This window comes from Kribbella yunnanensis, assembly GCF_039529655.1.
Classification (GTDB): domain Bacteria; phylum Actinomycetota; class Actinomycetes; order Propionibacteriales; family Kribbellaceae; genus Kribbella; species Kribbella yunnanensis.
Window position 1 is genome coordinate 422,155 of sequence record NZ_BAAANF010000002.1, and the last position, 55,344, is coordinate 477,498.

The following is a 55,344-nucleotide window of genomic DNA, read 5'->3' on the forward strand; positions in this document are numbered from 1 at the left end:
GGGTCGCCGGGGGTTGATGAGTGGGGGCGGTCCGGCCTGCCTGCGGAACGTTGGTGAGTGGGGCGGTCCGACCTGCGTCGCGGACGGTTGGTGAGTGGGGGCGGTCCGCCCCGCGCCGTGAACGGTTGGTGAGTGCGGGCGGTGCGATCTGGGTCACGTGGATCGAGGAGTGCGGGCGGCGACCTGCACCGCGTGGGGTGGTGAGTGGGGGCTGGCGCGTGGGTGGGGGCGGTCAGGGGGTGGGGGTTAGGTAGCGGCCGGTGAGGCTTTGGGGGTGGGTGGGGAGGTTGGTGGGGGTGGTGGCGGCGACTATGCGGCCGCCGGCGGTGCCGCCTTGGGGGCCTAGGTCGATGATGTGGTCGGCGTTGGCGATGAGGTCGAGGTCGTGTTCTATGACGATGACTGTGGCGCCGGCGGTGATGAGGCGGTCGAGGACGGCCAGGAGGACGCGGATGTCGGCGGGGTGTAGGCCGACGCTGGGTTCGTCGAAGATGAAGAGGGTGTTGGACTGGGGCTTCTCGAGGTCGGCTACGAGTTTGAGGCGTTGGGCTTCGCCGCCGGAGAGGGCTGGGGTGGCTTCGCCGAGGATCAGGTAGCCGAGGCCGATCTCGTCGAGGGTGCGGAGGCGGGACTGGACTTTGCGTAGGTGGGGGAAGGCGGTGCGGGCTTGTTCGATGGTGAGTGCGAGGGCCTGGGGGATGGTGAGGCCGTCGAGGGTGATGGCGTCGGCGGCGGGGCTGTAGCGGGTACCTGCGCAGAGGGGGCAGGGGATGTCGACGTCGGGGAGGAACTGGACGTCGAGTGAGATCTGGCCGGTGCCTTCGCATTGTGGGCAACGGAGACTGCCGGTGTTGTAGGAGAAGTCGGCCGCGGTCAGGCCGAGAGCCCCGGCCTCGGGAGTCGCCGCGTAGGCGCGGCGGAGGTCGTCGAGGATGTTGCTGTACGTCGCCACTGTCGAGCGAACGTTGCGTCCGATCGGGGCCGCGTCGACGACGACGGTTCGTTCGATACCGCCCGCATCGAGTCCTCGAACATGTGCGGGGGCGTGACCGAGGAGTGCCGACGCGAGGCTGTCGAGGACGAGTGTGGTCTTGCCGGACCCGGAGACACCGGTCACTGCGGTGAGCCGCCGCAGGGGAAACGACGCTTCGAGGGCGTGCAGCGTGAAGTGCGGTGACGTCGAGAGCCGGATCCGCCCGTGCGCGAAGGTCTCCTCCGCAGGCACCTGCGGCCGAACCACCACCGGCTCCGCCCCGCTCAGGAACCCGCCGATCAACGAAGAATCAGCAGCCTCCACCGAAGAAACGGTGCCAGTGGCAACGATCTCGCCGCCGTGCGAACCAGCGCCCGGCCCGATCTCAACCAGCCAGTCCGCATGCCGCAGTACGCGGACGTCGTCGTCCACGAGCACCACGGAGTTGCCAGTCGCGACCAGTCGCCGTACGACGTCGATCAGGGCGTCGATGTTGCTCGAGTGCAGACCGACCGACGGCTCGTCCAGGACGTATAGCAAGCCGGTCGCGCTGCTCCGCAAAGTCCGGGCAAGCTGCACCCGCTGCAGTTCGCCCGTCGAGAGCGTGCGGGAGGCGCGGTCGAGCGACAGGTACCCAAGACCGAGTCCCAGCAGGTGTTCTGCGGTCGTGGTGAACGCCGCAGCGATCTGCTGAGCCATCCGCGAGAGCTCAACTGGCACAGGGAGCTTACGAATGAAGTCAGTCACAGACGTAAGACTCCACGACGACAAGACATCGAGCGGTACGTCGTTCAGCAGCACCGACCGCGCACGCGCGTTCAGCCGCGAACCACCGCACGTCGGACACGCGCCCACCCGGACGAACCGGTCCAGCCGCGCCACCGTCTTCTCGCTCTGCGCGTTGTCCAACGCGTCCTGGACGACCCGGTTGGCGTTCCGGTACGTCGCGTTGAGCTCGAAGGCGTTACCTTTCTTGCTCGTGACAACCACCAGGCGCTTGGTCTCGGCGCCCCGAAAGATCGTCTCCCGCTCAGCATCAGTCAGCTGCGAGAACGGTACGTCGGTCCGCACGCCGAGCTGAGCAACCACCTGCGGCAACAGACTCGCCCCGAACGATCCCCAAGCCACGACCGCACCATCGTCGATCGTCAGCGACTCGTCCGGCACCAGCGTGCCCTGATCGATCTGCCGAACCTCACCAGTCCCACCGCACGTCTCGCAAGCCCCGTCGCCATTGAAGGCAAAATCCTCAGCCCCCGGTACGGCGAACCGTTCGCCATCCACCGGACATGTCAGCAGCCCGGTCGACGCGATCTCGATCGTTGCCGCGACGCGGTGTCCGCGGGGACACAGGTGCGCGCCCAACCGCGAGTACATCAACCGAAGTGCATTCAGCAGCTCAGTCGCCGTACCGAATGTGCTGCGCACTCCCGGCACCGCAGGGCGCTGGTGCAGCGCGATCGCCGCTGGCACACCGTCCACCGCATCGACATCCGCACGAGCGGCCTGGGACAACCGCCGCCGCGTGTACGTCGACAACGCTTCCAGATAACGACGCGAGCCCTCGGCGTACAGGACACCGAGGGCCAGCGAGGACTTCCCCGACCCCGACACACCGGTCAGCGCCACCAGCTGGCGCAGCGGTATGTCGACGTCGACGTTCTTCAGATTGTGGACCCGTGCTCCCCGTACTGCGACTTCTTCGCCCCAGTGCATGGGCCCATCGTAGGGACTTACTTGAGCTTGTCGACGATGTAGTCGATCGACTGGGTGAGCTTCTCGACGTCGTCCGGGTCGACCGCCGGGAACATGGCGACGCGGAGCTGGTTGCGGCCGAGCTTGCGGTAGGGCTCGGTGTCGACGACGCCGTTGGCGCGCAGGGTCTTGGCGACGGCTGCCGCGTCGATCGAGTCGTCCAGGTCGATGGTGCCGATGACCAGCGAGCGGGCGTCGGGGTCGACGACGTACGGCGTGGCGTAGTCGGACTTCTCGGCCCAGTTGTAGAGCCGGTTGCTCGAGTCGGTGGTGCGCGCGACGCTCCACTCCAGGCCGCCCTGGTTGTTGATCCAGTCGGTCTGCTCGGCCATCAGGAACAGCGTGGCCAGCGACGGCGTGTTGTACGTCTGGTGCTTGCTCGAGTTGTCGACCGCGGTGGCCAGGTCCAGGAACGCCGGGATCCAGCGGCCGGAGGCGGTGATCTCCTCGACCCGGGCGAGCGCGGCCGGCGACATGACGGCGATCCACAGGCCACCGTCGGCGGCGAAGCACTTCTGCGGGGCGAAGTAGTAGACGTCGGCCTCGGTGATGTCGACCGGCAGGCCGCCGGCGCCCGAGGTGGCGTCGATCGCGACCAGCGCGTCGGCGTCGGCGCCCGCGACCCGCTTGATCGGGGCCATCACTCCGGTGGAGGTCTCGTTGTGCGGCCACGCGTACAGGTCGATGCCGGCCTCGGCCACAGCGACCGGACGGGTACCCGGGTCGGACTTCACGACGGTCGGGTCGCCGAGGTGCGGGGCCAGCTGCGCGGCCTTGGCGAACTTCGAGGAGAACTCACCGAAGCTCAGGTGCTGGCTGCGCTCGCGGATCAGCCCGAACGTCGCGATGTCCCAGAAGGCGGTCGAGCCACCGTTGCCGAGCACCACCTGGTAGCCCTCGGGCAGCTGGAAGAGGTCGGAGACACCCTGCTGTACGCGGGCCACCAGGTTCTTCACCGGGGCCTGGCGGTGCGAGGTGCCGAGCAGCTTGGCGCCCTCGGTCGCGAGGGCGGCGACGGCCTCCGGGCGGACCTTGGACGGTCCGGCGCCGAAGCGGCCGTCAACGGGCTTGAGCTCAGCAGGAAGAACGATGTCGCTGGTCACCAGCGGTTCCCTTCGTCGTCTGGCAAGTTCTGCGCCGACGACGCTGTCAGCATCCACATCATCCCACAGTGCCATGCCGGGCCCGCTCCCGGTCTCAACCTCACTCGTGTTTGCGCTCGATCACCTGGGTCCCGGTCAGTACGGCGACCGGCCCGTCCGGACCGTCGGTCCACTCACCGCACGCCCCGCCGCCCTCGGCGACGTCCAGCGTGAGCGGAGAGCCGTCCATCCGCAGCGCCGGGTGATAGTACGACGCGACCTTCGACGCCTCGCCCTGGATGTAATGACCGATCAGAGCACGCCGGAAGCGGTCCTCGGTCACGTTCGGTGCACTCCCGTGTACCAGCGCGCCATGGAAGAACAGCACGTCACCAGGCTCCATAACGACCGGTACGGCGGCATCCGGCGCCGGCAGCGGCACTGTCACATCGGTGAAGCTCACCGTGGTGTCCGCCTTCTCGGTGCACAGGATCGGCCACCGGTGACTACCCGGCACGACCTGGAGACACCCGTTCGCCTCGTCGACCCGGTCGAGCGCCATCCAGGCCGCTACACAGGTCCCCGGCTCCGCCTTCAGGTAGAAGTTGTCCTGGTGCAGCGCCTGCCCGCGCGAGCCCGGCGGCTTGAAGTAGAGCATCGTCTGCACCGCGTACGGCGACATGTCCAGCAGCGCGGTCATCACCTCGTCGATGCGCGAGTCGATGAGCCACTGCAGCGACACGTCGTCCCAGCGGTGCATCTGCGCCATCCGGGGGTACCGCCGCAGCGGATCGCGACTGTTGGCCGCCCCTAAATCAACTGGTACGCCGGACTCGTCGCCGGAGTACGACCCGCGCTTCCGAAGCACCATGTAGTGCTCCCGCAACTGCGAGGCCTCATCGGCTCCGAACAGCCCGCGCACCAGTGTGTAACCGTCCCGCTCGAAATCCTGCTTGTACGAATCACTCACCATGATTCAATTCTCCGGTCCACACTGGAGCTGAGCCACGGAAGATCCATGCAAGGAGTTGGACTTTTGTTGCATCCGCTGCCGCTGACCCGGCTGTCCCCACCGACCTTCTGGCGCTGCGAACCCAACTGGTCCTGGGTATCGCCGAAACTGGCAGACCACCTGCTGTGGTGTGTCCTGGACGGCCGCGGCCACATGGAGCTCGACGGCGCCCACCAAGACCTGAGCCCCGGCGCCTGTGCGGTCTTCCAGCCAGGAGACGCGCCCCGGGCGACTCACGACCCACGGAGACGGTTGCTGGTGTTCGGCATGCACTTCGAGACCAGCCAGTACGGCGTGGTCCCGGAACCGCGCTGGGGCGAAGTCATGGACCGCGAGCTGCTGAATGTGCTCGCGCGGACGAGCGATTCGGCGTACCGGCGTGGTGACGCGCTCGGGCGGCGACAGGCCGAACTCTGTCTCGAGCAGCTGATCGGACTGATCTGGGACGCGGTCCACAACCTCACCCGCCCAAATACCGATGCACAGGTTGACGAGGTGGCTCGCCAGCTCCGCCAGGACCCGGGCCGGGACTGGACAGTCGGGGAGATGGCCCACAAGGCCGCACTGTCTCGGGCACAGTTCACGAGACGGTTCACAAAACAGTTCGGGATGTCACCGGCGCAGTACCTGATCCAGGCCCGCATCGACCGTGCACACCAGTTGCTGACCGAGAGCGGGATGACGGTCACGCAGACCGCCACCGCTCTCGGCTACACAGACGTTCCGTACTTCAGCCGCCAGTACAAGCAACGCACCGGCCGCAGCCCCAGCCAAGAACACTAGGGCCAGGGAGCACTAGGCCCAGGCCGGGTCCCAGCCCTCGATGGAGTCGGCCGGACGCGTGCCCGGGCCGGAGTAGATCGCCGACGGGCGGATCAGCCGCCCGGTGCGCTTCTGCTCCAGCACGTGCGCACTCCAGCCGGCCGTCCGCGCGCAGGTGAACATCGACGTGAACATGGGCGGCGGGACCTCGGCGAAGTCCAGCACGATGGCTGCCCAGAACTCGACGTTGGTCTCCAGCACCCGGTCCGGCCGCCGCTCGCGCAGCTCGGCCAGCGCGGCCTGCTCCAACGCCTCGGCCACCTGGTACCGCGGTGCGTCCAGCTCACGCGCCGTACGGCGGAGCACGCGGGCGCGCGGGTCCTCGGCCCGGTACACGCGGTGTCCGAAGCCCATCAGCCGCTCGCCGGCGTCCAGCAGACCCTTCACGTACGAACGGGCGTCACCGCTGCGCTCGACACCCTCGATCATCGTCAGTACCCGGGCCGGTGCGCCACCATGGAGTGGGCCGGACATGGCACCCACAGCACCGGACAGGGCGGCCGCGACATCGGCGCCGGTCGAAGCGATCACCCGGGCGGTGAACGTGGAGGCGTTCATGCCGTGCTCGGCCGCGGACGTCCAGTACGCGTCGACCGCCTTCACATGCTTGGGATCCGGTTCACCACGCCACCGGATCATGAACCGCTCGGTGATGGTCTTCGCCTTGTCCACCTCACGCTGCGGCACCATCGGCTGCCCGATACCCCGCGCGGCCTGGGCCACGTAGGACAGTGCCATCACCGCGGCGCGAGACAGGTCCTCACGAGCCTGTACGTCGTCGATGTCGTACAGCGGGCGCAGTCCCCAGGCGGGGGAGAGCATGGCGAGCGCCGACTGGACATCGACCCGCACGTCACCGGTGTGCACCGGCAGCGGGAACGGTTCCGCGGGCGGCAGGCCCGGGGTGAACGCTCCGTCGACCAGCAGGCCCCAGACGTTCTCGAACGGCACCCGGCCGACCAGGTCCTCGATGTCCACGCCGCGATAGCGCAGCGCCGACCCTTCCTTGTCCGGCTCGGCGATCTGCGTGTCGAACGCGATCACACCCTCCAGCCCGTGCTGCACCTCGGTCTTCGGATCTGACATACCACTCCCTCGTCCTCATATTGGCGCCCAGGCAGCATAGTTCTCCGAAGTCACCCACGGATAACTTTCGTGGCCCTAATCGCATCGAGTAGAGCGTGGAAACCCTGGTCGCCTACGCCTTTCACCGGCCCGACTCCGCGGCTCGCGCAGCCGAGGGAGCGGCCCGGGTGGAGGCCTATTACGCAGACAGCGCAGCGCATTGGGGCCACGACGGCAGCACCCACGGCCTGCACCTGTGGGGCAGCAGCGACCGCAACACGCTGTGGCCGTCGTGGCACGAGACGGGGAACGTGCGGGTCGCCAGCCTGCACACTCCGGTCGGCTACGAGCGCGTGGTCGGTGACATCGCGCCGGCTGACGCGCCTGGTCCGCTGGCCGAGGCAGTACGTCGTTCGCCGGAGGCTTTCATTGAGCTGGCCCCACCGTTCACCATGGCAGTGCTGGACGACGACCGTCTGGAGCTGTTCACCGACTCTGCCGGTCTGGGCCAGCTCTACCAGGTCCGGCTGCCGGACGGCTGGGTGTGGAGCAACCGCCCGGTCGCTGCCCTGCTGTTCGCTGGTGTAGCCGCCGCAGCCTCACCGCGGGGCTGGGCGTTCGCTGCGGCTTGCGGCTGGTTCATGGGCGACAGTACGCCGTACGAAGGGGTGCTGGCCGTCCCCGGCGCGACGCACATCGTGGCCGACGGCAAGCTCCATCGCCAGACCACCAGCCGCATCGAACCGAGCTCCTTGTGGCTGACCGACACAGTCGACGAGCCGGCGGACGACCTGACCGACTCCATCAACCGCCTCTGGCCGCTCGGCCCGCAGGCCCCGGAGACGCCCGCACCGCCGCTACCGAACCTCATCGACCACGCACTCACCTGGCACCGGCACTCAGAAGGCCAGGCTCACGATCTGTACGCCCCTGTTCCCACCGAGGGCGCGGAAGTCACCGTTGCCTATGGCCACTACTACCCGGCCGACCTGCCGACAGTGAACGCCCTGCCCCTGCCCGCAAAACTGCAGGTCTTCGGCCGGCACCTGGAGACGACCCTGGTCCCGGCGACCGGCCCGTCCGAGGCGGCGCGGGCGGCCGTCGGCGTTCAGATCGAGCAAGTACTGCGCGACGCGGTCCGCGGGGGGATCGAAGACGCGAAGATGCTCGACTACTTCTACCTGGTGGAACAAATCCGCCGGGGTCGTACGGCGGGTGCCGTGTCGCCACAACTGCTTCCGCAGTCCATCCGTGCAGCGTTCGCGAACGCCGTACCGGTTGAACAACAGACCCGTCCGCTCAAACGACTGCCACGGCCGCGCCGGGTGGCCGATGCGCCCGACCGGGATCGGATCGAATCGATGCTGCTCGCAGTCGAGGGCTTCGACGAGCGAGCCCTCAGCACGCTGTGGGCCGCCTCGGTCGCCGGCGCGAGCTCATCCGCCGCCGAGATGATCCTCCGCCGCGCCCTCTGGCGCGCCACCTTCGGCCTCCACCTCACCGAGGTCAACAACCACCTCCCCGAACTCATCCGCCCCATGACCGCACCGCCCCGCACCCTCCCACCCCAGCAACCCACCCCAAAACCCCGCCGAGCCCGCCTCATCCCCACCTTCACCCGCAAACACCCCCACTAACACCCCACCCACCTCCGCCCTCACCCACCCACCCCCACCTACCTCCGCCGAGCGCCCCCAAAGAGCAGCCCCCCACTCCCCAACCACCCGGCTGCTCTTTGTGCACCTCGCTCATCTTTGTGTACCCACCAACCACGCGGAGCCTTCGAAAATGACTGGTGGGTACACAAAGTTGGATCTCGTGCACAAAGAGAAGGCGACCCACCTTTGGGCATGGGGGTCGGTCAGGGGTCGGCCGGACCGTTGACCGGGCGGGGTCACCGGGCGGGGTCACCGGGCGGGATCACCCGGGCGCAGTAATGTCGGGTGCGTGGATCTGGGTGAGATGCGGAAGACGTACGGGCTGGGCGAGTTGCTCGAGGAGCAGCTGGATGCGGACCCGATCGCGCAGTTCGGGCTTTGGCTTGCCCAGGCGACCGAGGCTGGGATCACCGAACCGAATGCGATGGTGCTGGCGACCGCCGATGCCGACGGCCGGCCCTCAGCGCGGACTGTCCTGCTGAAGGGCCTCGACGAGCGCGGGTTCGTCTTCTACACGAACCAGCAGTCCCGGAAGGCAGACGACCTAGCGGCCAATCCGTACTGCGCCCTCGTCTTCCCGTGGCACGCGATGGAGCGCCAGGTTCGGATCGAGGGCACAGTCAGCAAGCTGCCCAGCGAGGAGGTCGACGCCTACTTCGCCGCCCGCCCCCGCGAGTCCCAGCTCGGTGCCTGGGCCTCGCAGCAGAGCCAGCCGGTGGAATCCCGGGCCGAGCTGGATCTGCAGTACGCGTCGTACGAGCGGCAATGGCCCGAGGGCACCGAGATTGCGACGCCGTACTTCTGGGGTGGGTATCGGGTCGACCCGCAGGCGTTCGAGTTCTGGCAAGGCCGGGTCGGTCGCCTGCACGACCGCCTGGCCTATCGGCGTACCAGCTCTTCGTGGGAGTTGGTGCGGCTCCAGCCCTGAGGAGGTTCGGACGACTCGCGGATGCCGTACTTGTCCCACCAACGGACCAGCGGCGCCGGAGCCCACCAGTTCACCCGGCCGAGCAACCGCATGGTCGCCGGCACCAGCAGTGCCCGGACCACCGTTGCATCGAGGGCGATCGCGATCACCAGCCCGACCCCGATCATCTTCACGAACACGATCCCCGAGGTCGAGAACGCCCCGACCACGATCACCAGCAGCAGTGCTGCGCTGGTGATGATCCCGCCGGTGCGCTGCAGCCCGAGCGCAACCGCCTGGGTGTTGTCGCCGGTCCGGTCGTACTCCTCGCGAATCCGGCTGAGCAGGAACACCTCGTAGTCCATCGACAACCCGAACAGAATCGCGAACAACAGCACCGGGTTGGTCGCGTCGAGGAACCCGGCCGGCGTGAAGTCGAGCAGCCCGGACAGATGACCGTCCTGGAAGATCCACACCATCGCCCCGAACGCCGCCGATAGCGACAGCACGTTCATCAGCAGCGCCTTCAGCGGAAGCACAAAGGAGCCGAAGGCAAGGAACAGCAGCAGGAACGTGGCCAGGATGACGAAACCACCCATGTACGGCGCTCGCTCCGCCAGCACGTCCAGTAGGTCGATCAGCGCGGCTGTCTCACCACCGGCCTGGGCGGTCGTCCCGGAAGGTGGTTCGACGGCGCGCACCGCGTGGACAACATCACGGGCAGGCAGCTCCTGCGCGGTGTAATGCGTGTGCACGACCACCTCGGCGACGCCGTTCTTGAAGCCGCCGATCCGAACATCTTCAACATCGGCGATCTGCTTGAGCGAAGCCAGATAGGGCTGCAGTGCCACCGCCGGGTCGGTCGGCGCCTGGTCGAAGCGAACCGCGACGAACACATCCGATCCACCGGCCCCGGCGAAGTCGCGCTGCAGGGTCTCGGTCACCGTCCGCGAGGTGGCGCCCGACGGCAAGGCGCGGTGGTCGACCCCGCCCAATTGTGCTTGCAGGAAAGGGATTCCGAGCACGAGCAATAGCGGAACGAGGACCAGCACGTAGCGCACCGGCCGCCGCATCACGCTTTGCGCGAGTCGGTACCACGCTCCGTGGTGATCCGCCGCGGTCGACCGCCGCCGCAGGAAAGGTACCTGCAGGTTGTTCACGCGGTGGCCCAGGACAGCCAGCAGGGCGGGCAATGCGGTGAGCGCGGCGATCATCGCGACCGCGACCGCCGCGACCCCGCCGTACGCCATCGAACGCAGGAACATCACCGGGAACAACGCCAGGCTGGCGATCGCCACCCCGACCGTGACGCCGGAGAACGCGACCGTCCGGCCGGCCGTGGCCATCGTCGTGGTCAGTGCCGTCTCGACATCATTGCCCTTGGCAAGCTCTTCACGGAACCGGGTGACGATGAACAGCGCATAGTCGATCGCGAGCCCGAGCCCGATCATCGTGACGATGTTGATCGAGAAGATCGAGACGTCGGTGACCGCGGACAACCCGCGCAGCAGCACGAACGCACCGAGGATCGCTAGCGCGCCGACGAACAACGGCAGTGAGGCGGCGACCAGGCCGCCGAACACGACGACCAGCAGTACCAGCACGATCGGCATCGAGATCGTCTCGGCCCGAACGATGTCTTCCTCGGTCTGCGTGTTCACCTCGTCGAAGACCGCGACCTCACCGCCCACCTTGGTGTCCAGCCCGGCCGGTCCGCTCCGAACCTGATCGGCGATCCGGTGGAACGTCTCCAGCCGCTCCTCCGGAGTCGCGCCGGCCAGCGTCAGTACGGCGTACGTGCTGTGCTGGTCCTTCGACACGAACACAGGCGACTTCGTGCTCCAGTACGTCGTCGCTCGCAGTACGTCGTTCGTCGGAAGCTCGGCCAGGTCCCGCTCGACCGCGGACCGGAATCCGGGGTCGGCGACGGTCTGGTCCGGGCTGCGGTAGAGCACGACCACGTCGGTGCCGGTGCGGCCGACGTTCTGCTCGATGGATGCGACGGCGTTGGCGGCCTCGGTGTCGGGGGCGTCGAAGCCGCCGTTCGCGAGCGAGCCGAAGACGCCGGTGCCCCAGATCACCCCGAGGGCGATGAAGGCGGCGGTCAGGGCGAGCACCAGACGGCGCCGCCGGTAGCTGAAGTGGCCGAGCGTCTCGAACACGAAACTCTCCCGAAGGGCGTAAAGTTCAGGCGGAAAGATTGAGTGAACAGCGTTAACTGTTAACAGTGTTCACTCAAGGTTCGACGGTGTCAAGGAGTGTGTGGATGAATCGGCGTGACGAGGCGCGAGCGGCGACGCTGGCCGAGATCAAGCGGGCCGCGCGCCGGCTGCTGGTCAGTGGCGGCGTCGCGGCGATCGGCCTGCGCGCCGTCGCCCGCGAGGTGAACCTCACCGCGCCCGCGCTGTACCGCTACTTCCCGAGCCACGAAGCCCTGCTCACCGAGCTGGTCGCCGACCTGTACGACGAACTCACGACCGCGCTGATGGAGCTCAGCTGCGACGGGGAGGGTGATCTCGGCGCACAGCTCTATCTGCTCGCCAACGGTCTGCGGGACTGGGCGCTGGCACATCCGGCCGAGTTCGCCCTGCTGTTCGGGACGACGGTCCCGAATCCGGAGGCCGACGATCACGACGACACTCCTGGTCACCAGGCCGCGATGCGGTTCGGGGCGCTGTTCAAGGAGTTGGTGGCGCAGATCTGGCACGCGCAGCCGTTCCCGTATCCGCCGGACGAGGTCCTCGGCACCAAGCTCGTCGCCCAGCTCAGCGACGAGGCCACGGCCTTCCACGGCATGCCGCCGGGTGCGATCTACCTGGGCCTGACCTACTGGACGCGGCTCTACGGCCTGATCTGCATGGAGGTCTTCGGCCAGCTGCACTGGGTCCTGCCGGACGCGGCGGCGTACTTCGAGGCTCAGCTCTACGAGATCGGCCTGGCCATGGGCCTCGACTGTCCCGTACCTGAATAGCTGTGCTGGTTCAAAAAAAGAAACCCGCGGGCGCTTCCAGGCCACTACCGGATGGCAGTGGTCCAGGGTCAGGCGGACTACCTGACTACCCGCGGGTCCGGTGGCGGCGTTGGATTGGCCGACCACTTGCCCAAAAGCTAGTGGTTGGCGGTCAGCCCGCCGCCACCTCACGAGTCCGGTAAGAATTCATTCTTAGGACCACCTCCCTTCGCGTGTACCGAAAATCTACGTCGCCCGGCGAGGCCGTTCAACTGTTTTTCGCCCTGGGATGAACGACAATCTCGGGCATGGTCTTCAGACTCGGTCTGCCCGTCATCCTGTTGCTGGTCGGAACCGGCTGGTTCGCGTGGGCGTCGTACCGCCGGGCCGCCCAGGCAGAGCGTGCCCTGGCCGAGATGAACGTCGAGCATCGGGCGTTACTGCGCGAGGTCAGGTCACTCGAGCGGGCGGTTTCGGCTGCGGAGCAGGGTTTGCGTACGCTCAGCTCCCATCCGTCGGTACCGCGCGATGTCGCGGTCACCGCCGATCTGACCCTCGCCGATGTCCGGCGACTGGTGGAACGCAAGGAGCTAGAGGACTGATGGCAAAGCTGGGGACCACCGCGGTCAAGTCGGGTGGCGGGGTCAAGGGGAAGCTGATCGGCGGCGGGATCGTCACGGTCATCGTGATCATCGCGCTGTTCAACATCTTCAACTTCGCCGACACCGACGCGAACAAGATCGGCCTGCACTACGGCGGTGGCGTGGTCGAGGACAAGAAGTTCAAGTCGATCATCCCGCCGGGTTCGACCAACAGCCTGATCGGACCGGGTGACACGGTCTACGCCTACCCGATCGACCAGCGCTCGTACATCATCGGCGGTGCCGGTGCGGACACCGACGCCGGCGACGAGGTGACGGTCGTCAGCAAGGACAACGTGCGGCTCGGCGTCCGGGTCCAGGTCTACTTCACGCTGAACCGGACCGAGGACACCATCAAGTCCTTCCACGAGCGGATCGGCCTGAAGACCGACGCCTACACCGACCGCGGCTGGAACGACATGCTCCAGTCCTACTTCCGGCCGCAGATCGACCGGGCGCTGTCCGCGGTCGCGACCAACTACGTGTGGGCCGAGCTGTACAACAACGAGGCGAAGAAGTCGGAGTTCCAGACCGCCGCGTCGAAGGAGTTCACCCGGCTGCTGCCGGCTGCGGTCGGCGGTGACTACTTCTGTGGCCCGGCGTACAACGGCAACAACGCGTGTGGCGAGCTGTCCTTCACGGTGCAGAAGCCGACCCCGCTGGACAAGGGCATCATCGACGGCCTCGAGGCCAAGCAGCGCGCCGAGCTCGCCAAGGCCACCCAGGAGCAGACGAACCAGCGGGTCAACGTCGAGCTGGAGTCGGTGAAGAAGCAGGTCCAGATGCTGGGTGCCCAGGGCTACCTGCTGAAGACCGCGATCGAATCCGGCAAGATCCAGTTCATGGTCATCCCACAGGGCACCCCGGTCAGCGTCCCGACCGGTACGGCGACCGTCCCAGCGGACCGCTGATCCCATGAGCGCGCTGCCGTCGCATCTGGAGCTGGTGCAGGGTGTTGTCCTGCCCAAGCCGGTCGGCGCGCATCCGGTGCTCGACTTCGTCAACACCCGGTCCGACTGGATCACCCGTGGCCCGGCCCGGACCGAGTGGCTGACGTCGTACGAGGCGTTCCTGATCTGGAACTCCGCCGTCGGCCTGCTGTCGCCGGCGGCGGTCTTCCGGCTGATCGAACAGGCCGGCGGCCGCCCGACCGAGGCGGCCCGCCGGCTGACCGCGACACTCGACTTCCGGATCGACCTGTACGACGTACTGACCGGGCGCGCGGATGAGACCGACGGACCGTTCGAGGCAGTCGCCCGGGTGATCGAGCGGGCATCCGGCCGCCGCCAGTTCGTCCGCACTGAGGACGACGGGGCAACCTGGGAGCTGCCCGAGGATCTAGCGAGGCCGCTCGATCGGCTAGCTCTGTTGGCCGCCGAGCTGCTTACGAGCCCCGAGCGGTCGCACGTGCGGACGTGTCCTGGCTGCGGCTGGTTGTTCCTCGATTCGCGCGGTCGTCGCCGCTGGTGCTCGATGGCGACCTGCGGCAACCGCGCCAAGGTCCGGGCCCACGCGGCCCGCACGCGCTAGTTGAACAGAGCCGGATCGACCTGGATCCAGGTCGCCCGCGCACGCGCCAGAACCCGGCCGTCGGAGTCGTAGAGGGTGCTGGCGGTCAGCGTCTTGCGACCATTCAGCTCCCGCAGCTGTCCCATCACAACGCACTCCTCGCCGGGCTGCGGTTGTGCGTCCACGCAGGCTGTGAGCTGACCGAGAACCGACGGCCGGCCCTCCAGGTCGATCGCCCATCCGCTCGGGCAGTCCAGTGCCGCCCACAGGAACACCGGGTCCACCAGCCCGTCACTCGCCAGGTCGGTCGCAGGCGTCCACGTGCACGCCGTCCGGCCGTCGCCCACCGGACCCGGCTTCAGCTGCAGCCCACGCGGGTTCTCGAGTCCGCAGACGAAGCAACTCGGGAACGGATGCTTCGTCAACCCCCGGTACCCCGCCTCCGCCCTGCGCGCCTCCTCGAACGACACCGGGTCGATCGTCGCGTCGGCCAGGAAGTCCGCCGGGACCGGTACGGCGCCGGCCACCAACTGCTCGCCGTACCGCAACTGCGCGCCCGTGCTGCTCACCACGAGCTCGAGGTCGATCTCCATCGGCGGCGGAACCCGCAGCGTCACCTGCGGTACCAGGTCATCCGCGAGCACCCCGGCGAGCGCCGTACCGGCCAATCCCGCGACATACCCACCGTTCCCAGACCTAGCCGGCCCCTGAAACCGCCGCTCAATCCGCACCGAAGTCATGGCCACCGACCCTAGTCACGTGCGCCGGGCAAACTCCAGGCACCCCAACAGGTATTTCAAGCGGACTTCGGAGACTCCGTAGTCCGTTGGGTGTGGCAGGTGTGAGGCGGGGGAGTGGTGGGAAGGAAAAGGATTTCAGAGAGATCTGAGGATTTCTCGGAAAAGAATGCGCTGAGGCCTCTGATTCAAACGACCGTTTGAACTATGCTGACTGCAGGCTACGGCCCGTGAGCAGGTGGGGTGCCTGCGCGAGTGGTGGCTGGGGGGAAGGAGAACTCTGTGGAGACACCGGTCGAATCGACCAGGGAACGATTGCTCAACGTCGCCGAGCAGCGGTTCGGCGAAGGGGGATACGAAGGAACTTCGCTGCGCGCGATCACCGTCGCCGCGGCGGCGAACATCGCGGCCGTCAACTATCACTTCGGCTCGAAGGAAGCGTTGCTGCGGGCGGCGGTGGCGCGCGCGATGGCGCCGGTCAACACCGAGCGCAGACGCCGGCTGGACCAGCTGGAGGCCATCGGAACACCGTCGGCCGAGCAGCTGATCCGGGCGTTCGTCGAGCCCGGTCTGGACCTCGTCCTGCGCCGCGGTGAGCGCGGTGCGGTGGTGGCGCGGTTCATCGGACGGATCGCGTTCGATCCGAGCCAACGGATTCGCGAGCTGTACGTCGCCGAGTCCGATCCGATCGAGGCGCGGTACCTGGCGGCGTTGCGGACGGCCTTGCCGCACGCGGCGTCCGAGGCAGTCGCGTTCGGGTACGTGAACATGCTCGGCCTGCTGGCTCTCCATCAGTCGCAGGCGCTCACGCCGGCACCTGGTGGCGCCGAACTGGAGGACCCGGGGAAGCTCGCCGAAAACCTGATCGCGTTCCTGGTTGCGGCGTTCGATCGAGGGTTACGCGGCTGAAACCACGTGACCACAAGCAGTAGTGGTCTGTCCGAGGAATGCTCATGGATGTTCGGACTGCCGGGTAACGCTGCATAATGGCGCTCCGTGGACCCCAGTGAAGTCGTGGTTGCCGTCGATCTCGGTGGAACCCGGATGAAGTGCGGCCTGGTCGCCGCCGACGGTGCCGTTGTGCACCGGGAGACCAGGCCGACTCCCCGGGCCGCCGGGGGCCGCGCCGTGCTCGACGCACTGCTGGAGACCGTCGTCGAGCTCGGCCAGAAGGCCACGGCGGACGGTCACCGGGTGCGTGCGATCGGTGTGGTGGTGCCCGGCATCATCTCCGCGGCCGGAACCGTCGTCGCCGAGAACCTGGCCTGGGCCGGTACGCCGGTCCGCACGGAGCTGGTCGCCGCGGTCGGAGACGACGTACCGATCGTGCTTGCGCACGATGTCCGGGCCGGCGGGTACGCCGAGCTCCGCCAGGGCGCGCTGAAGGGGACCAGCAACTCACTCTTCCTGCCGCTCGGTACTGGCATCGCCGCCGCGATGGTGATCGATGGCCGCCTCGTCAGCGGTGACGGGTATGCCGGTGAACTCGGCCACACCCGATTCATCCACGGCGACGCGGCTGAGCTCTGCGCCTGCGGCCAGTGGGGTTGCCTCGAGACGGTCGCGTCCGCGGCCGCGCTGGCCCGCCGGTACGCCGCTCGTTCGGGCCGAGTCGTGGATGGCTCCCGCGAGGTGCTGGAGCTGCTCGCCGCCGGCGACGAGATCGCCGCGGAGGTCTGGCGCGACGCCCTGACCGTCCTGGTCGACGCACTCGTCCTCTACACCACCCTGGTCGCGCCGACCCGGATCGCGATCGGCGGCGGGCTGGTCGGCGCCGGCGAGACGCTGCTGCAGCCGCTGCGCGACGGGGTACACGCACGCCTGACGTTCCAGCGCGAGCCGGAGATCGTGGCCGCCGTGCTGGGGGAGGAAGCCGGCTGCCTCGGCGCCGCGCTCTACGCCTGGGACCGAGTGGAAGAGATCGAGGAGCAGTCATGACGACCTATCGGGTGGGACGCCTCGTCACCCCGGACGACGTGCTGGAGAGTGCCTGGATCCAGGTCGTCGACTCCGACATCCTGGCCTACGGCCGCCGGTCCGAGGGGATGCCGGCCGACGGCAAGCGGCCCGAGGACCTCGGCGACGTGACGGTGGTCCCGGGGTTCGTCGACATTCACACCCACGGCGGCGGCGGATCGTCGTACTCGACGACCGATCCCGAGGAGGCGCGCAAGGTCGCGGCCTTCCACGCCAAGCACGGTACGACGACCACGATGGCCAGCCTGGTCACCGGGCCTCTGGACCTGCTGGCCTCGCAGACCGCTTGTCTGGCTGACCTGGTCACCGACGGCATCATCAACGGCGTTCACCTCGAAGGACCGTTCCTGTCCGAGGCCCGGTGCGGTGCGCACGAGCCGACGCTGCTGCGGGACCCGGTCGCTGATGACGTGGCCAAGGTGCTGAGCGACGTCGTACGGATGGTGACGATCGCTCCGGAACTCGAACACGGGCTGGACGCGATCCGCCAGGTCGTCGACGCCGGTGCCGTGGCCGCGCTCGGGCACACCGATGCGACGTACGAGCAGATGATCGCCGGCGCCGATGCGGGTGCCACGGTCGCGACGCACTTGTTCAACGGGATGCGGCCGTTCCATCACCGCGATCCGGGTCCGGTGGGTGCCGCGATCAACGACGAGCGGTTGCTGCTCGAGGTGATCAACGACGGGATGCACCTGGATCCGCAGGTCGTGCGAGTCGCGCTGGCCGCGGCCGGCGTACACCGGATTGCGCTCATCACCGACGCGATGGAGGCGACCGGGATGGGCAACGGCCACTACAAGATCGGCAACCTCGAGGTTGACGTCAAGGACGGTCTGGCCACACTCTCCAAGCCCCCGCACTCGATTGCCGGCAGCACCTTGACCATGGACGTTGCCTTCCGCAACGCCGTCAAGGCCGGGACCTCGCTGGTCGACGCGTCCCGGATGGCCTCGACCACACCCGCCCAGGCCTTCGGCTGGTACGACGTCGGTTCGATCGAGACCGGGCGTCGTGCGGACCTGGTGCTGCTGGATGACGATTACGCCGTCCAGAAGGTGATGCGGGCCGGCGCATGGCTGGACTAGTCGGCACTGTCACTCTCAACTTGGCGCTCGACGTCACGTACGAGGTCTCCGAGCTGGTGGTTGGTGGCAGCCATCGAGTTGGCGCTGTGCGATCCCGTGCAGGCGGTAAGGGTGTGAACGTCGCCCGCGTCGCTTCCACTCTCGGGCATCCGGTGCTGGTGCTCGGTTTCGTCGGTGGGGTTACCGGTGAAGCGGTTGCTGCCGAGTTGTTCGATGCCGGGCTGACCGCGTTGCTGACGCCGATCAGGGGCGAGACCCGGCGGACTGTTGCCATCGTCAACGGTGTCGACGGTGACGCGACGATCTTCAATGAGGCCGGTCCGTCGATCTCCGCGGATGAGTGGCGCGCATTCGGCGAGCGGATGCCGTGGGGACGCCTTGGTGTGCTGGCGTGTTCGGGCAGTATCCCGCCCGGGCTGCCCGCCGACGCTTATGCCGAGATCGCGGTCCGCGCGCGGCATCACGACGTACTGACCGTGATTGATGCTGGTGGGGACGCGCTGATTGCGGCCGCGAAGGCGGGTGCCGTGGTTCGCGCGAACGCTGCCGAGTTGCGCGAAGCTGTTGGTGACGCTGGGGTTGAGGACGGTGCGCGGCAACTGGTGGAGCTCGGCGCGACCGCTGCGGTCATCACCGACGGTGCGCGCGGAATGGTTGCTGCCAGCAACAAGGGCGTCTGGCGTGCCCTCCCGGTCGAGCAGGTCAGCGGGAATCCGACCGGCGCCGGCGACGCCTGTACGGCGGTTGTCGCGGCCGCGATCGCTGAATCCGCCGAGCCCGACTGGTCCGTCGTCCTGAAGTCTGCCGTTGCCGCGTCGGCGGCGGCCGTGCTGACACCGGTTGCCGGGGACATCGACCTGGCCGCCTACCGCCGGTGGCAACCTCAAGTGTCTGTGGAGTAGGAGAACTCATGCCGTTGGTTTCCGGAGCCGAGGTCGTGCTGGCCGCCGCCAAGGCGGGTCGCGGGGTTGGCGCGTTCAACGTCATCCAGCTCGAGCACGCCACCGCGCTGATCGCCGGTGCCGAGCAGGCCGGTACGCCGGTCGTGCTGCAGATCAGCGAGAACGCGGTCAAGTACCACGGCGCGCTGAAGCCGATCGGCGTTGCCACCCTGGCGGCCGCGGCCGCAGCGACGGTCCCGGTGGTCGTCCACCTCGACCACGCGATGGACCGCGACCTCGTCACCGAGGCGGTTCAGCTCGGCTTCACCTCGGTCATGTACGACGCCTCGAAACTCGAGTACGCCGACAATGTCGCCGCGACCACCGAGGTGACCAAGTTCTGCCACGACCACGGTGTCTTCGTCGAGGCCGAGATCGGCGAGGTCGGCGGCAAGGACGGCGTCCACGCCCCCGGCGCCCGCACCCGCCCCGACGAAGCAGTCGCCTTCGCCGAAGCCACCGGCGTCGACGCCCTGGCCGTCGCCGTCGGCTCCTCGCACGCCATGACCGAGCGCACCGCCACCCTCGACTTCGCCCTGATCAGCGAGCTGCACGCAGCCGTCGCCGTACCCCTCGTCCTGCACGGCTCCTCCGGCGTCGCCGACCCCGACCTCACCCGCGCCGTCGAAGCCGGCATGACCAAGGTCAACATCGCCACCCACCTCAACAACGTCTTCACCGCCTCAGTCCGCCAAACCCTGACGGCCAACCCAACCCTCGTAGACACCCGAAAATACCTAGGCCCGGCGCGCGACGCGGTCGCCACCGAAGTAGCCCGCCTCCTCACAATCCTCAAAGCCTAACCACCCCAGCCGCCACAACCCCCCACCCCGACTGGCAACCCCCCACCTCGAGTGGCAACCCCCCACCTCGAGTGGCAACCCCCCACCTCGAGTGGCAACCCCCCACCTCGAGTGGCAACCCCCCACCTCGAGTGGCAACCCCCCACCTCGGGGGATGCCCACCTAGCCGAGGGGTTGCCCCTTGAGATTTCCGATGGGCAACCCCCCAACTCCGGGGATATCCACCGAGATGGGGGGTTGCCTGGCGGGAACGGGGGTTGCCCACCGAGATGGGGGGGTGCCCGCTCAGATTTTCGGGTTGGGGCGGTGGTTTCGGCCGGAGCCGGTTTGGGGGGGATGTGGGGGTGGTTGGGAGCGTGGGGTGGGTTAGAGGGTTGCGCTGCCGCGGATCCAGTGGGCTCGGAGGTTGTCTCGGGCGGACTGGACCTGTTGGCGGGCGGTCGGGTCGGGGACCTCGAAGTCTTCGATCAGGCGGGTGAGGGCCAGCTCGAGTGCGGCGACCATCGCGTCTTCTTCGGTGAGGTCGGACTCGGCGACGGCGCGGAGGCCGGCTGCTAGCGCGGTCAGGCCGGTTCGCTCCTGGTCGGTGAGCTGGAGCGTGAGGTCGGTTCTGGTGGTCACGGCGACTCCTCGTCGGCTTGGTACAGTCATGGTGCCGTGCAACGGTGGTGTTGCACAACAGTCGCAGTCGAGGAGCCGGCCGGGATGACCGTGATGGTGGACGAGACGCTGCGTACGGCGACCATCGACGTACTGGCCGAGCATGGCTGGTCCGGGGTCACGTTGGAGCGGGTCGCCGAGAAGGTGGGCCGGTCCCGCGTCACGCTCTGGCGCCAAGGGCTCACCGTCGAACTGTTGCTGAACTCGCTGCTGGACGCCTTGGCCGAGGACTACCGGGACACGATGTGGCCGGTGCTGGCCGGTTTCGGGAGCGGGCGCGAAGGGCTGATCCGGACGCTGGAAGCCTTGTTCGACGTGATCGACCGGCATCTGCCGTTGATGCTCTCGTCGGATCTGGTCTTCCACCAGGAGCAGGCGCGCAACGGCCCGGTGTCGTTCATCGCCCCCTTCGAGCGGTACCTCCGCGAAGGCGAGGCGGACGGGACACTGCACCCGCACGGCCGGATCAGTGACGTCGCCGAGGTGCTGATGGTCTCGGCGGCCTTCACCTACGTGCACATGCGCGGCCGCCATCACTGGTCCCGGACCCGAGTCCGTCGGCTGACCCTCGACCTGGTGCTGCGCGGTCTCATCCAGCTCTGATGCAACATGACCGTTGCATTTAATGCAACGATCATGTTTCACTGGTGGAAACCATCGTCTGGAGGCTCCGCCATGACTCTTCCGTACGCCGAACCGCTGATTCGCCGCGAACCGCAGTCCCGGGTGATCCCCGAACCACCGCGTGTCGGAGAACCCGGTGGCGATCCGTGCGGCCTGTGCGACTGGCTGGCGAACTACGAGCAGTCCGAGCACAGGCCGCCGCTATGGGTGAACGACGACTGGGCGCTGATCCGGTCCACTGACGTCACCATTCCCGGCATCGTCTGGCTGACAACGCGCGCTCACCACGACTCGTTCGCCGACCTGCCGGACCGGCTCGCCATGAGCTACGGGCCGGTGGTCGCGCGGGTCGAGCGCGCGATCCTCGCCCTCGGCGATATCGCCCGCGTGCACGTCTACCGCTGGGGCGATGGCTCCTCACACTTCCACGTGTGGTTCTACCCGAGGCCGCTGGGCATGCTGGAGGCGCGTCGCGAGATGCTTCCGTTGTGGGCCGACCTGATGCCCGCGGCTCCCGAGGAGGACGTGGTCGATGCCGAGCGGAAGATCGCCGCGGCGATGGCGGCGGGCGACTGACGTGCCCACAACCCAGCCTGGTCTCGCGCGCAGACTCGGCCTGACCGATGCGGTCGCGATCGGCGTCGGTTCGATGGTCGGCGCCGGGGTGTTCGCGGTCTGGCAGCCGGCTGCGCAAGCGGCTGGTACCGGCCTGCTGATCGGGCTGGTGCTCGCCGCTGTCGTTGCCTACTGCAACGCAGTCTCGTCGGCCCAGCTCGCCGCGGTCTATCCGGTTGCCGGAGGCACCTATGTCTACGGCCGCGAGCGGCTGGGTGAGTGGTGGGGATTCGCGGCCGGCTGGTGCTTCGTCATCGGCAAGACCGCGTCGTGTGCCGCAATGGCGCTCACCTTCGCCACGTACGCCGTACCTCTCGACGGCTGGGCTCGGAGACTCGTCGCGTTGCTGGCGGTGGCCGCGTTGGCGGCCGTCAACTATCGCGGCGTGACCAGGACGGCTCGACTGACCAAGATCCTCGTCACTTGCAGTCTCCTGGTGTTGGCGCTCGTCGTGGTGCTGCTCGGCACCGGCGGCGGATCCCGCGACCTGCCGGCGATCACGGACACCTCGGTGCACGGCGTCCTTCAAGCGGCCGGGTTGTTGTTCTTTGCCTTCGCCGGCTACGCGCGGATCGCGACGATGGGGGAGGAGGTGCGCGAGCCCGAGCGCACCATCCCGCGCGCGATCACCATCGCCTTGGCAATCGCCATCGTCATCTACCTGCTCGTCGGCCTGATGCTCTTACGGGTCGTCGACCCCGCGACCAGTGCCGCACCGCTGGCTGCCGGAGTCGACGCCGCCGGATCCGCCTGGGCGGTGCCCGTGGTCCGGATCGGTGCGGCGCTGGCCAGTCTGGGTGCGCTCCTCGCTCTCATCACGGGCATCGGCCGGACGACGTTGGCGATGGCCCGCAACCGCGATCTGCCGGGTTGGCTGGCCGCTGTCCATCCGCGATACCAGGTGCCGCATCGGGCGGAGGTCGTGCTCGCCGTGGTCGTCGGAGCCCTGGTGCTCACTACCGACCTTCGCGGCGTGATCGGCTTCTCGTCGTTCGGCGTTCTCCTGTACTACGCAATCGCCAACGCGTCCGCGTTCACCCAACCGGCCGACCAGCGTCGGTGGCCACGAGCCATCAACGTGATCGGCCTGCTGGGTTGCCTCGGACTCGCGGTCACCTTGCCCTGGCGCTCAGCCGCCGCGGCCGCCGTACTGCTGGGCTTGGCTCTGCTCGTCCGCAAGCTCAGGAAAGGTCGTGCCGGATCCGCCAGAAGCTGAAGCCTGTCAGGGCGAACGCCAGGAGCAGGAACAAACCGAACTCACGCCACTGCAGGGCCCAGAACTTGTCCGCGGTGAAGTAGCGGACGTGCTGACGATAGCCCTCGTCGGCCAGTCGCTGGAAGCACGCGGACCGCGCGGCGCCGGAGTTGGGCGTCGCGCCGCTCGTGGCGGAGCTCGGCGGAACCGGTGCGCAGTCCATCGTCCACGAGGGCAGCGTGCTCTGCGCCTTACCGGCCTTGTCGACCGTCTCGTCGGAGATCTTCCACGCCCCGACCGCGCCGGTCGCGACCTCCATCTGCTTGACCTGCGGGTCCGGTCCAGGGCCGGACAGCATGAAGCCCCGGACGTTGTCGCCGGTCGCGACGATCAGCTGGTCGGTCGGCGCCATCAGGTGCGGCCGGATCAGCGTCGGTGCGAGCACCTCGACCAGGATCACCACGGCGAGCGTGACGGCGAGAGCGACGAGAGTACGCCGGATGACCAGGCCGAGCGCGACCCCGAGCGCGAAGGCGAAAACGGCGTACCCGATCGGGACCAGGCCGCGACCGGAGAAGGTCACCGGGAACATCCGCGGCAGGTAGAGGTTCGACTCCTGGCCGGCGTTGATGGCCTTGTCGATCGGGTTCGACCACCACGTCACGGCCAGGCTGAGTGCGCCGGTGAGCGCGACCGTACCCAGGCCGCCGATGCCGACCTTGGTGGCCAGCCAGCGCGATCGCGAGATGCTCTGCCCCCACACCAGTCGATGCGTGCCGGTCTCCAGCTCCCTCGCGATCAGCGGTGCACCCCAGAACGCGCCGATGACTGGAGGTACGGCGTACAGCAGGACCAGCCCGACTTGGTAGAGCACCGGATTGAGGCGCGCGAACGCGAGGTTCTTGATGAAGCTGTCCGCGAATGTCCGGTAGTCGTCGGCCAGGCCAGGCCCGGTCGCCGTCAGTACGACGGCAGCCGCGAGCACGACCGCGGCGATCACGAGGAACTGGACGCGGAACTGCCGCCAGGTCAGCCAGATCATCGCTGCACCTCCAGAACGGGACGCTCCGAGTGAACCTCGGGGGCCATGTAGGCCAGCACGAGATCCTCGAGCGTGAGCTGAGTGACCGACCGCGACGGGTCGAGAATCGGCCGGTCGGTGCGAACCAGGAACGTCGACTGCCGATCCGTGTGGCTCTCGCTCACGACGGTCTGGTCGCTCGGCAGTTCCTTCGCCGTACGGCGGGGGCCGGTGAGCCGGTGGTGTGTCGCGAGCAAGGTGTCGATCTCGCCGCTGACCTGGACCCGCGAGTCGACCAGCACGACCAGGTAGTCGCAGGACCGCTCAACATCGGAGACGAGGTGCGAAGACAGCACGACACTGAGCTCTTGCTCGGCCACTGCCTCCATCAAGTCCTGCAGGAATTCCCTGCGTGCCAAGGGATCCAGCGGAGCGACGGGCTCGTCGAGGATCAGCAGCTCGGGCCGCTTGGCCAGACCGAGGGTCAACGCAAGCTGGGCGCGCTGACCACCGGAGAGCTTGCCGGCTCTCTGCTTCGGATCCAGCCTGAGCCGCTGGATCCGTTGCTGGGCTAGGGAATCGTCCCACGTCGGGTTGAGGTGCGCGCCGAGCCTCAGGTGGTCGGCGACACTCAACCGCGCGTACGTCGGGGTGTCCTGAGCGACGTATCCGACCTTCGCCTGCTGGGTTCCGGCCGGCTGCCCGAGCACCTCGACCGATCCGGTCGTCGGGGTGAGCATTCCGACCGACAGGTTGAGCAAGGTGGTCTTGCCGGCGCCGTTTGGTCCGACCAGTCCGACGACATGTCCGGACGGGACCTCGAGGTCGCAGTCAGTCAGTGCCCACCGGCGGCCGTACTTCTTCCCCAGCCCGTGTGCTTGCAGAGCCGCGTTCACGCTACGCCCTCCTGAGAGGCGGACCGAAAGGTGGTGAGGAACAACGCCTCGATGCTCTCGTCGTCCAAGCCGGCCTTGCGAGCCTTGGTGAGCCAGCGCCGCAGATCCTGACGGAGGGGACCGTGCGCGGCAAGCGTGTTGTCGGTCAGGGTGCGCGTCACGAAGGTGCCGCGACCGGGCTTGGCCTGCACAAGGCCCTCGTGCTCAAGCTCGCGGTACGCCTTGAGCACCGTGTTCGGGTTGATCGCCAGCGCTGCGACCACATCCTTCACGGTCGGCAGCTGGTCCCCCTCCCGCAGCAGGCCGAGCCGGAGCGCATTGCGCACCTGCTGAACGATCTGCTGGTACGGCGACACCCCCGACCGCCCGTCCAGATGGAACTCGATCATCTCCAACCCCATTCATCTAGTTACCTAGTACTATAGGGGTATGGTTCAAGCGAGCGTCAAGCCTTGATCGCGTCGTATCTTCTGAGGGCCTCCCGGCGAGCCTCGGCGTGGTCGACGATCGGCTCCGGATAGCCGTCGGCGCCGCCGTACTTCCACGGTTCGTGGGCGGTCTTGCCGGTGAGCTCGCGCAGCTCGGGGATCCAGCATCGGACGTACTCGCCGTCCGGATCGAACTTCAGTCCCTGGCCGACTGGGTTGAAGATCCGGAAGTACGGCGACGCGTCCGCACCACAGCCGGCCACCCACTGCCAGTTGAGCGAGTTCGACGCGAGATCGCCGTCCCGCAATGACTGCATGAACCAGCGAGCGCCGTACTTCCAGTGCACATGAAGGTCTTTGACGAGGAACGACGCGACGATCATCCGGACCCGGTTGTGCATGAACCCTTCCGCCGCGAGCTGCCGCATCCCGGCGTCCACGACAGGGAACCCGGTCCGCCCTTGCTGCCAGGCTGCGAGTTGATCGCCAGGTTCGTCGTACGCCATCTTCTCGAACTCGCTACGCAACGGCTTCCAGGCTGCGTGCGGGTTGCGGGCAAGCAGGTCGGCGCAGAACTCGCGCCAGGCAAGCTCCCGACGGTACGACTCCGCGCCGTCGCTGCGCTTGCGAGCGAGATCCGCCAGCATCGTCCGTGGGTGGATCTCGCCGTACTTCAACGGAATCGACATCCGCGAGGTGGCGTCGAGATCGGGCCGATCCCGTACGTCGTCGTACTCGCCAACGCCCTCGAGATACTCCTGCCAGTGCCGCCGAGCCGCGTCCTCACCAGCCCCCTCGACCTCGCCTTCCGGCAACGCTTCGCTCTCGGCCTTCACCCACCGCACGTCCTCCGGAGCCTTAACCGGCTGCCGCCAACCATGCTCGAGCCAGGCCCGAAAGTACGGCGTGAACACCTGGTACGGCCGATCCTGCTGATTGAAGATCCGCCCAGGAGCGATCGCGTACGGCGAACCGGTGGCCACCAGCGGACACTTCAATGAGGCTTCAACTTCTTTGTCGCGTGTTAGTCCGTACGGCGCATGATCCGCGCTGATGTGCACGCTCGCCGCGCCGACCTCATCCGCCAGCCGCGGGATTTCGGTGATCGGATCGCCCGACCGGATGACGAGCCGCCCGCCCATCGCCTTGGACAATGCGCGCAACGAACTCGCGAGGTGTTCACGCCGCGGATCGCCGGATCGCTTCCACAGCAGGGGATCGAGGACGAAAACGCCGACCACCCGGCCGTCGCCCGCGCTCACCGCATCCAGCAGCGCCGGATTATCGCTCAGCCGCAGGTCACGCCGAAACCACATCACCGCTGTGTTCATCGCTTCATCCTGTTGCCTGCGCGAGCGAAAGCAAACTGAAAGGGAGCGCTTGTTTGATAGTTGCCATGACCAAGAAAAAGTTCCTCGGAGCCCTCGCTGCCGCAACCCTGGCCGCCGGCGGCCTCACGCTCGTCACCGGCGCCCCGACCGCCTCCGCCGCATCCAACTGCCACGTCGAACCCAGCGGCAACCCCTGGAAGCACGTCTGCCTCAAGGGCCCGCACCGCTACAAGACCCAATGCAACATGATGCGCAACGACATGGTCCGCAAAGGCTACGGCGTCCAGTCCTGCCACTGGGGCACCTACAGCTCCCGCCCCGGCTGGTACTTCTGGTACGGCACCAACTAGCGGCAATTGGGTAAGGGTTGCCTCTATAGGCGACAATGGGTGTCGTGAGCGAGCTGATCGATACCACGGAGATGTACCTGCGGACCGTCTACGAACTCGAGGAAGAAGGCATCCTGCCGCTGCGGGCGCGGATTGCCGAGCGGTTGCACCAGTCGGGGCCGACGGTCAGTCAGACGGTGGCGCGGATGGAGCGCGACGGTCTGGTGACGGTTGAGGGTGACCGGCACCTCGAGCTCACCACGGTGGGTCGTAAGCAGGCCATCCGGGTGATGCGGAAGCACCGGCTGGCCGAGCGGCTGCTGGTCGACGTGATCGGGCTCGAGTGGGAGGACGTGCACGCCGAGGCCTGCCGCTGGGAGCACGTGATGAGTGACGCGGTCGAGTTGCGGCTGCTGAAGATCCTCGACAACCCGACCGAGTCGCCGTACGGGAACCCGATTCCGGGTCTGGAGGAGCTGCTCACTGACGGCCAGGCCAGCGGGATCGAGGACTTCCGGATCGGTGTCGAGCCGCTGGACAAGGTGCTCGACCAGGCGACCGGGCAGAGCGTGCGGGTGCTGGTGCGGCGGATCGCCGAGCCGGTGCAGACCGACGACAGCGCGATGGCGGTGCTGCGCAAGGCCGGTGCCCTCCCGGGGCGCGAGGTCGAGTCGGCCCTCGACGCCGAGGGCGTGCTGGTCGGTAGCCGCGAAGCCGGTGGTGTGATCAGCGACGAGACCGCCGGCCACATCTTCGTCAGCCTGGTCTGAGAGTCAAGGGAACGTTAACGCTGAGCACTCGATGCGGTACGACGAGTGCTCAGCGGGTACCGTCTCGCTGAAATGTCCGAAAACGTCATCGACTGGCCGGAGTACCTGCGGGAGTTCCACACCGCGGCCCCGGGCAGCACCGAAGCCCTCCTGTCCCGCGCCACCGCCGGCGACCATACGCCGTACCGATGGCTGGTCCGCGCTGTGTCCGGCGAAGCCCGGCGCGTCCTCGACCTCGCCTGCGGCAACGGTCCCGTAGCCCGCGAGTTGTACGGGCGCTGGGTGGTGGGGGTCGACAACAACGCGGCCCAGCTCGCCGGGGCTCCCGGTCCGAAGGTCCAGGCCGACGCCCTGCACCTGCCGTTCGCGAACGAGGTCTTCGACGTCGTCACGTGCTCCATGGGGCTGATGGTGCTGCAGCCGCTCCCCGACGTACTGGCCGAGGCCGCGCGGGTGCTCCGCCGCGGTGGCGTACTGGCGGCGATCGTCCCTGCCGTGCGCCCGCTGCGGCGCGGCGACATCCGCACGCTGAGCGGGCTGACCACGCGCCTCCGGTCGACGCCGCAGTTCCCGGCCGGTGGTGAGATCACCGAGCTGAAGGACAAGCTCCGGCACGCTGGGTTCGACGTGATGGAGAGCCAGCGCGAGCGGTACGTGTACACGATCCGCGGTGCGGACGACGCGCGCCGGCTGGTGAACGCGCTCTACCTGCCTGGTACGCCGGACGTCCGCCGGAACACCGCGAGTGAGTGGCTCGCGGACCGGGCCGAGTCGAAGGACGGCCTCGAGGTCGCGATCCCGATCCGCCGGATCACCGCCATGCGCGGGAAGGTCGCGCTCACCGGCTGAGCTGACCACCGGCATCGCCCGGCGGGGAAGTAGCGTGTGCCTGTGGGTGCTGCGCTGAGCTGGTCCGTGCGGACCGTGGACCGGGCTCTCGACGGTGAAACGGTCTACCGCGAGCTGCTGGCGGCCGAGCCGGTCGCGTTCTGGCTCGACGGCAGCCTGACCGATCGCGCCGCCCGCCGGATCTCCGTGCTCGGGACCGGCTCCGAAGTCCTGGTCCGCGACGCCGTCGACGGTGATGTCTTCGCCGAGCTGACGTCCCTCCTCGCCGAGCGTGCCGGTGAACCACCGGCCGAACTCGACGGCTACTTCAGCGGTGGGTACGTCGGCTACTTCGGCTACGAACTGAAGTCCCTCACCGGCGGTACGGCGGCGCATGTCGCCCCGACTCCGGATGCGCTGTGGATCTGGGCCGACCGCTTCATCGTCATCGACCACGATCGCGACCTGACGCTGTTGGTCGCCGTCGGCCCGGCTTCGAACGACGAGTGGCTGGATCGCGCCGTGCGGGCAGCCGCCGACTGGTCGATGACCGGCGTGGTCCGACCCGCGATCGCCGACCTCGATCTCGAAGCACATCTGGAACTGGACCGACCGTCGTACCTGGCCGCGATCAAACGCTGCATGACCGCGCTCGAGGCCGGCGAAACGTACGAGGTCTGCCTGACGAACCGGGTCCGGCTGCCCGCCGTACCCGATCCGTTCGGTTTCTTCTGCTGGCAGCGCGCCACGAACCCAGCGCCGTACGCGGCCTTCCTCCGGTACGGCGACCTGGCCGTCGCGAGCTCGTCGCCGGAACGCTTCCTGACCGTGGATGCGGACGGGTGGGCCGAGTGCCGCCCGATCAAGGGAACCGCCCCGCGCGACCTGGATCCGTTCCAGGATCAGGTGGCGGCGAAGGCGCTGGCCGAGGACGAGAAGACGCGCGCCGAGAACCTGATGATCGTCGACCTGATCCGCAACGATCTCGGTCGAGTCAGCCGGCCCGGTTCGGTGCAGGTACCGCAGTTGATGCAGGTCGAGAGCTACCGCACCGTGCACCAACTGGTCACCACGGTCCGCGGTCAGCTGCGACCCGACGTGAGCGCGGTCGACGCCGTACGGGCTTGTTTTCCGCCCGGTTCGATGACCGGGGCGCCGAAGATCCGCACGATGGAGCTGCTCGACGAGCTCGAACCGAGCGCCCGCGGCGTCTACTCCGGTGCCCTCGGCTACCTCACGGTCGACGGCCGGGCGGACCTCAGCGTAGTGATCCGGACGGCGGTGCTGACACCGGACGAGACGGTGATCGGTGCCGGGGGTGCGATCGTGCTCGACTCCGAGCCGGTCGCCGAATACGACGAAATGGTGCTCAAGGCAACGGCCACGGTCGGGGCCAGGTAAGGGGTGGAGATGGGACTACAGGTAGCGGACTCGTTCCTGGTGACCGACGGCGCAGTACGCGGGCTCGACCTGCACCGCGACCGCTTCGTCGGCTCCTGCGCGGCAGCCGGCGTCGACGCGGCCCCCTTCTGGGACCAGCAAGTACGACGCCTCCCCGGCTTCGGCCGCTGGTTCCCCCGCTTCGAACTCCACGACACCGGCGAACTCACCGTCCAACGCCGCCCCGCCCCCACCACCGGCGGCCGAGTCCGAGTAGCCATCCACGAAGGCCCCGACCCCCGAACCCAACCCCGGGTGAAGGGTCCCGACCTGGAACTGTTGGGCAAACTCAAAGACGCCGCGCCCCACCGAGCCGACGAAATCATCCTCCTGGACACCGACGGCACCGTCCTGGAAGCGGCCTACTCCGCCATCGCCTGGTGGGAAGACGAAACCCTCTGCTTCCCACCCCTCGACCGCCCCCTCCTCCCATCAGTGACCGCCACCCTCCTCCGCCAGGTCGCCACCACCCAAGGCGTCGAGGTAGCCCACCACCCCCGAACCCCCGCCGACCTCCAATCCACCGAAACCTGGCTCATCAACGCCCTCCACGGCATCCGCCCCATCCAAGCCTGGAACGACTCCCCAATAGACCCCCTCCCCAACTCGTCGGCCGACACCTGGCAATCCCACCTAACCGCCCTGGCCCGCCCCGTCTAAACCGTTCCTGGTACGGCGGGGGCCGCTCGGACGCGGCCGGTCTCGCGGGTGCCGGGCCCTCGCCGCTGCGGCCGGCTTACAGAGGGAGTGTGGCTGGGCCCGCCTGTGGCTGGGCTGCTTGGCGAGGTGGGCGATCGCGTGCCCGTTGCCCGGGTCTGACGGGCTTCGGTTGCGGTACGAGAGCTGCGTGGAAAGTAAGTGCCCGCAAGTTGCCCCAAACCCCAGCAACCAAAGGCGAAACGGCGCTTTGCGGATACCTACTGTCGCTCCGTGGCAGTAGGCATCCGTGAATCGGCAGAAGGCACCACAACCGTCACCTCGCAACCCGCCTCACCCCCCCGGCAGCAACCCAAGCGTCCGCCCCAGGCAAGGTGCACCCGAGCGCGACCTCGTCTCTCAACCGCAACCCGAGCCCGTCGGCCCCAGGCAACGTTCACCCGAGCGCGACCTCGTCTCTCAACCGCAACCCAAGCCCGTCGGCCCCAGGCAACGTCCACCTCGGTCACTAACCTCGCCAACCGGCCCAGCCACAGGCGGCCCTCGCCACACCCCCCTGTAAGCCGGCCGCAGCGGCGATCAGCCACCGCCGTAGGTTGCCGGCCGCATCCGAGCGAAGCCGAAGCCCGGAGATCTCGGGTTGTAAATGTGATATCACTTTGCTACCTTCGAGATAGACGAGAGGAGCGGGTGATGGTTGAGGTCGAGGGTGTTGTGGAGATGCCGAAGCCGAAGGTGGTCGAGCGGGTGGCTGCTGAGGTGAATGGGTGGCCGATGGCAGGCGCCGCGTTCGTGCTGGTGGTTGGCGGGGCTCTGGTGCTCAGTGTCGGCTCGGCCAACGGCGCCGGTGGGGTTGTCTTGCTCGGAGTGGTTGCGTTCTTGGTCGGGGCGGTGTTGGCCGTGGGGTTGACGCCGGTGCAGCCGGGCAAGGCTCGGGTGTTGCAGATCCTCGGGCGGTATGCGGGGACGCTGCGGACCGACGGACTGCGGTGGGTGAACCCGATCGCCACCCGGCGCGAGGTCTCGACGCGGATCCGCAACCACGAGACGGCCGTTGCCAAGGTCAACGATGCGGACGGGAACCCGATCGAGATCGCGGCCGTGGTGGTCTGGCAGGTGGAGGACACGGCGCAGGCGATGTTCGAGGTGGACGACTTCGTCGAGTTCGTGGCGATCCAGACCGAGACCGCGGTGCGGCACATCGCCAACAGCTACCCGTACGACGTGCACACCGACGAAGGTGGACTGTCGTTGCGCGACAGTACCGACGAGATCACCGAGACGTTGTCGACGGAGATCGGGGCGCGAGTGCAGTCGGCCGGCGTGCATGTCATCGAGTCGCGGATCACGCACCTTGCTTATGCGCCGGAGATCGCGCAGGCGATGTTGCGGCGGCAGCAGGCCGGGGCGGTTGTCGCGGCGCGGCAGCGGATCGTGGAGGGTGCGGTCGGCATGGTGGAGCTGGCGCTGGATCGGCTGTCTGAGCACAACGTGGTCGAGCTCGACGAGGAGCGGAAGGCGACCATGGTCAGCAACCTGCTCGTGGTGCTGTGCGGTGACCGGGATGCGCAGCCTGTGGTCAACACCGGTTCGCTCTACCAGTGAGCGGCCGTCATGGCTGCCGAGCGTAAGAAGATCCTGCTCCGGCTGGATCCCGGGGTGCACGACGCGCTGGCTCGTTGGGCTGCCGACGACCTGCGGAGCACCAATGCCCAGATCGAGTTTCTGCTCCGGCGGGCGCTGGCCGAGGCCGGCCGGCTCCCGTCCGGCGTCGGCAAGATCCGGCGGCCCGGCCGCCCCGCCAAGGAGACTGAGCATGATGGGAGGGCAGATGACAATGAGTAGGACGTTACCGAAGCGCCCGGCACGAGTCGGACCGGCTGCACCGCCAGAGTCCTTGGCGGCGCGAATCTTCTTACTGGCTTACGATCCCGCGAAGGGCCGCCTGACCGGTCGCTCGACCCTCGGCAAGGTTTTACGAGCGGCCGCACTGATCGATCTCCAGCTCCGCGGGAACCTTGCCGACGACAACGGTCGCGCCAAACCGACCGGGACCGCGGTACCCAACGACGAGATTCTGGCCGGCCTCCTCACCGAGATCCGTTCGTCCAACCCGCGCAAATGGCGGACCTGGATCGACCGCCGGAATGTCGCGATGATTCGCGACATCCGCGATGAGCTCGCTCACGCCCAGCTGATCAAGGTCGAGCCCTACCGGTTCCTCGGTCTGATTCCGACCAACCGCATCACGCTGCGCCAACCGCTGGTACGACGTCAATTACTCCAGCACACCACCGACGTACTGCGCCCGGCGCGACTCGTCAGCCGGATCGACCTGCGCGACGCGGCCCTCGCCGTACTGGCGTCGACCGCTGATCTGCGCGTGGTGATCCCCAAGGATGTTCGCAATCGGCACAAGGATCGCCTTGCTCAGTTGACGATCCGGGTCGGACCGGTCCCGCCGGCGCTGAAGAAGTCGATCCAAGCCAGCCACTCGTCCAGCGGTGCTGGCTAGTCCTGGGGTGCTGCCGAGCGGGCTGCCAGCACGCTGAGGCTGTGCGCGATCGAGGTCAGCGCCAACGCGGCGACCGAGTCGTAGGTGCCGGCCTTCAGCTTGGCGGCGGTTGTGGCGGCCTGCTCGGCGAAGTGCTTGGCGGCCTGCAGGTCGTTCTCGTGAGCGTTCATGGGAGCGACGCTAACCGCCCGCGGGTCACCGTGCGGGAATCGCAATTGACCTGAGAACCACCTGTGGTGCTATGGTTCGTTACTCAAGTAATGAACCCAAGAACCTCGACCCCTTACAACCTCGACCCCGAAGAACCTCGACCGCAGCAACCTCGCCGAAGGGAGGCCGTGCATGTTCGACGAACGCAGCCCGATCTACCTGCAGATCGCGGAGCAGATCAAGAACGACATCGTCACCGGCACCCTCGCCGAGGACGAGCAGGTGATGTCCACGAACCAGTATGCAGCGTTCTACCGGATCAATCCGGCCACAGCGGCTAAAGGGTTCGCGCAGTTGGTGGACGAAGGGGTGCTGTACAAGAAGCGCGGGATCGGGATGTTCGTCAGCCCGAACGCGCGTGACTTGCTGCGCTCCGACCGCAAGGAAGTGTTCTTCACCGATGTGGTGGAGCCGGTGATCCGGGAGGCGCAGGCACTCGGCGTTTCGCTGCGGGACGTCATTCACTACATCCGCAAGTACGGAGACTCGTGATGACAGAGCACGCCCTCTCGGTGCACACCGAGAATCTGTCGGTCCGGTTCGCCGGCACACCGGCGCTCGACCGGCTGGACCTGCGGCTCGCGCCGGGCAAGATCCACGGACTGCTCGGCCGCAACGGTTCCGGCAAGAGCACGCTGGCCGCGGTCCTGGCCGGTTTCCGGCAACCCGATGAGGGACAGGTCCGCATCGAAGGTGCAGGCCTCGGTACGCCGCTCGCGCCGTACGAGAACGCGGTCGTCACCAGCCGGATCTGCCTGATCCGCGAATCCGGTGACGTGCCCGACAGCCTGCAAGTCCGGCACGCGCTGAGCCTCGCCGCGAGCCTGCGCCCGTACTGGAACGCCGACCTGGCCGGTGAGCTGCTGGATCGCTTCGAGGTGCCGACCAACAAGCGGATGCAGAAGCTCTCTCGCGGTAAGAAGTCCGCGCTGGGTGCCGTCCTCGGCCTCGCGAGCCGGGCCCCGCTGACGATCTTCGACGAGACCTACCTCGGCATGGACGTGCCGTCGCGTGCCGCGTTCTACGACGCGCTGATCACCGACTACGCCGAGGTGCCGCGGACGATCGTGCTGTCGACGCATCTGGTCAGCGAGGTGAGCACGCTGCTGGAGGACGTGCTCATCCTGGACAACGGCCGGCTCGTCACGCAGTCGCCGGTCGATACGCTCCGCGGCCGTGGCGCATCGATCGTCGGGCCGGTCAAGGCGGTCGACGAGTTCACCGCGGAGTTCACCGTTCTCGCCGAGGAGCGGCTCGGCGGTACCAAGTCCGCCACGGTCCTCGGTGACCTAGGTCCGGCGCTGATGGCGGAGGCCGCGTCAGCCGGCCTCGAGATCGGACCGGTCGGCCTGCAGGACCTCTTCGTCCACCTCACCGCCCCGGCACCGAAGGGAGCCCGCTCATGAGCTCTGCACTTGCGGAACCAACCGCGGCACTCCCGCCCGGCGTCACCAACGGTCAACGCCTGCAAAGGGTCCTGACCGCGATGCAGGTCGGTTCGCGCCCGATGATGCTCGTCTACTGGGGCGTGATGCTGATCGCGTTCATGGCCGGCGGTCTGATCATCCAGTTCCTCACCGAAGGCACCGGCAACAGCATCTGGGACTACGGCACCCAGTCACCGAAGTACTTCTCGATGGCGGTCGGCATCAGCCTCGCGCCGGCGTACGTGAACGCGATGGTCGCGCAAGGTGTCACCCGACGGATGTTCTCAGTTGCCGCCGGCATCTTCCTGACGGCGGCCGCGCTGGCGACCGCGGTGCTCTGGGTCGTCGGCTATCAGATCGAGCGTGTCGTCTACGACTGGCAGGGCTGGTCGCAGGCGATGGAGAACCGACACCTTTTCACCAGTACGTCGCAGGTCGGGCTGATCTTCGCCGAGTTCGCACTCCTGGTCGTCTCGCACGAGGCGACGGGCTGGTTGCTCGGGGTCACCTTCTACCGGCTCGGCTTCTGGCGCGGACTCGCCATGGTCCCGCTGTCTCTGATCCCCGCCGCGGCGACCGAGTTCCTGCTCGTCGCCCAGTGGTTGGGCGGACCTTTGGCGGAGCTCGGCTATCACCGCCCGCCACTCGCAGTCGCCGTACCGGTGGTCACCGTCGTGACCGCACTCGGTCTGTACGCCGGTCATCGCATCCTGCAACCGATGCCGCTGAAACCCGCGAAGGGCTGAACTTATACACATCCCCTGTGCATAAGTCGGGTGCGTTCTGTGGATGGTTGCGTGCTCACTGTGGACGACACGCGGACAGTCGCGAGATCGCGAGAACTGTTGTCTGGAAAGGGTTGTGCGACCCGGGTCGGCGGCGGTACAAATGTCGACACGCTGTTCTCTCGAGGAGCGGCGGGTCGAACGGAAACCGAGGACCCAAGCGGTGGGGATCCCCACCGAGGTAGACCGGTGACGGGGTCTGCCGGTCCCACGGATCTGGCTCGGGAGGCTGGAGACGTCACCTTCCTTCAGCTATTCGGGGCCCCTCCGACTCATACTCGGAGGGGCCCCACTTTTATGGGACCCCTCCGGTCTCGATAAGTCAGGTAAGCGTGATCCGCAGCGCCGCCGAACCACGAGCTGTCACGTGCACCTCGGTACCGCGCGTGGTCGTGACGATCTGGTACGGCGTCGCGCGACCGTTGAGCGTTAGATTGTTGAGCTTCGCGCCGACCGGGATCACCGCGCCGACGGTGAAGTCCGCCTTGAGGTTGTGAACCGTCAGATCGGTCCGCAATTCCTTACCTGCAAGGCGTGCCGCGACATCGATCGAGCCGCGACCCAGCCTGATGTTGCTTCCGGCCACCTTCGTCTGTCCGGCCGGCAGCTGCGGTACGACGGCGATCCGGTTCCGGCCGAGATCGGGATCGACACCGAGCTGCTGGTGCACGACCGGCCACAGCACGCCGTACGTGCCCCACGCCTGCAGGCTCATCGAGCGGTCGTAGAACGGGCGGCCGATGTTCGCCGGGGAGTCCGGTGAGGGAGCGATCTCGGGCATTGCGCCCGGTGTCTCCCAGACCTTCGGGTCGAGCTGGATCCGCGCGTTGCCGGTCGTGTACACCTGCTGCTGATCCTTGCCGAGACGACCGTAGTTGCCTTCCGCAACGGCCATGATCGAGGTGTTGAGCGAGAAGATGCTGCGCTCACTCTTCACCTGCGACACGACCGGATCGCAGGACGCGCCAGGGTTGCCTGCTGCATCGGAAGTCGGGCCGGTGCCGGTGTGGAACAGACCGAATTCGCCTGTGTAGCAAGGCTTCTCGCGTTGTGTGAGAGCGGTTGCTGCGTGCTCTGATGATGCGAGTGGTGAGGTCGGTTGGCCGGGGCGGACGAGCTCGGCCTCCATCGGGGTGACGCCGGTCCAATGTCGTTGGAAGATCGGGGTGTTGTCGTTCGCCGGATTCGCGGGGTCGTCGACAGAATCGGCGTACCCGAGGGCCTGCGGTACCCACCACTGCGCTTCGAAGCGGGACTCGAGATCGGCGGCGCGAGCCGTCGCCCACTGCTGGATCTTGCGATCGTGCTTGGATGCGGCAAGGTCGGCGAGATCGCGCAGACCGCGGGCGAGGTAGACGGTGCTGTCGAGTTTCTCCGCGCCCATGCCGGAGCGCTCGACATTCGCGAGACCCTCGAGCCAGCCGTCGTTGTCCTTGTCGAGTTCGCGATAGACGTACTGCAGATTGCGGACGCTGAAGTCATAGAAGTCATCGCGGACGTGGTCGTCGCCAGTCCAGCGCCACAGCAGCGCCACGATGCTTGGGAACTTCACCGTCTCGTCGGTGTTACCCGCGCTCTGGTTGGAGCCGAAGTAGACATCACCAGTCGGGACGATCTCGTGCGCCACCTTGCCGCTGCGTGCGTTCAGTAGGTCGCTGATGTCCCGAAGCGCCTTGAGATGAGCCTTGACCGTGTCGAACTGGCCGGCCGCGACGGCGGCGTACGACGTGTATTCGCCGTCGGTGGCGAAGATCCACGGATAGTCCGGGAAACCGGCGCCGAACCAGCGCGCGGTGTCGATCGTGCCCACCGGAGCCGGATAGTCCTTGCCCTCATTGACGTCGCGGATCCGCAGATTGCGAGCCTCCTGCACGGAGTCGGCGAGGTTCTGCTTGCTCCACTCGACACTCTGCTGCAGTAGCCGGTCACCAGGCAGGTCCACTGCAGTCTTCTGATCGATCTGCTGGCGCGCGGCGGCCTTGGCCTGCAGCAGCTTGCCGGGGTTGGCGAGGGCGCGGTTGTACTCGCGCTGAGCCGCGGCCGCGCCGTCATCCGATCCCGCGACCGCGAACCAGATGGTCTGTTCGCGACCGGGTTTCAGCGCGACGTCGTACGTGAGTCGCCCGCCAGTGCCCTTGCCGACCAACGAGTCATCGCACCGAGCAGGCGTCGTACCGTCGGCTGGGCAGATGACGGCGGGGTCTTGTGGGCCGCGGTGGTTCGGGCCGAGCGCGTGGTTCGTCGGACGCAGGGACGATCCGACGTACGCCGCGTAGTCGCGATCACGGAAGTTGAGCGAACCGTTGGTGTACGCGCCGGTGTCGGGCAGGTTGGCGTCGGCCGCGCTCGGCTTCGTCCAACCCCAGGGGTACGACGACATCAGTTCGGAGTGCGCGTCGACATCGAGGCTGACCGTCTTCGCCGTCGCCGAGGTCAAGGTCAGTCCGACGAGCGTTGCCCGCAAACCATCCGGCACGAAGTCGGTACGTCGTACTTGCACGGCACCGGAGTAGTCGATCCGGCTGTACCCGTGGCCACTCGTGTACTTCGCGGCAGTCACGTCCTTGCCGAGCCACTTCCCGTCCAGCCCGAACCACAGGCCGTCCAGAAGCTTGATCGGCTGAGTCCAGAACCCACCCATTTCGCCACGGATGTGCCAACCGGTCGCTGGATAGAGCCCGGACTCGTCGCCCATCGCATAAGCCCGATCGCCGACAACGAGCGACCGCCGATCAGCCAACCGAGTCGTCTCGGACAGTTCGTTGGGTTGTGGTGGTGAACTCGCAGTTGCACTGACGGTGCCGGCCATCAAAGCCGTCACCACAAGCACTACTAACCCAGGTAGTCGTGGAGTCATGGCGGTTCCTCCTTCTCCCGGCGCTGTCGGACACCGGGGTCAGCCAGGGGCTGAGCTGCCTCTGACTACTAGTTCGGGGAGCAGCAGACGTTCGGTGGAGCCTGTGGGCGGGTCGGTGAGGATGGTGATCAGCTCGGCGGCGATGTCGTCCATCGGCTGGCGCAGGCTGGTGAGGCCGGGGGAGACGACGTCGGCCAGGGGCGAGTCGTCGAAGCCGGTGACGCCGATGTCGACGCCGGGAGTGTGGCCGCGGCGGGTGAGTTCGCGAAGTGCGCCGAGGGCGAGAATGTCGCTCAGGGCAACGATTCCGTCGGGTGGCTGCGGGCTGTCGAGCAATTCGGCGGCGGCGTGGGCACCCGCGTCGAGGGTGTCTTCGGGGCAGTGCACGGTTAGGCCAGCGGTCGGCAGATCGAGGGCCTGGCATGCGGTTCGCCAGCCGTCCAGGCGGTCCTCGGCCAAGCCGGAGGTCGTCGGCCAGCCGATGAAGGCGATCCGGCGCCGCCCGGTCTCATACAGATGCCGAACGGCGAGCGCCGTACCGGCCGCACCGTCGACATCGACCCACGGCCCCGGCTGAGTGGTTTCCTTCCAGACCCGCCCGAACGAGACGAACGGGATCTTCTTCTCCTTCAACCACCCGTGCCGCGGATCCCGCGTCTCGGTCTGCGACAGCACGAACCCGTCGACGAGTCGCCGGGCATGCAGGTCGTCGTACACCGGCATGCCGTCGACCCCGGGCGGTGCGGTGAACAGCAAAATGTGCCGCCCGGTGCTTTCCGCGGCGGCACACAATGCGTGCAGGAACTGGTCCATCACCAGATGAGTGCGGTTCGGCCAACCTGGAACGCAGTACCCGATCAGCTCGACCGCGCTCGTCCGCAGGCTGCGGGCGTTACGATTAGGCCGGTAGTTGAGCAGTTCGATCGACCGATTGACCCGCTCGAGCGTGTCCGGCCGCAGCCGATGTGGTGCGTTCAGGGCGTTCGACACGGTCTGCACCGAGACCTCCGCGTGTGCAGCGACCTGCTTGAGCGTGGCCACAGCAACCTCCCGCGGACGTTTTGAACGTTAAAACCGCAGTCTCCCTCTGCCAGCACCTCCTGTCAATGTCGAGCGTTCAGGCCGCGTGGCCGCCGTCAATGGTGAGCTCGGTTCCCGTGATGTAGGAACCACCTGGGCCGGCCAGGTAGGTGATGGCGGCGGCGACCTCGGCGGTCGAGCCGAAGCGGTCGAGCGCCAGGTGGGCGATCTGCGGGTCGGCGTACGGGCCGTCGGCCGGGTTCATGTCGGTGTCGATCGGGCCGGGCTGGACGACGTTCGACGTGATGTTCCGTACGCCGAACTCGCGGGCCAGCGCCTTGCTCAACCCGACCAGCGCGGCCTTGGTCATCGCGTACAGCGTCATGCCCGGCCCGGTGACCCGAGCGGCGGCGCAGCTGCCGAGGTGGATCAGCCGACCGCCGTCAGCCAGCAACGGCGCTGCCGCCTGACACGCGGCGTACACGGCTCGGACGTTGATCGCCAACGCGCGGTCGATATCGGCGGACGCGAACCCGTCGATCGGGCCGATCGCGCCCATCCCGGCGTTGTTCACCAGGATGTCCAGACCGCCAAGCGACCCATGCGCCTCGCGGACCGCGTTGGCGACCACCGCGGCGTCGGTCGCATCGGCCTGGATGGCGAAGCCCCGGCGGCCGAGTCGCTCGATCTCCTTGACGATGGTCGCTGCTGCGTCCGGGGAGCTGTTGTAGGTGAAGGCGACATCGGCCCCGGCCTCGGCGAGGGCGAGTACGGTGGCAGCGCCGATACCGCGGCTGCCGCCGGTGACGAGTGCGTTCTTGTTGCTCAATGCGTTCATGTCTCCAGTTCAGGCGATCGGCGGACGGCGTTCCGGCGGGAATACGACGCCAGGAACTCGCGTCGCATTCCCGCTACACCTCGATGTCGCAAAATCGCTAGAGACTGTCGGTGCGGCCAGGGATGCTGGGGATGTGTATGAATGCAGGGAGCGATGCGTTCGGGCGGTGCAGTCGAAAGACGCACGGTTCGACGGGTGGTTCTTCACCGCGGTACTGACGACCCGGATCTACTGCCGGCCGAGTTGCCCGGTGGTGCCACCGAAGGTCAAGAACATGGAGTTCTACCCGAGCGCCGCCGCAGCGCAGCAGGCCGGGTTCCGCGCCTGCAAGCGGTGCCGCCCGGACGCGAGCCCGGGCTCCCCGGAGTGGAACGACCGGGCCGACCTCGTCGCCCGCGCGATGCGGTTGATCGCGGACGGCGTCGTCGACCGCGACGGCGTACCGGGGTTGGCGACGCAGCTCGGTTACAGCGTCCGGCAGGTCCAGCGGCAACTGCTGGCCGAGCTTGGTGCCGGACCACTCGCGTTGGCCCGCGCCCAACGCGCACAGACCGCGCGGCTGTTGATCGAGACCAGCGATCTACAGATGGCCGACGTCGCGTTCGCAGCGGGCTTCTCGAGTGTGCGGACCTTCAACGAGACCGTGCAAGAGGTCTTCGCGCTATCTCCAACCGAGCTCCGAGGACGACGCGGTACGACGGCAGTCGCGCCCGGCACGATCTCGCTGCGACTCCCGTTCCGCGCACCGCTGACCCCGGACAACCTCTTCGGCCATCTGATCGCAACCGGCGTACCGGGTGTTGAGGAGTGGCGCGATGGTCACTACCGCCGCACGCTGCGACTCCCGCACGGGCATGGTGTCGTTGCGCTCAAGCCGATGCCCGACCACATCGCCTGCCAACTGTCGCTCACCGATCAGCGTGACCTCGCGATCGCGATCAGCCGGTGCCGCCGGATGCTCGACCTGGACGCCGATCCGATCGCTGTCGACGAATTGCTCGCCACCGATCCGGTGCTCGCGCCGCTGATCGCGAAGGCGCCGGGTCGGCGGGTTCCACATACGGTCGATGGCGAAGAGTTCGCCGTACGGGCTGTGCTTGGGCAGCAGGTGTCGACCGCGGCTGCGCGGACGCATGCGCATCGGCTGGTTCTGCAGCACGGCGAGCCGATCGAGGACCCGGCTGGTGGGCTCACGCATCTCTTCCCGACCATGCAGGCGCTCGTTGGGTTGGACCCGGAGACGCTGGCGTTCCCGAAGTCCCGTCGTACGACGCTCACCACGCTGATCGCAACCCTCGCAGCCGGCGAGATCGACCTCGGTGCCGGGGCCGACTGGGATCGCGCTCGCGAGCAACTCGCCGCGCTACCAGGGATCGGGCCGTGGACGGTCGAGTCGATCGCGATGCGTGCGCTCGGTGATCCGGACGCGTTCGTGGCCAGCGACCTCGGCATCCGGTACGCCGCGCGCGACCTGGGGTTGCCCGAGGCCCCTAAACCGTTGACCGAACATGCCCGAGCCTGGCGGCCGTGGCGCGCCTACGCCGTCCAGTACCTGTGGGCGACCGGCGACCACGCCATCAACAAGATCCCGGAATGACTGGAGTGAGCATGCCCGACCTGACCACCGACCGCCTCCTGCTGCGACAGTGGCGCGACTCCGATCGCGAACCGTTCGCCGCGCTGAACGCGGACCCGGCGGTGATGGAACACTTCCCTCGACTGGTGACTCGCGAGGAAAGCGACGCGCTGATCGACCGCGCGTCTGCGTCGATCACCGACCAGGGCTGGGGTCTTTGGGCGGTGGAGGTGCGAGAGACTGGTGAGTTCATCGGGTTCACCGGGATGGCGGTGCCGCGGTTCGAGGCCGCGTTCTTGCCGGGGGTGGAGATCGGCTGGCGGTTGGCGAAGAGTGCCTGGGGCAACGGTTACGCGCCCGAAGCGGCTCGGGCCGTTCTCGACTTCGGGTTCGGGCCTGCTGGGATGAGCGAGATCCTTTCGTTCACTGCGGCGACCAACCTTCCGTCGCAGCGTGTGATGCAGAAGATCGGCATGATCCACGACGAGGCCGGCGACTTCGACCATCCGCGGATTCCGGCCGGCCACCGGTTGCAGCGTCATGTCCTGTACCGGATCAGCCGATGACGTACGCCGTGATGGACAGCCCGGTTGGGCTGCTGACCCTGGTCGCGACCGACGGCGGTGAGTTGGCCGGGGTGTACATGGAGCAGCATCGGCATCAACCGCCGGTGGAGACCTTTGGTTCCCGCGACGACTCCGTGCTGCCGGCCGTCGCCGAACAACTCACCGAGTACTTCTCCCACGGGCGGACGAAGTTCGACGTACCGCTTCATTTGTCCGGAACACCTTTCCAGCAACGGGTTTGGGGTGCGCTGCAGAACATCCCGTACGGCGAGATCACGACGTACGGCGAGATCGCTCGGGAGCTGGGGTTGGTTCCTGGCGCGTCACGTGCTGTCGGGTTGGCGAACGGGAAGAACCCGGTCAGCATCATCGTCCCCTGCCACCGAGTCGTAGGGTCCACCGGCAACCTCACCGGGTACGGCGGCGGCCTCCACCGCAAACAAGCCCTCCTCGACCATGAGCGTGGGGATTCGTTGTTCTGATCTTGTTTTCCGTCCCGCATCGGCTCGCTCAGATGCGGCCGGGGACGTACGGCGGTGGCTGGTCGTCGCTGCGGCCGTCTTACAGAGGAGGTGTGGCGGGGCGGGTGGGTGGCTGGGCGGGATGGCGAGGGCGGTGACCGCGTGCCCGCCGCCTGGGGCTGACGGGGGATGCACCCCACCTCCATCTCCGCCGCCGATCCACGGATGATCACTGCCACGGAGCGACAGTAGACATCCGCAAAGCGTCGTTTCGCCTTCAGCTGCTGGGGCGCGGCCCCGCCATCCCCTCAGCCACCCGCCCGCCCAGCCACACCTTCTTTTAGTCGGCCGGAGCGGCGAGGAGTCACAGCGGGCGTGGTCGGCCGAGTGGCCGGGCAACCTACGTGGTGGTGTTGGCGGTGTCGTCGAGGCGTTCTATGGCGGGAGCCTCGAGGGGTTTGCGGTTGGTGAAGCGGCGGACGATGGGTTCGGTGTAGCGGGCGGCTAGGGGGCCGAGGATTACCAGGATCAGGACGTAGGCGGTGGCTAGGGGGCCTAGGCGGGGTTCGACGCCGACCGCCAGGCCGGCTATGACGATGGAGAACTCGCCTCGGGCGACCAGGGTTCCGCCGGCTCGCCAGCGGCCTGCGGTTCCGACGCCGGCGCGGCGGGCGGCGTACCAGCCGGTGGCGATCTTGGTGAGGGCGGTGAGGACTGCCAGTCCTAGGGCGATGGCGAAGACTGGTGGAATCGCGGCGGGGTCGGTGCTCAGGCCGAAGAAGACGAAGAAGACTGCGGCGAAGAGGTCGCGGAGTGGGCTCAGGAGGTTTCGGGCGCCGTGGGCGACCTCGCCTGATAGGGCGATTCCAACCAAGAACGCGCCGACGGCTGCTGACACCTGGAGTTGCTGTGCGATGCCTGCGACCAGGAGGGTCAGGCCGAGTACGACGAGCAGCAGCATCTCGGGGTTGTCGGACGACACCGCGCGGCTGATCACGCGTCCGTAGCGGAGGGCGATGAACAGAACGATGCTGACTGTGCCGAGCGAGATCAGGAGCGTGATGCTGCCGCCGGCCAGGCCGACGCCGGCGAGCAACGCCGTCAGGATCGGTAGGTAGACCGCCATCGACAGGTCTTCGAGGACCAGAATCCCCAGCACCACAGGCGTTTCGCGGTTGCCGAGCCGGCCGAGGTCGCCGACCACCTTCGCGATCACGCCGGATGACGAGATCCAGGTGACACCGGCCAACGCGACTGCCGCGACCGGGCCCCAGCCCAGGAGTAGTGCGACGGCGGCACCCGGCAAGGCATTCAGGATGAAGTCGACGATGCCCGACAAGTACTGCGTCTTGAGTGTGCCGACCAGATCCGACGCCGTGTACTCGAGACCGAGGAGCAGCAGAAGCAGGATGACGCCGATCTCGGCGCCGGTGGCAACGAACTCTTCACTGGCTGCCAACGGCAACAATCCGCCATGCCCGAAAGCCAATCCGGCCAACAGATAAAGGGGAATCGGCGAGAACCCGAACCGGCCCGCGATCCGGCCGAGGATGCCGAGGGCAAGGATGACCGCGCCGAGCTCGATCAGCAGCATGGTGATGTCTTCGTGCATCTCACCCACCCGCGATCAGGTCGGCCACGGCGTCCACGCCTTCGCGGGTCCCGACGACGACCAGGGTGTCGCCGGTCGCGAACCGGAAGTCGGGTGCCGGTGAGGGGGTCGCGCCGGTACGGCGGAGGACCGCGACGATCGATGCTCCGGTCCGGCTGCGGGCCTGGGTGTCGCCGAGCGTGCGGCCGCCGTACGGCGACTTGGCGGTGATCGGGATGTGTTCGGTGACCAGGTCGATCTCGATCTCGTTCCGGACCGGGTCGAGTTGGTCGGGGATCAGCAGGTTCGCGAGCGCGGCCGCTTCGCCGGGATCGAGCGGGACCGAGTTCGTGCAGGCGTCGTCGTCCTCGGGATCGTGGAAGCCGAGGTAGCGCCGGCCGTCGTTGCGGACCACCACCGAGACGTGTTTCCCGCCGAGGGTGATCAGGTCGTACCGGGTGCCGATCCCGGGCAACGTCGTCTTCGTCGGGTGGGCCTGCTGGTCCATGATGATCCCAATCAAGATAGATGGCGTCTGCAACTATTATCTCAGGTCCTGACAAGCCTGTCCGGGAGTCAGGCTGTGATCTGCGCTGCAACCAGGTGCACTGCACCTCGTTGCATAGGTACGCTCACCGCATGGCACTGGAACACGCGATCCTCGTGTCGCTGACCGAGCGGACCGGCTCCGGGTACGAGCTGGCCCGGCGGTTCGATCGGTCCATCGGCTACTTCTGGCCGGCCACCCACCAGCAGATCTACCGGGTCCTGCGCCGGATGGACGAGGCCGGCTGGGTCACCCACACCGAGGTCGCCCAGGAGGGCCGCCCGGACAAGAAGGTCTACCGGATCTCCGACGGCGGTCGCGCCGAGCTCGCCCGCTGGATCGCTGAGCCGGGGGAGGTCGCGATCCTGCGCGATGCCCTCGGGGTCAAGCTGCGCGCCGCCTCGATCGGCGGGATCGACGCCGTACTGCGCGAGGTGGCGCGGCACCGGGCCGAGCACGCCACTCGGCTCGAGGTGTACCGCGGGATCCAGGCCAAGGACTTCCCGAAACCGGCCACCCTGAACGGCCGCGAACTCCATCAATACCTCGTACTGCGCGGTGGCATCCGCGCCGAGGAGTCGTTCGTGGCCTGGTGCGACGAAGTGACCGAAGCCCTCCAGGAGGAATCATGACCGCATATCCGAACCTGCTGGAGCCGCTCGATCTCGGTCATGTGGTGCTGCCGAACCGCGTCATCATGGGGTCGATGCACACCGGTCTTGAGGATCGGCTGAGCGATCTGCAGAAGCTGGCGGCGTACTTCGCCGAGCGGGCGCGCGGTGGTGTCGGCCTGATGGTGACCGGCGGTTATGCGCCGAACCGCACCGGCTGGCTGACTCCGTTCGGGTCCACGCTCAGCACTCGCCGGCAGGCGCGCAAGCATCGGCTGCTGACTGACGCCGTACATGCTGAGGGCGGCAAGATCGCGCTGCAGATCCTGCATGCCGGGCGGTATTCGTACCACCCGTTCAGCGTTTCCGCGTCTGCGCTCAAGGCGCCGATCAACCCGTTCAAACCGCGCGCGCTGTCCGATCGCGGTGTCCGCAAACAGATCACGGCGTACGTCGACTGTGCCGCGCTGGCACAAGAGGCCGGGTACGACGGTGTCGAGATCATGGGGTCGGAGGGGTACTTCATCAACCAATTCCTCGCCGAGCGCACGAACAAGCGCATCGACCGGTGGGGTGGCAGCCCGGAGAACCGCCGCCGGATAGCGGTCGAGATCGTCCGCCGGACCCGCGAACGAGTCGGGCCGAACTTCCTGATCATCTACCGGCTGTCGATGGCCGACCTGGTCGAGGGCGGTCAGACCTGGGACGAGGTCGTTGCGCTGGGCAAGGAGATCGAGGCGGCCGGGGCGTCGATCATCAACACCGGGATCGGCTGGCACGAGGCGCGGGTGCCGACCATCGTCACCTCTGTGCCGCGGGCCGCGTTCACTAGCGTGACCGCTGCGTTCAAACCGCATGTGAGCATCCCGGTCGTCACGTCGAACCGGATCAACCTTCCGCAGGTCGCCGAAGAGGTGCTGGCTCGGGGTGACGCCGACCTGATCAGCATGGCCCGCCCGTTCCTGGCCGACCCGGATTGGGTGCGCAAGGCAACGGCCGACCGGGCCGACGAGATCAATGTCTGTATCGCTTGTAATCAAGCCTGTCTGGATCACGTGTTCGCCAAGAAGAAGGCGAGCTGCATGGTCAACCCACGTGCGGCTCGCGAGACCGAACTCCAGTTGCTGCCGACCCGCAAGGCCAAGCACATCGCGGTCGTCGGCGCCGGACCGGCTGGGCTGGCCGCGGCCGTCACTGCGGCCGAACGCGGTCATGACGTCGAACTGTTCGAGGCTGACCAGGAGATCGGCGGCCAGTTCGGGATCGCGCGTCGGATCCCGGGCAAGGAGGAGTTCGCCGAGACGATCCGGTACTACCGCCGTCGCCTCGAGCTCACCGGCGTCAAGGTCCACCTGGGGCGCCGCGCGAGCGCCGACGACCTGGCCGGATTCGACGAGATCGTGCTCGCGACCGGCGTCGTACCGCGGGTGCCTGCCATTCCCGGGATCGATCACCCCAAGGTGCTCTCGTACGTCGAAGTTGTCCGCGAAGGGAAACCAGTTGGCGGCTCGGTGGCGGTGATCGGGGCCGGCGGAATCGGCGTGGACGTCAGCGAGTTCCTCACCACCGTCGAGTCGCCCACCCTCGATCTCGATGCCTGGAAGGCCGAGTGGGGTGTCGCCGATCCCACGGTCGCCCGCGGAGCACTCGCCGTACCGCAGCCGGAAGCGTCGCCGCGGCAGGTCTACCTCCTCCAGCGCAAGCCCGGCCGCATCGGCGCCGGCCTCGGCAAAACCACCGGCTGGGTGCACCGCGCCGCCCTCAAGAACAAGCAGGTCGAGCAACTCCGCGGCGTCAACTACGAACGCATCGACGACGAAGGCCTGCACCTCACCTTCGGCCCCCACCACGAAAAGCCCCGAGTCCTCCCCGTCGATACCATCGTCATCTGCGCCGGCCAAGAATCCGTCCGCGACCTCGCCGAAACCCTCACCACCGCCGGCCGCCCCGTCCACATCATCGGCGGCGCCGCCCTGGCCGCCGAACTAGACGCCAAACGAGCCATCGACCAAGCCACCCGCCTAGCCCTGTCCCTCTAGCCCGGACCCCAGCCACTCACCAAGTGCCTCAGCGAGGGCAAAACCGCCACCGGCTGAGCGTGGCGGCGGGCCCACCGCGGAGGTTGGTGAGTGGGGGCGGTCCGCCCCGCGCCCGCCCCGCGCCCGCCCCGCGCCCGCCCCGCCCCGGGCTGACCGCCTTCGCCCCGGCCTCCGACCGCCCGGACCTGTGCGCTCCACCCGCGCTCATCTGGTGGGTTCACCCATCGGGTTGTGGGTTCCCCCATCGCATGCGGGTGCAGAACCCACCACCTCGTGGGTCAACCCATCAGGTGGTGGCGAGGGGGCGTACTAGTGCACCTCGCGTCGGTGTTCTAGTGCGCGGTGGTGGTGTCGCGGTCGGCTAGTGCAATGTACGGCGTACGCGCACTAGTTGATGAGGGGTGGTTGTGATGACGAAGAGTGTGTTGATCAGCGGTGGTGGGATTGCGGGGCCGGCGCTGGCGTTCTGGTTGCGGCGGGCTGGGTTTGCGCTGACGGTGGTGGAGGTGGCGGCGGGGCCTCGGCCGGGTGGTCAGACGGTTGATCTGCGAGGCGTCTCCAAGGAGGTGGCGGAGCGGATGGGGTTGCTTCCGGCGATCAAGGGGCGGCAGCTGCATGAGCGCGGTTTCGAGTATGTGCGGGCCGATGGGCGGCGGAGCGTGGCGATGCCGGCTGAGTTGTTCGACGGGGCCGGGCCGGTTGCGGAGATCGAGATCCTCCGGGGTGACCTCGCCGAGGTTCTGGCCGAGGCAACCCAAGAGGTCGAGTACCTGTACGGCGACTCGGTCACGCAGCTCGACCAGGATGCGAACGGGGTCGACGTCACATTCGCGAGTGGGACGCGGCGACGGTTCGACCTGGTTATCGGGGCTGATGGCGTGCACTCGCGGGTACGGCGGCTCGCGTTCGGGCCGCATGAGGAGTTCGTGCAGCACCTCGGCGGTTACACGTCGTACTTCACGGTCGAGGCCCCCGAGGACCTGAACCACTGGATGAAGGTCTACACCGCCCCCGGCGGGCGCTGGGTCGGGCTGCGGCCCGATCACGATCCGCGGTTCGCGAAGGCACTGCTGAGCTTCCGCTCGCCGGTCATCGACTACGACTACCGCGATGTCGCCGCGCAGAAGGCCTTGCTCCACGAGCGGTTCAAGGGACTCGGCTGGCACACGGAACACCTGCTGGCCCAGCTGCCCACCGCGGAGGACTTCTACTTCGACAGCACCAGCCGCGTCGTCGTACCGGAGTGGTCGCAAGGCCGGGTCGCGTTGGTCGGTGACGCCGGGTACTGCGGCTCACCGCTCGCCGGTCACGGTACGGCGCTCGCCCTGGTCGGCGCGTATGTCCTCGCTGGTGAGCTAGCGCAGTCAGGCGGCGATCACCACATGGCGTTCCCGGAGTACCAGCGCAGGATGCAGGCGTACGTCGATCAGCGGATGGAACTGCCGCCGGGTGGAATCAAGATGGCGATGCCGATGACCGCGTTCGGTATCGGCTACCGGGACGCGATGATCCGGCTGATGACGTCGCGCCCGCTCGCCAAAGTCATGGGCAAGCTGACAGTCGGGAAGCCGGATGCGATCGACCTGCCGAGCTACTCAGACGGTCCACTCCGGATTGCGGCCGAGCAGGCCGAGTAGCTGATCGAACTCGGACGCCGTACCGGAGACCTTGACGCTGCGCTCGAAGGCGGCGCCGGGGCCGCGCGCCGAGTCGGTGTCGGGGATCCGGCGGGCCAGGTCGAGCGCGGCCTCGACCAGGTCGCGCGGTGGGCTGTATGGAATGCCGATCGCGCGGGCGAGGTCCCAGGCGTGCACGACGCAGTCGAGGTGATGGAAGGTCAGCGCGATGCGGCGCGGGAACGAGCCGTACTCGCGGACCTCCATCAGCCGGTCCAGCGCCCCGCCGTCGGCGAACGCATCCGCCACGGCGACGTTGGACCGCCGGTACGCGCCGGCCGGGTTGTCGCCCAGGCGGCCGCCGTTCCAGGTCTGCACGGGCGCGGAGCCGTTGATGGCCGCGGCGGCGAAGCCCTCGTTCTCGCTGACGATGTGCCGGAGCAATCCGCGCACGGTCCAGTCGGGGCAGGGCGTCGGCAGGCTGAGGTGCTCAGGCCGCACCTGCATGATGATTTCCCCCAGTGCTGCGCCGGCGCGGCGATCCAGGTCCCGGACGTCCATCCGCGTACCTCCCATTCCCCCAGCGAGCATAGGCCGCCGTACCGGGTTTGGGCAGGCAATTGCACCGAGCACAAGGGACAACCCGCATGTCAGGCACACTGTGATCATGGAGGCCGGATGAGCGAGTCGCCGTACCAGGTGATCGCCGCCGAGCTTCGGCGGCGGATCGAGACCGGCGAGCTGCAGCCGGGGGAGCGGGTCCCGTCGACCCGCAGTCTCGTACGCGACTTCGGCGTCGCCATGGCGACCGCCACCAAGGCACTGCGAGCCCTGCAGGACGAGCGCCTAGTCCACGCCAGCCCCGGCGTCGGCACCATCGTCGGCCCACCGCCACGCACAAGCCGGACACGTCCGGGCCCCGCGGCACGCAACGGCCCTGGCGTCGGCCCATCGCCACGGACCGCCCGGGCGCCCGCGCCACGGACCGCCCAGGCGTCCGCGCCACGCAACGAGCCTGGCTCCGACTCCGGATCCGGCCTTGCGTTGGATCGTGGGCAGGTGGTCCGGATGGGGATCGCGATTGCGGATGCCGAGGGACTGCCTGCGGTGTCGATGCGCCGGATTGCGGCCGAGCTCGGCGTCTCCACGATGGCCCTGTACCGGCATGTCGGCGGCAAGGAAACCCTCGTCCTGCAAATGGTCGACGCCGCCTTCGGCGAGTTCCCGCTCCCAGCCCTGTACGGCGACTGGCGCGCACGCGTGACCACGGTCGCGCAGACACAGTGGTCGGCGTACCGGGCTCACCTCTGGCTGGCCGGTGCGGTCAGTGTCGGCCGACCGCAAGTCCTCCCGCAGATACTGCCGCACACCGACGCGCTGCTGGCCGCGTTCAAGCCGTTGGACAAGACGACCGCCATGTACGCCGTGATCAGCGTCTTCGGCTATGTCCGCGGCCTAGCGCAGGCGATGGAGACCGAGGCGCAGGCCGAGCAGGACACCGGGCTGACCGCCGACGACTGGGCCGAGCGGCAGTCCGAGCAGATGGCGACCCTGATCGCGGCCGGCAACCTGACCGCGTTCCGCGATCTGCTGTCGGACGACTGGGACTTCGACTACGACCTGGACCAGCTGTTCGCGTTCGGGCTCGAACTCATGCTGGACGGACTGGCGGTCAGGCTGTAGCCGCCTTGGCCGCCGCCTTCGCTTCCTTCTTGAAAGCACGGACCTCACCGAGCGACTTGGCGTCGACCACATCAGCGATCGAACGCCGCGAACCGCGGTCGCCGTACGAGCCGGCCGCCTCCCGCCAGCCCTTCGGCTCGACACCGCGCTGCTTGCCGAGCATCGCGAGGAAGATCTTCGCCTTCTGCTCACCGAACCCGGGCAGCGCCTTCAACCGCTTCAGCACCTCGGCGCCGTCCGGCTTCGGGCGGCCGGCGGTCCACAGGTTCGCGGTGTCGCCGTCGTAGTGCTCGATGATGTGCTGCGCGAGCGCGTGCACGCGGCGGCCCATCGAACCGCCGTACCGGTGGATGGCCGGCGGGGTCACGCACAGTTCGACGAACTCCTCGAGATCGGAGGCGGCGATCTTGTGCAGGTCGAACCCGTCCATCCGGTCCGCGATCTTCCGCGGTCCCGCGAACGCGTGCTCCATCGGGTACTGCTGGTCCAGCAGCATCCCGACCAGCAAGGCGAACGGGTCGTCGTTGAGCAGCTTGTCCGCGGCCGGATCCCCGGTCAGGTGCAGTTCGCGCAGCATGCACTCATCCTGACACGGGGATCCGCGTCCGCCACAAGAGGTAGACGAAGTACGGCGCTCCAATCAGTGCGGTGAGCAGTCCAGCCGGGATCTGAGCCGGCGCGAGGAGCGTACGGCCGAGGCTGTCGGAGACGCTCACCAGAACCGCGCCAAGCAGTGCGGACACCGGGAGGATCCGACTGTGGTTCCCGCCAACCAGGGCGCGGGCCGCGTGCGGGGCGACCAGTCCGACAAAACCGACCACGCCGATCGCCGAGACCGCGGCCGCGGTCATCACGGCCGCGCAAAGCAGCATCAGCAGCCGCGTGCGCTCCAGCCGTACGCCGAGGATGCGCGGTACGTCGTCGTTCAGCGCGAGGAGGTCGAGTTCGCGTCGGTGGTGCGCGATCAGCGGGGTGAGCAAGAGCAGTCCGAGTGCGACCGGGATCACCTGGGGGAGTGTCCGGCCGTAGGTGCTCCCGGAGAGCCAGGTCATCGCGAGGCTGATGTTCCACGGATCGGTGGCGACGATCATCAGCGTGATGACCGCAGTCGCCGCCGACGAGACCCCGACGCCGATCAGCACCAGCCGATCCGAGCTCAGCCCGCCCCGCCACGACACCAGATAGACCAGCGCGAACGTCGCCAGCGCAGCGATCGCGGCGACACCGGACAGCAGCCAGATGCTTGCCGATGGCAAGATAATCAGTGTCGCCACGGCACCGACCCCGGCACCGCCAGTGATGCCGAGAATGCCCGGCTCGGCGAGCGGGTTCCGGCAGACCGCCTGGACGACCGTGCCCGCGATCGCAAGCGCGGCACCACAGAGCAGTGCGGCAAGGACCCGCGGGAAACGCTGATCGAGAACATAGGTGATGGCCCGGCCGGATCGCCCGTTGATCCAGTTGGCGATATCCCCGGTCCGCAGGAACGCGTCCCCGGCGAGCATCGCGAAGATTGCAGCGGCCACGACAAGCACGAGCAGCGCAACAGTCACGAGCAGGAAGCGCCGCTGGCTGCGAACCCCGGAGCTCGCGCCGCCGGGCGTGCGACTCGCGCCGGAATCGCGGTACCGGCGCGCGAGCCAGACCAGCACAATCGCGCCGACCATCATCGTCATGATGCCGGTCGGGATCTCGACCCCCGCCTGTCCGCCGAATGCCGCCCGCAGACTGACATCCGACAACAACACAACCAGTACGCCGGCCAGTCCGGACAACGGCAGCAGGACCCGGTGCCGGAGCAGTCCCGGGACGGCCGGTGCCATCAGTCGCACGAGAACCGGTGCGACCAGACCCACGAAACCGACTGGTCCGGTCACCGTCACGGCGGCCGCGGACAGCAGCACGGTGATCAGGGTGGTGAGGACACGCACCCGTCGTACATGCACTCCCAGTACGGCGGCGGTGTCGTCGCCGAGGGCAAGGATGTCCAGCTTGGTGGCCAGTAGCAACGAACCGATGATGCCGACAGCAACTACCGGCGCCATCTGGTTGAAGGCGTTCAGGTCGGTCTGGACCAGCGTGCCCGCACTCCAGGTGTAGGTCCCCACCGTCTCCTCGCGATAAAGCAGCATCAACAATGTGGTGATGCCACCCAGCGCCATCGCGACCGCGGACCCGGCCAGGATGAGACGGGTCGGCCCGGAGGCGCCGCCCGCGGACAATGCGAGAACGAGAACGGCAGCCGCCAGCCCACCGGCGAACGCGACACCACCGGCCGGAAGAACCGGCAGATGGATGCCGAGTGCCGCTACCACTACAACCGTCAGGTACGCCCCAGCATTGACCCCCAACGTGTCGGGCGAGGCGAGTGGGTTGCGGGCCAGCGACTGCAGACCGGCGCCGGCGACGCCGAGGGCGAGGCCCACCAGGACGCCGGCGAGCAGTCGGGGCAGCCGGGACGCGACGAGAACGTTCGCCGCGTTGTCGGTGCCCTGGCCGAACACCAGCTTGATCAGATCCCCGGCGCCGACTGTCGAGGTGCCCTGGGTGAGGTGGATCCCAGCCAGTACGACGATCGCGGCCAGCGCGATGACGAACACCCCGGCGACGCGGATCCGCCGTACCGGCTGGTGCACTGTCTCCAGTGCGGTGATGGCCTGGGTCAAGAGGTGACAGCCTTGACCGCTGCGTCGATGAACTGCTCGGTCGACTTCGGGCCGCCGAACATCCAGATGCCGTCCGGCAGCCGGTGCACGTTACCGTTCTTCACGAACGGCAGGTTCTTCCAGATCGCGTTCCCGGCCAGGTCCTTGCCGAACACGTCACCACCGTCGGCGTCGTTGGCGATGTAGAGGAACTCGCCGTCCTTCAGCTTGGTCAGGCACTCGAGATCGGTCTGCGCCAGGCCGTAGTCCTTGTCGCCACCAGCCGGCCAGGCGTTCTTCAGGCCGAGTTCGTTGCCGACGGCACCGAGCAGCGAGCCGGAGGTGTACATCCGGATCGACAGCGTGCTGCCTTCCTTGTACCCATCGACCATGGTGAACGACGTACCGGCCTTGCCCGCGTCGGTGATCTTCTGCTTGCCGGCGGCAAGGGCCTTGTCGAAGTCGGCGTTGATCTGCTGGGCTTTCACGGTCTTGCCGACCGCGCTCGCCGTCAGTTCGAGGTTGGACTTCATCTGCGGGATCGCGTTCTTCGCGTCCGCTGCGTGGACGACGAGGACCGGGACGGCCTTCTCCATCCCGGCGATCGCGCTCGCGGACTCGTCGCTGGTGGTGATCACCAGGTCGGGGTTCAGGGCAACGATCGCGTCCACGCTGGACTCGCCGCGGGTGCCGACGTCCTTCACCGTCGAGTCGAGCTTGGCGGCGGTGACCCAGGCGTTGTAGCCCTTGACGTCGGCGACACCGACCGGCATCACGCCGACCGAGATCAGGTTCTCGACCACGCCCCACTCGAGGCCGACCACCTTGGTGGCGGGACCCTTCAGGTCGATCTTCTTACCGCGCGAATCGGTGATCGAGACCGGGCCGGCCGCGCTGGTGGTCGGGTCGTCGCCGGCCGAGGCGGCGGGCTCGCTGGTCCCGCACGCGGTCAGGGCGAGCAGCGCCGCGGCGACGAAGAAGGTGGTTCGCTTCATGAAGGAGAACTTTCAGTTGGTCGGGATGCGGCTGAGGTGCTTACCGATCGGGCGGGTCGTGACCAGGCCGGTGGCCGGGTCGGTCCCTACCTCGATCGCGATGCCGTAGGTTTCGGACAGCGCGTCGGCGTCCAAGACCTCGGCCGGGGTTCCGGTCGCCCGTACTCGCCCCTGATCGAGTAGCGCGATCCGGTCCGCGACCGCTGCGGCCTGGTTGAGGTCGTGCAGTACGACGCCCACTGCGACCCCGTGGTCGTCGGCCAGGTCACGCATCAGGTCGAGGATCTCGATCTGGTAGCGCAGATCGAGAAAAGTGGTCGGTTCGTCGAGCAGCAGGACACCGGTGTCCTGGGCCAGACAGGTCGCGAGCCACACGCGTTGCAGTTCGCCACCGGACAGTTCGTCGACCGCGCGATCGGCCATCCGGGTGACCCCGGTGACCTCCATCGCGTGCTCGATCGCCCGGTGCCCGTCCGGATCGTCACCGCGCCAACGGCCTCGGTGCGGATGGCGCCCGTACCCGACGACGTCGCGGACACTCACGCCGTTCGGCGTCGGACGCGACTGCGACAACAGGGTCACCTTGCGGGCGAACTCCTTGGCGGACAAGGCGAGCGCGTCCCCGCCGTCGGGGAACGTGATGCTGCC

Annotated in this window: 55 protein-coding genes (1 of these 55 only partly in view); 33 read left to right on the forward strand and 22 right to left on the reverse strand. The window is 67.7% G+C overall.

The genetic code is table 11. The features are described from left to right. Window positions 1–232: 232 nt before the first annotated feature. From ABD231_RS03470 to ABD231_RS03480, 3 genes are all read right to left on the reverse strand, one after another. Complete coding sequence (locus ABD231_RS03470) at window positions 233–2,689, reverse strand: excinuclease ABC subunit UvrA (RefSeq protein ID WP_344145043.1); 2,457 nt, start codon at window positions 2,687–2,689, stop codon at window positions 233–235. A gap of 17 nt (window positions 2,690–2,706) precedes the next feature. Continuing rightward, entirely contained in the window at window positions 2,707–3,831 is a 1,125-nt protein-coding gene (serC, locus tag ABD231_RS03475; RefSeq protein WP_344145591.1) for a phosphoserine transaminase, read from the reverse strand. Window positions 3,832–3,931: 100 nt separating this feature from the next. Beyond that, window positions 3,932–4,783, reverse strand: coding sequence for a phytanoyl-CoA dioxygenase family protein (locus tag ABD231_RS03480; protein WP_344145045.1), 852 nt, complete (start codon window positions 4,781–4,783; stop codon window positions 3,932–3,934). A gap of 63 nt (window positions 4,784–4,846) precedes the next feature. Between ABD231_RS03480 and ABD231_RS03485 the strand changes: the two genes are divergently transcribed. Beyond that, window positions 4,847–5,605: an AraC family transcriptional regulator gene (locus ABD231_RS03485; protein ID WP_344145047.1), complete on the forward strand. Its 759-nt coding sequence runs from the start codon at window positions 4,847–4,849 to the stop codon at window positions 5,603–5,605. 12 nt (window positions 5,606–5,617) lie between these two features. On the opposite strand, the gene ABD231_RS03490 is transcribed toward ABD231_RS03485, so the two are convergent. Continuing rightward, complete coding sequence (locus ABD231_RS03490; RefSeq protein WP_344145049.1) at window positions 5,618–6,730, reverse strand: citrate synthase 2; 1,113 nt, start codon at window positions 6,728–6,730, stop codon at window positions 5,618–5,620. Between the two features lie 95 nt (window positions 6,731–6,825). Between ABD231_RS03490 and ABD231_RS03495 the strand changes: the two genes are divergently transcribed. Further along, window positions 6,826–8,346, forward strand: a complete 1,521-nt coding sequence (locus ABD231_RS03495; RefSeq protein ID WP_344145051.1) for a hypothetical protein — start codon at window positions 6,826–6,828, stop codon at window positions 8,344–8,346. Window positions 8,347–8,656: 310 nt separating this feature from the next. Then, a complete protein-coding gene (pdxH, locus tag ABD231_RS03500; RefSeq protein WP_344145053.1) occupies window positions 8,657–9,295 on the forward strand; it encodes a pyridoxamine 5'-phosphate oxidase in 639 nt (212 codons plus the stop codon). On the opposite strand, the gene ABD231_RS03505 is transcribed toward pdxH, so the two are convergent. Further along, the gene (locus ABD231_RS03505) at window positions 9,247–11,436 is read right to left on the reverse strand and encodes an MMPL family transporter (protein WP_344145055.1); all 2,190 of its coding nucleotides are present in this window, start codon (window positions 11,434–11,436) and stop codon (window positions 9,247–9,249) included. The two genes, pdxH and ABD231_RS03505, sit on opposite strands and share 49 nt — an antisense overlap. Before the next feature lie 104 nt (window positions 11,437–11,540). Here ABD231_RS03505 and ABD231_RS03510 point away from each other — a divergent pair, with 104 nt between their 5' ends. The 4 genes from ABD231_RS03510 (at window position 11,541) to ABD231_RS03525 (ending at window position 14,395) form a co-directional block, all read left to right on the forward strand. Beyond that, window positions 11,541–12,245, forward strand: a complete 705-nt coding sequence (locus ABD231_RS03510) for a TetR/AcrR family transcriptional regulator (protein ID WP_344145057.1) — start codon at window positions 11,541–11,543, stop codon at window positions 12,243–12,245. A gap of 287 nt (window positions 12,246–12,532) precedes the next feature. After that, complete coding sequence (locus ABD231_RS03515) at window positions 12,533–12,826, forward strand: hypothetical protein (RefSeq protein WP_344145059.1); 294 nt, start codon at window positions 12,533–12,535, stop codon at window positions 12,824–12,826. After that, complete coding sequence (locus ABD231_RS03520; RefSeq protein WP_344145061.1) at window positions 12,826–13,776, forward strand: SPFH domain-containing protein; 951 nt, start codon at window positions 12,826–12,828, stop codon at window positions 13,774–13,776. The genes ABD231_RS03515 and ABD231_RS03520 overlap by 1 nt, the downstream gene beginning before the upstream one ends. 4 nt (window positions 13,777–13,780) lie before the next feature. Continuing rightward, window positions 13,781–14,395, forward strand: a complete 615-nt coding sequence (locus ABD231_RS03525; protein ID WP_344145063.1) for a CGNR zinc finger domain-containing protein — start codon at window positions 13,781–13,783, stop codon at window positions 14,393–14,395. Here the strand turns inward: ABD231_RS03525 and ABD231_RS03530 are convergent. Next, complete coding sequence (locus tag ABD231_RS03530; protein WP_344145065.1) at window positions 14,392–15,114, reverse strand: hypothetical protein; 723 nt, start codon at window positions 15,112–15,114, stop codon at window positions 14,392–14,394. The genes ABD231_RS03525 and ABD231_RS03530 overlap by 4 nt on opposite strands. Before the next feature lie 279 nt (window positions 15,115–15,393). On the opposite strand from ABD231_RS03530, the gene ABD231_RS03535 reads away from it, so the two are divergent. The 5 genes from ABD231_RS03535 to ABD231_RS03555 all read left to right on the forward strand — a co-directional run bounded on the left by ABD231_RS03535 (window position 15,394) and on the right by ABD231_RS03555 (window position 19,920). Next, a complete protein-coding gene (locus tag ABD231_RS03535) occupies window positions 15,394–16,020 on the forward strand; it encodes a TetR family transcriptional regulator (protein WP_344145067.1) in 627 nt (208 codons plus the stop codon). A gap of 87 nt (window positions 16,021–16,107) precedes the next feature. Further along, window positions 16,108–17,049, forward strand: coding sequence for an ROK family protein (locus ABD231_RS03540; protein WP_344145069.1), 942 nt, complete (start codon window positions 16,108–16,110; stop codon window positions 17,047–17,049). After that, on the forward strand, window positions 17,046–18,176 hold the full coding sequence (gene nagA, locus ABD231_RS03545; RefSeq protein WP_344145071.1) for an N-acetylglucosamine-6-phosphate deacetylase: 1,131 nt from the start codon (window positions 17,046–17,048) through the stop codon (window positions 18,174–18,176). The genes ABD231_RS03540 and nagA overlap by 4 nt, the downstream gene beginning before the upstream one ends. Further along, window positions 18,164–19,078, forward strand: coding sequence for a 1-phosphofructokinase family hexose kinase (locus ABD231_RS03550; RefSeq protein WP_344145073.1), 915 nt, complete (start codon window positions 18,164–18,166; stop codon window positions 19,076–19,078). Before nagA ends, ABD231_RS03550 begins: the two co-directional genes overlap by 13 nt. Window positions 19,079–19,086: 8 nt before the next feature. Beyond that, window positions 19,087–19,920, forward strand: a complete 834-nt coding sequence (locus tag ABD231_RS03555) for a class II fructose-bisphosphate aldolase (RefSeq protein WP_344145075.1) — start codon at window positions 19,087–19,089, stop codon at window positions 19,918–19,920. A 366-nt stretch (window positions 19,921–20,286) separates the two neighbouring features. On the opposite strand, the gene ABD231_RS03560 is transcribed toward ABD231_RS03555, so the two are convergent. Beyond that, window positions 20,287–20,541, reverse strand: a complete 255-nt coding sequence (locus tag ABD231_RS03560; RefSeq protein WP_344145077.1) for a hypothetical protein — start codon at window positions 20,539–20,541, stop codon at window positions 20,287–20,289. Between the two features lie 84 nt (window positions 20,542–20,625). On the opposite strand from ABD231_RS03560, the gene ABD231_RS03565 reads away from it, so the two are divergent. The 3 genes from ABD231_RS03565 (at window position 20,626) to ABD231_RS03575 (ending at window position 23,035) form a co-directional block, all read left to right on the forward strand. Beyond that, window positions 20,626–21,183 carry a TetR/AcrR family transcriptional regulator gene (locus ABD231_RS03565; protein WP_344145079.1) on the forward strand — a complete coding sequence of 186 codons (558 nt, stop codon included), beginning with the start codon at window positions 20,626–20,628 and terminating at the stop codon, window positions 21,181–21,183. 72 nt (window positions 21,184–21,255) lie between these two features. Continuing rightward, entirely contained in the window at window positions 21,256–21,780 is a 525-nt protein-coding gene (locus tag ABD231_RS03570; RefSeq protein ID WP_344145081.1) for an HIT family protein, read from the forward strand. Window position 21,781: 1 nt separating this feature from the next. Beyond that, window positions 21,782–23,035 (forward strand): APC family permease, encoded by a 1,254-nt coding sequence (locus ABD231_RS03575; RefSeq protein WP_344145083.1) that lies wholly within the window; start codon window positions 21,782–21,784, stop codon window positions 23,033–23,035. On the opposite strand, the gene ABD231_RS03580 is transcribed toward ABD231_RS03575, so the two are convergent. The 4 genes from ABD231_RS03580 to ABD231_RS03595 are packed head-to-tail and all read right to left on the reverse strand — an operon-like array spanning window position 23,001 to window position 26,690. After that, window positions 23,001–24,056: an ABC-2 transporter permease gene (locus ABD231_RS03580; protein WP_344145085.1), complete on the reverse strand. Its 1,056-nt coding sequence runs from the start codon at window positions 24,054–24,056 to the stop codon at window positions 23,001–23,003. The two genes, ABD231_RS03575 and ABD231_RS03580, sit on opposite strands and share 35 nt — an antisense overlap. Continuing rightward, window positions 24,053–24,931 carry an ABC transporter ATP-binding protein gene (locus ABD231_RS03585; protein WP_344145087.1) on the reverse strand — a complete coding sequence of 293 codons (879 nt, stop codon included), beginning with the start codon at window positions 24,929–24,931 and terminating at the stop codon, window positions 24,053–24,055. Before ABD231_RS03585 ends, ABD231_RS03580 begins: the two co-directional genes overlap by 4 nt. Further along, window positions 24,928–25,320, reverse strand: coding sequence for a GntR family transcriptional regulator (locus ABD231_RS03590; RefSeq protein ID WP_165952665.1), 393 nt, complete (start codon window positions 25,318–25,320; stop codon window positions 24,928–24,930). Before ABD231_RS03590 ends, ABD231_RS03585 begins: the two co-directional genes overlap by 4 nt. Before the next feature lie 56 nt (window positions 25,321–25,376). Further along, window positions 25,377–26,690, reverse strand: coding sequence for a cryptochrome/photolyase family protein (locus ABD231_RS03595; protein WP_344145090.1), 1,314 nt, complete (start codon window positions 26,688–26,690; stop codon window positions 25,377–25,379). Window positions 26,691–26,755: 65 nt separating this feature from the next. Here ABD231_RS03595 and ABD231_RS03600 point away from each other — a divergent pair, with 65 nt between their 5' ends. The 8 genes from ABD231_RS03600 (at window position 26,756) to ABD231_RS03635 (ending at window position 33,229) form a co-directional block, all read left to right on the forward strand. Then, the gene (locus tag ABD231_RS03600; RefSeq protein WP_344145092.1) at window positions 26,756–27,040 is read left to right on the forward strand and encodes a hypothetical protein; all 285 of its coding nucleotides are present in this window, start codon (window positions 26,756–26,758) and stop codon (window positions 27,038–27,040) included. 35 nt (window positions 27,041–27,075) lie between these two features. Continuing rightward, on the forward strand, window positions 27,076–27,789 hold the full coding sequence (locus tag ABD231_RS03605; protein ID WP_425554144.1) for an iron-dependent transcriptional repressor DtxR: 714 nt from the start codon (window positions 27,076–27,078) through the stop codon (window positions 27,787–27,789). A 72-nt stretch (window positions 27,790–27,861) separates the two neighbouring features. Then, window positions 27,862–28,638 (forward strand): class I SAM-dependent methyltransferase, encoded by a 777-nt coding sequence (locus tag ABD231_RS03610; RefSeq protein ID WP_344145095.1) that lies wholly within the window; start codon window positions 27,862–27,864, stop codon window positions 28,636–28,638. Between the two features lie 42 nt (window positions 28,639–28,680). Further along, window positions 28,681–30,018, forward strand: coding sequence for an aminodeoxychorismate synthase component I (pabB, locus tag ABD231_RS03615; RefSeq protein ID WP_344145097.1), 1,338 nt, complete (start codon window positions 28,681–28,683; stop codon window positions 30,016–30,018). A gap of 9 nt (window positions 30,019–30,027) precedes the next feature. Further along, window positions 30,028–30,717, forward strand: coding sequence for an aminotransferase class IV (locus ABD231_RS03620; RefSeq protein WP_344145099.1), 690 nt, complete (start codon window positions 30,028–30,030; stop codon window positions 30,715–30,717). 690 nt (window positions 30,718–31,407) lie between these two features. After that, window positions 31,408–32,319, forward strand: coding sequence for an SPFH domain-containing protein (locus tag ABD231_RS03625; RefSeq protein WP_344145101.1), 912 nt, complete (start codon window positions 31,408–31,410; stop codon window positions 32,317–32,319). A 9-nt stretch (window positions 32,320–32,328) separates the two neighbouring features. Then, the gene (locus ABD231_RS03630; protein ID WP_344145103.1) at window positions 32,329–32,559 is read left to right on the forward strand and encodes a type II toxin-antitoxin system antitoxin; all 231 of its coding nucleotides are present in this window, start codon (window positions 32,329–32,331) and stop codon (window positions 32,557–32,559) included. Next, window positions 32,552–33,229 (forward strand): GOLPH3/VPS74 family protein, encoded by a 678-nt coding sequence (locus ABD231_RS03635; protein WP_344145105.1) that lies wholly within the window; start codon window positions 32,552–32,554, stop codon window positions 33,227–33,229. Before ABD231_RS03630 ends, ABD231_RS03635 begins: the two co-directional genes overlap by 8 nt. Here the strand turns inward: ABD231_RS03635 and ABD231_RS03640 are convergent. After that, on the reverse strand, window positions 33,226–33,399 hold the full coding sequence (locus tag ABD231_RS03640) for a hypothetical protein (RefSeq protein ID WP_344145107.1): 174 nt from the start codon (window positions 33,397–33,399) through the stop codon (window positions 33,226–33,228). The genes ABD231_RS03635 and ABD231_RS03640 overlap by 4 nt on opposite strands. Window positions 33,400–33,571: 172 nt before the next feature. On the opposite strand from ABD231_RS03640, the gene ABD231_RS03645 reads away from it, so the two are divergent. Genes ABD231_RS03645 through ABD231_RS03655 form a run of 3 tightly spaced genes read left to right on the forward strand, consistent with a single transcriptional unit; the run spans window position 33,572 to window position 35,612 of the window. Next, window positions 33,572–33,931 (forward strand): GntR family transcriptional regulator, encoded by a 360-nt coding sequence (locus ABD231_RS03645; RefSeq protein ID WP_344145109.1) that lies wholly within the window; start codon window positions 33,572–33,574, stop codon window positions 33,929–33,931. Next, window positions 33,931–34,845 carry an ATP-binding cassette domain-containing protein gene (locus tag ABD231_RS03650; protein ID WP_344145111.1) on the forward strand — a complete coding sequence of 305 codons (915 nt, stop codon included), beginning with the start codon at window positions 33,931–33,933 and terminating at the stop codon, window positions 34,843–34,845. Before ABD231_RS03645 ends, ABD231_RS03650 begins: the two co-directional genes overlap by 1 nt. After that, window positions 34,842–35,612, forward strand: coding sequence for a hypothetical protein (locus ABD231_RS03655; protein WP_344145113.1), 771 nt, complete (start codon window positions 34,842–34,844; stop codon window positions 35,610–35,612). The genes ABD231_RS03650 and ABD231_RS03655 overlap by 4 nt, the downstream gene beginning before the upstream one ends. Window positions 35,613–35,973: 361 nt before the next feature. Here ABD231_RS03655 and ABD231_RS03660 read toward each other — a convergent pair whose 3' ends face one another. The 3 genes from ABD231_RS03660 to ABD231_RS03670 all read right to left on the reverse strand — a co-directional run bounded on the left by ABD231_RS03660 (window position 35,974) and on the right by ABD231_RS03670 (window position 40,366). Beyond that, on the reverse strand, window positions 35,974–38,472 hold the full coding sequence (locus tag ABD231_RS03660; RefSeq protein ID WP_344145115.1) for a glucosidase family protein: 2,499 nt from the start codon (window positions 38,470–38,472) through the stop codon (window positions 35,974–35,976). A 75-nt stretch (window positions 38,473–38,547) separates the two neighbouring features. Continuing rightward, complete coding sequence (locus ABD231_RS03665) at window positions 38,548–39,549, reverse strand: LacI family DNA-binding transcriptional regulator (RefSeq protein ID WP_344145117.1); 1,002 nt, start codon at window positions 39,547–39,549, stop codon at window positions 38,548–38,550. A 76-nt stretch (window positions 39,550–39,625) separates the two neighbouring features. Next, on the reverse strand, window positions 39,626–40,366 hold the full coding sequence (locus ABD231_RS03670; RefSeq protein ID WP_344145119.1) for an SDR family NAD(P)-dependent oxidoreductase: 741 nt from the start codon (window positions 40,364–40,366) through the stop codon (window positions 39,626–39,628). A 166-nt stretch (window positions 40,367–40,532) separates the two neighbouring features. On the opposite strand from ABD231_RS03670, the gene ABD231_RS03675 reads away from it, so the two are divergent. Genes ABD231_RS03675 through ABD231_RS03685 form a run of 3 tightly spaced genes read left to right on the forward strand, consistent with a single transcriptional unit; the run spans window position 40,533 to window position 42,990 of the window. After that, window positions 40,533–41,963 (forward strand): AlkA N-terminal domain-containing protein, encoded by a 1,431-nt coding sequence (locus ABD231_RS03675; protein WP_344145121.1) that lies wholly within the window; start codon window positions 40,533–40,535, stop codon window positions 41,961–41,963. Next, a complete protein-coding gene (locus ABD231_RS03680; protein ID WP_344145123.1) occupies window positions 41,960–42,508 on the forward strand; it encodes a GNAT family N-acetyltransferase in 549 nt (182 codons plus the stop codon). The genes ABD231_RS03675 and ABD231_RS03680 overlap by 4 nt, the downstream gene beginning before the upstream one ends. Further along, on the forward strand, window positions 42,505–42,990 hold the full coding sequence (locus ABD231_RS03685; RefSeq protein ID WP_344145125.1) for a methylated-DNA--[protein]-cysteine S-methyltransferase: 486 nt from the start codon (window positions 42,505–42,507) through the stop codon (window positions 42,988–42,990). Before ABD231_RS03680 ends, ABD231_RS03685 begins: the two co-directional genes overlap by 4 nt. 379 nt (window positions 42,991–43,369) lie before the next feature. On the opposite strand, the gene ABD231_RS03690 is transcribed toward ABD231_RS03685, so the two are convergent. Continuing rightward, complete coding sequence (locus ABD231_RS03690; RefSeq protein ID WP_344145127.1) at window positions 43,370–44,581, reverse strand: cation:proton antiporter; 1,212 nt, start codon at window positions 44,579–44,581, stop codon at window positions 43,370–43,372. A 1-nt stretch (window position 44,582) separates the two neighbouring features. Beyond that, the gene (locus tag ABD231_RS03695; RefSeq protein ID WP_344145129.1) at window positions 44,583–45,068 is read right to left on the reverse strand and encodes a cation:proton antiporter regulatory subunit; all 486 of its coding nucleotides are present in this window, start codon (window positions 45,066–45,068) and stop codon (window positions 44,583–44,585) included. A gap of 131 nt (window positions 45,069–45,199) precedes the next feature. On the opposite strand from ABD231_RS03695, the gene ABD231_RS03700 reads away from it, so the two are divergent. The 3 genes from ABD231_RS03700 to ABD231_RS03710 all read left to right on the forward strand — a co-directional run bounded on the left by ABD231_RS03700 (window position 45,200) and on the right by ABD231_RS03710 (window position 49,394). Beyond that, complete coding sequence (locus ABD231_RS03700; RefSeq protein WP_344145131.1) at window positions 45,200–45,739, forward strand: PadR family transcriptional regulator; 540 nt, start codon at window positions 45,200–45,202, stop codon at window positions 45,737–45,739. Then, window positions 45,736–47,757 (forward strand): oxidoreductase, encoded by a 2,022-nt coding sequence (locus ABD231_RS03705; protein ID WP_344145133.1) that lies wholly within the window; start codon window positions 45,736–45,738, stop codon window positions 47,755–47,757. The genes ABD231_RS03700 and ABD231_RS03705 overlap by 4 nt, the downstream gene beginning before the upstream one ends. A 410-nt stretch (window positions 47,758–48,167) precedes the next feature. Beyond that, complete coding sequence (locus tag ABD231_RS03710; protein WP_344145135.1) at window positions 48,168–49,394, forward strand: FAD-dependent monooxygenase; 1,227 nt, start codon at window positions 48,168–48,170, stop codon at window positions 49,392–49,394. Here ABD231_RS03710 and ABD231_RS03715 read toward each other — a convergent pair. Beyond that, on the reverse strand, window positions 49,353–49,934 hold the full coding sequence (locus ABD231_RS03715; protein WP_344145137.1) for a TIGR03086 family metal-binding protein: 582 nt from the start codon (window positions 49,932–49,934) through the stop codon (window positions 49,353–49,355). The two genes, ABD231_RS03710 and ABD231_RS03715, sit on opposite strands and share 42 nt — an antisense overlap. A gap of 117 nt (window positions 49,935–50,051) precedes the next feature. Between ABD231_RS03715 and ABD231_RS03720 the strand changes: the two genes are divergently transcribed. Then, window positions 50,052–51,056: a GntR family transcriptional regulator gene (locus ABD231_RS03720; RefSeq protein WP_344145139.1), complete on the forward strand. Its 1,005-nt coding sequence runs from the start codon at window positions 50,052–50,054 to the stop codon at window positions 51,054–51,056. On the opposite strand, the gene ABD231_RS03725 is transcribed toward ABD231_RS03720, so the two are convergent. The 4 genes in view from ABD231_RS03725 to ABD231_RS03740 are tightly spaced (at most 12 nt apart) and all read right to left on the reverse strand, a layout consistent with a single transcriptional unit that may run on beyond the window. Continuing rightward, window positions 51,046–51,633 (reverse strand): HhH-GPD-type base excision DNA repair protein, encoded by a 588-nt coding sequence (locus tag ABD231_RS03725; protein WP_344145141.1) that lies wholly within the window; start codon window positions 51,631–51,633, stop codon window positions 51,046–51,048. The genes ABD231_RS03720 and ABD231_RS03725 overlap by 11 nt on opposite strands. A gap of 4 nt (window positions 51,634–51,637) precedes the next feature. Continuing rightward, window positions 51,638–53,722 (reverse strand): iron ABC transporter permease, encoded by a 2,085-nt coding sequence (locus tag ABD231_RS03730; protein WP_344145143.1) that lies wholly within the window; start codon window positions 53,720–53,722, stop codon window positions 51,638–51,640. Next, a complete protein-coding gene (locus tag ABD231_RS03735; RefSeq protein ID WP_344145145.1) occupies window positions 53,719–54,696 on the reverse strand; it encodes an ABC transporter substrate-binding protein in 978 nt (325 codons plus the stop codon). Before ABD231_RS03735 ends, ABD231_RS03730 begins: the two co-directional genes overlap by 4 nt. 12 nt (window positions 54,697–54,708) lie before the next feature. Then, window positions 54,709–55,344, reverse strand: partial view of an ABC transporter ATP-binding protein gene (locus ABD231_RS03740; RefSeq protein ID WP_344145147.1) — the 3' portion only. 180 nt of this gene lie beyond the right edge of the window; 636 of the gene's 816 nt are visible here — the last part of the coding sequence; its start codon lies beyond the right edge, outside the window; the stop codon is at window positions 54,709–54,711.

What these genes read in the sequence shown, in the direction of transcription:
- ABD231_RS03470 (WP_344145043.1), bottom strand. Translation starts at nt 2,689, where the DNA reads ATGCACTGGGGCGAAGAAGTCGCAGTACGGGGAGCACGGGTCCACAAT.
- ABD231_RS03480 (WP_344145045.1), bottom strand. Translation starts at nt 4,783, where the DNA reads ATGGTGAGTGATTCGTACAAGCAGGATTTCGAGCGGGACGGTTACACA.
- ABD231_RS03490 (WP_344145049.1), bottom strand. Translation starts at nt 6,730, where the DNA reads ATGTCAGATCCGAAGACCGAGGTGCAGCACGGGCTGGAGGGTGTGATC.
- ABD231_RS03510 (WP_344145057.1), top strand. Translation starts at nt 11,541, where the DNA reads ATGAATCGGCGTGACGAGGCGCGAGCGGCGACGCTGGCCGAGATCAAG.
- ABD231_RS03515 (WP_344145059.1), top strand. Translation starts at nt 12,533, where the DNA reads ATGGTCTTCAGACTCGGTCTGCCCGTCATCCTGTTGCTGGTCGGAACC.
- ABD231_RS03520 (WP_344145061.1), top strand. Translation starts at nt 12,826, where the DNA reads ATGGCAAAGCTGGGGACCACCGCGGTCAAGTCGGGTGGCGGGGTCAAG.
- ABD231_RS03525 (WP_344145063.1), top strand. Translation starts at nt 13,781, where the DNA reads ATGAGCGCGCTGCCGTCGCATCTGGAGCTGGTGCAGGGTGTTGTCCTG.
- ABD231_RS03530 (WP_344145065.1), bottom strand. Translation starts at nt 15,114, where the DNA reads ATGACTTCGGTGCGGATTGAGCGGCGGTTTCAGGGGCCGGCTAGGTCT.
- nagA (WP_344145071.1), top strand. Translation starts at nt 17,046, where the DNA reads ATGACGACCTATCGGGTGGGACGCCTCGTCACCCCGGACGACGTGCTG.
- ABD231_RS03550 (WP_344145073.1), top strand. Translation starts at nt 18,164, where the DNA reads ATGGCTGGACTAGTCGGCACTGTCACTCTCAACTTGGCGCTCGACGTC.
- ABD231_RS03555 (WP_344145075.1), top strand. Translation starts at nt 19,087, where the DNA reads ATGCCGTTGGTTTCCGGAGCCGAGGTCGTGCTGGCCGCCGCCAAGGCG.
- ABD231_RS03565 (WP_344145079.1), top strand. Translation starts at nt 20,626, where the DNA reads ATGACCGTGATGGTGGACGAGACGCTGCGTACGGCGACCATCGACGTA.
- ABD231_RS03570 (WP_344145081.1), top strand. Translation starts at nt 21,256, where the DNA reads ATGACTCTTCCGTACGCCGAACCGCTGATTCGCCGCGAACCGCAGTCC.
- ABD231_RS03580 (WP_344145085.1), bottom strand. Translation starts at nt 24,056, where the DNA reads ATGATCTGGCTGACCTGGCGGCAGTTCCGCGTCCAGTTCCTCGTGATC.
- ABD231_RS03590 (WP_165952665.1), bottom strand. Translation starts at nt 25,320, where the DNA reads ATGATCGAGTTCCATCTGGACGGGCGGTCGGGGGTGTCGCCGTACCAG.
- ABD231_RS03595 (WP_344145090.1), bottom strand. Translation starts at nt 26,690, where the DNA reads ATGAACACAGCGGTGATGTGGTTTCGGCGTGACCTGCGGCTGAGCGAT.
- ABD231_RS03600 (WP_344145092.1), top strand. Translation starts at nt 26,756, where the DNA reads ATGACCAAGAAAAAGTTCCTCGGAGCCCTCGCTGCCGCAACCCTGGCC.
- ABD231_RS03605 (WP_425554144.1), top strand. Translation starts at nt 27,076, where the DNA reads ATGGGTGTCGTGAGCGAGCTGATCGATACCACGGAGATGTACCTGCGG.
- ABD231_RS03610 (WP_344145095.1), top strand. Translation starts at nt 27,862, where the DNA reads ATGTCCGAAAACGTCATCGACTGGCCGGAGTACCTGCGGGAGTTCCAC.
- ABD231_RS03620 (WP_344145099.1), top strand. Translation starts at nt 30,028, where the DNA reads ATGGGACTACAGGTAGCGGACTCGTTCCTGGTGACCGACGGCGCAGTA.
- ABD231_RS03625 (WP_344145101.1), top strand. Translation starts at nt 31,408, where the DNA reads ATGGTTGAGGTCGAGGGTGTTGTGGAGATGCCGAAGCCGAAGGTGGTC.
- ABD231_RS03630 (WP_344145103.1), top strand. Translation starts at nt 32,329, where the DNA reads ATGGCTGCCGAGCGTAAGAAGATCCTGCTCCGGCTGGATCCCGGGGTG.
- ABD231_RS03635 (WP_344145105.1), top strand. Translation starts at nt 32,552, where the DNA reads ATGAGTAGGACGTTACCGAAGCGCCCGGCACGAGTCGGACCGGCTGCA.
- ABD231_RS03640 (WP_344145107.1), bottom strand. Translation starts at nt 33,399, where the DNA reads ATGAACGCTCACGAGAACGACCTGCAGGCCGCCAAGCACTTCGCCGAG.
- ABD231_RS03645 (WP_344145109.1), top strand. Translation starts at nt 33,572, where the DNA reads ATGTTCGACGAACGCAGCCCGATCTACCTGCAGATCGCGGAGCAGATC.
- ABD231_RS03650 (WP_344145111.1), top strand. Translation starts at nt 33,931, where the DNA reads ATGACAGAGCACGCCCTCTCGGTGCACACCGAGAATCTGTCGGTCCGG.
- ABD231_RS03655 (WP_344145113.1), top strand. Translation starts at nt 34,842, where the DNA reads ATGAGCTCTGCACTTGCGGAACCAACCGCGGCACTCCCGCCCGGCGTC.
- ABD231_RS03670 (WP_344145119.1), bottom strand. Translation starts at nt 40,366, where the DNA reads ATGAACGCATTGAGCAACAAGAACGCACTCGTCACCGGCGGCAGCCGC.
- ABD231_RS03680 (WP_344145123.1), top strand. Translation starts at nt 41,960, where the DNA reads ATGACTGGAGTGAGCATGCCCGACCTGACCACCGACCGCCTCCTGCTG.
- ABD231_RS03685 (WP_344145125.1), top strand. Translation starts at nt 42,505, where the DNA reads ATGACGTACGCCGTGATGGACAGCCCGGTTGGGCTGCTGACCCTGGTC.
- ABD231_RS03690 (WP_344145127.1), bottom strand. Translation starts at nt 44,581, where the DNA reads ATGCACGAAGACATCACCATGCTGCTGATCGAGCTCGGCGCGGTCATC.
- ABD231_RS03695 (WP_344145129.1), bottom strand. Translation starts at nt 45,068, where the DNA reads ATGGACCAGCAGGCCCACCCGACGAAGACGACGTTGCCCGGGATCGGC.
- ABD231_RS03700 (WP_344145131.1), top strand. Translation starts at nt 45,200, where the DNA reads ATGGCACTGGAACACGCGATCCTCGTGTCGCTGACCGAGCGGACCGGC.
- ABD231_RS03705 (WP_344145133.1), top strand. Translation starts at nt 45,736, where the DNA reads ATGACCGCATATCCGAACCTGCTGGAGCCGCTCGATCTCGGTCATGTG.
- ABD231_RS03710 (WP_344145135.1), top strand. Translation starts at nt 48,168, where the DNA reads ATGACGAAGAGTGTGTTGATCAGCGGTGGTGGGATTGCGGGGCCGGCG.
- ABD231_RS03715 (WP_344145137.1), bottom strand. Translation starts at nt 49,934, where the DNA reads ATGGACGTCCGGGACCTGGATCGCCGCGCCGGCGCAGCACTGGGGGAA.
- ABD231_RS03720 (WP_344145139.1), top strand. Translation starts at nt 50,052, where the DNA reads ATGAGCGAGTCGCCGTACCAGGTGATCGCCGCCGAGCTTCGGCGGCGG.
- ABD231_RS03725 (WP_344145141.1), bottom strand. Translation starts at nt 51,633, where the DNA reads ATGCTGCGCGAACTGCACCTGACCGGGGATCCGGCCGCGGACAAGCTG.
- ABD231_RS03735 (WP_344145145.1), bottom strand. Translation starts at nt 54,696, where the DNA reads ATGAAGCGAACCACCTTCTTCGTCGCCGCGGCGCTGCTCGCCCTGACC.